The following is a 51,012-nucleotide window of genomic DNA, read 5'->3' as shown; positions in this document are numbered from 1 at the left end:
AATTTTATGACAAGTATATCAGGCTGCAAGATAAAATGCTTTGTCATGATTGTCAAGAAGAATTGATAAGAATTAAGAAAAGATATTTATCAAATAAATTAATAAAAAAAATAGAGCCCTCGGAAGATCTAGATATGGATCTTATTGTAAATGCCCAAGATGTTTTCATAGAATGGTTGGACTCTATTAAGGTAAAGAAGATAAATTCAAAAAGATATAATGTGTATCTTTTTAACTTTTATGATAACAGATATGATAGCATACAATTAAAAGTAGCTAAAAAGAAAGACAGGTACATCATTGATGATATTATATTTTAAAATATTCAGATGGTAAAAATTTATTATTTTATTTCAGCGTGTTTATTGTTGTTTTCTTGTAACAATAACAACACCCAAGAAAACAACTATATTGAAAATGATATAGATACCATTGAGGAAGCAGATTATGTACAAGAAATAACCGATGAGAGGATTACAAGGGAAATAAAGGATAAGAATTATGTTATCTTTGTGGAACCAACCTTATTTTACCTTGATAGCCTAAAGAATGTGTCAAAAGATGATGATTTCTATACAACGGTAGACGATGCTACTTTTTATATGACAATGGCAAGCGATCTTGCATTAGAAAAAAGAATAGATACAATAAACATAAAAATAGGCGAAATCCTAAAAATAGGGGGAAAAATAATTCAGGTATCCAAAGACAATCCTTGGACATTGATTTTATACAAACAGGGCGGAAAGACAAAAGAATTATATCCTATAGAAATACAAATAGATGATAAAATTATTGACATTTTTTTCAATGAATAAGTCCGTATATCCTAACACAAATAAAACTTATAGTCAAGTCTCAAAGCCGCCTTTACGTATGAAAATAACAAATGATGGCGAAGGAATATTATATAAAAAACTGGTTGACAAAGAAATTGATAGTCCTAGATTCCCAGACAAAATGAGTGGATTAGGAATTATGCTAAATGATATTTGGGCGTATGAAATATGGATAAAAGAAATTAAAGAAGTGATTTATCCTTGGAGTCCAAACCATAAGTTCACTTATTTAACTTTAAATTTTATTTACTTTGATCATTTTGGCTTAGACTACCCTGATTTAGAGAAAAAAAGAGCTCCAAGTCCTTGGATTGCTTGGGACCACAATATTTTTTGGGAATGGTTTGTATTGCAACATTTTAGAGGTTATGTACCTTTTATTACTAAAGTTGAAAACTCTGAAAAAATATTGCTATGAATTATCTTGTATATTTTATTATTTCTTTTCTGTTTTTTTCTTGTAGTAAAAATATCAAAATATCCGAAATGGATAAATCTTACAATGCTAGAATTTTACAGATTATGAATGAAAACTCATCTTACAAGTTTAATTATTTCTACTATGAAATAAAAAACTATACCCATAAGGATTATAGCAAGGTAGCATATGAAATAGAAGATTTTGTTGATAATAGTTATATTTCATCTATTGCGAAAAATAAAAGAGCAGAGATATATTGCTTTTTTTATGAGAAAAGATGGTGGTATAGGAGAATTAACTTGAATGATACCGAAGAAATTAGCGATAATGGCTTAATTTACGATAGAGATTTAATCGCATTAGTTGAGTTCATATTAGATGAGAATAAAAATTATATTAAGAAAATTATTGTATATAATAAAGAAGAGATAATGTATGAAAGAAAAGAGATTTTGGATTAAGTATTAGTTATTTATACTGTAGTTTAGTTAAAATAGGTATTAGAAAATATCATATTGTATATTTTAAAGATAGAAATTTTGATATTAGTGAAGGTAGAAGCTCTATTCTTAAGTTTATGTCGTGTATTTAGGTATATTTTACCTCCTTTTTTCTTATCCTCACGTACAAATTGATAGATACTTTCGTGAGAAACCATCTCTACATCGGTTTTACCTTCTTCCTTTAGTTTTTTGTAATAACCTACAATTTGTTTGGGCGACCACTGCTCATTACAAATTTTATCTTTGACTATTTTCTCTATTTCAGAAGTAAATTTGCGCTTCTTAGAAAGTTGTTCTTTCTTCATATCAGCTATTTCTTAAGCTCTTAGAGGAGTGTATTTTTTACGTTCTCCACATCTTTTAGTCTCTCTGCTAATAGTTGATTCTGAGACTCCTAAACTTTCAGCTATAAATTTATTTGACTGATTTGTGTCAAGATGTGCTTTTATTATGTACCTTTGCTCCAAAGTTAAGTCTTTGTATCCTTTTGCCATTTTTATTTTATTTTTGAGGTGTCAAAATAATTTCATATATTTGCGCTCTGAAAATTAATGTATTATGGAATTATTTAAGGGACAAAGCCTCTTAGAGTTTACTGAACGCTTTAAAACAGACTTAGATTGCGAAGAATAGCTAGCTTCTTTAAAGTGGGAAGATGGATATTGCTGTCGCAAATGTGGTCATAAAAAATACCAAGTCAGAAAAGATTTTTCACGTACTTGTAATATCTGTGGAGATACGGAAAGTCCTACAGCTGGAACACTATTTCATAGACTAAAATTTGGGTTACGTAAAGCATTTTTTATATGTTTTGAAATGACAACTACAACTAAAGGGTTATCAGCCTCACAAGTTGCTTGTCGTTATGAAATTAGTCGTCAGACTGCACATTATTTTATGCAAAAAGTCCGTGAAGCTATGAAATCCAGTGAATCGCACAAAATGAATGATAGCGTTTAGGTTGATGAATTTACCATAGGAGGAAAAGAGGAAGGAAAACAAGGTTGAAGCTATGACACAAAGAAAAAGAAAGTTCTTTGTGCAATGGAACTTACTGACCCAAGGCAAAGTAAAGTGCTTTTACGCACTAAAAATACCTGATTTTTCCTCAAAATCATTACGAACAATATTTGACAAACATATTAGTAAAACAGCACAAGTTACTACTGACGAATGGAAAGGATATAAACCTATAAAAGACTTTAATATAACTCAAATTTCTAGTAATGATGGGAAGAATTTTCCTACATTACATAAGATAATACATCAAGTAAAGTCTTGGATACGAGGTATATATTCTTGGGTATCAGAATTTAACATAGACCGATATTTAGCGGAATACAGTTTTAGAATTAATCGCTCACAAAATAAAGATACTATCTTTAACAAATTAATGAAAAGAATTGTTGAGCGTTCTCCCGTTTCCCAAAGTCAATTAGTATGTAGCTAAATAGACACCTCAAACTATTAATTTCCAATCCATCATGAGTTTAAAAAGTTTCCTCGCCCGATTATGGGCTTATCGCATACGCAAAAACATAGATTTATGGGCGGGACAACCTATAACCACCCAAGAGAAAGTATTCCTTTCTCTTATCCGAAAAGCAAAAAATACCGCCTTTGGAAAGGATCATCATTTTGAGGAGATACATTCCTACAAGGATTTTGTAGTGCGAGTACCTATCCGTGACTATGAAGCTCTCACTCCTTATATAGAGCGAGTCAAAAATGGAGAATCCAATATCCTTTGGAAAGGGAAGCCCCTCTATTTTGCCAAGACCTCAGGTACTACCAGTGGGGCAAAATATATTCCTATAACGAGGGACTCTATGCCTTATCACATCCAAGCGGCTCGTGATGCTATTATGTGCTATATCGCACAGACAGGTAATGCAGAATTTGTAGATGGGAAAATGATTTTTCTACAAGGAAGTCCCCTCTTAGAAAAGAAAAATGGGATCCGACAGGGAAGGCTTTCTGGTATCTCTGCTCACTATGTACCTAAATACCTACAAACCAACCGTATGCCTTCATGGAAAACTAACTGTATAGAGGATTGGGAGACCAAGATAGACGCCATTGTTACCGAAACTATAAAGGAGGATATGACTGTTATCAGTGGCATTCCTCCTTGGGTACAAATGTATTTTGAGCGCTTGCAAGAGAAATCTCATAAAACAATTGGAGAACTCTTCCCTCACTTCCAATTATTTATCTATGGAGGGGTGAACTATGAGCCTTACCGACAAAAATTTGAGCATCTTATTGGACGTAAAGTAGATACAATAGAACTCTACCCTGCCAGTGAAGGCTTCTTTGCCTATGAGGATTCCCAAACAGAAAAAGGCATGCTTTTGCTCCTCAATTCAGGAATTTTCTATGAATTTATACAGGCAGACACTTTCTTTGCTGAAACCCCTAAGCGTATCCCCTTGAAAGATGTACAATTAGGAGTGAATTATGTGTTAATTGTATCCACCAATGCTGGACTTTGGGCTTATAATATGGGAGATACTGTGATGTTCACCTCTCTTACGCCTTATCGCATTGTAGTAACAGGACGTATCAAGCACTTTATTTCTGCCTTTGGCGAGCATGTTATCGGAAAGGAAGTGGAAGAGGCTCTTACCAAAACACTTACTACAGCAGGAGGTGAGGTCAGTGAATTTACCGTAGCTCCCCAGGTAAATCCACCAGCGGGGGAATTGCCTTACCATGAATGGTTTATTGAGTTTTCCGTTCTCCCTAAGGACATGGAAACCTTTGCTCATACCCTTGATACCGCCCTACAAGCACAGAATAGCTATTACAAAGACCTCATAGAAGGAAAAATCCTCCAACGACTCAAGATTACCTGTATCCCTAAGGGAAGCTTTTCAGAATATATGAAAGCACAAGGAAAATTAGGAGGACAAAACAAGGTGCAACACTTATCTAATGACCGACAAATAGCGGATAAATTAGTAAAAAATGAAAAGTATTTAGGAAATTCTTAAAGCAAACTATGCAAACCAATATCTCTATTACAGGAATGGGAAGCATTTCTCCATTAGGGGCTCAAAGAACTGCTATTTGGGAGAACTATCTCCGGGGCAAACCCCTATTAAGTGGTCAAATGGTGGGAAAAGAAGCTCTTCCTGTAGGAGCACTCAATAAGGAGAGTCGTAGCCATATCACCCAACTACAACAGGAGAATCCCAAATACAAAAACTTAGACCCTACCGTACTTTATGCCCTCTATGCTTCACGACAAGCCCTAAAGGAAGCAGGATGGAGCAAAGGAAAATCCTTCGGAGTGAACATAGGCTCCTCTCGGGGAGCTACAACCCTTTTTGAACAATACTACCGAGACTATTTGGAACAAGGTAAATGTGCTCCTTTAGCCTCCCCTACTACTTCTTTAGGCAATATTTCCTCTTGGGTAATGCAGGACGCTCAAGGACAGGGAGTGGCTCTCTCCCACTCTATCACCTGCTCTACCGCTCTACACGCTTTGCTCAATGCAGTAGCGTGGCTCCATGCCCAGATGGCAGAAGGGTTTCTTGTAGGAGGTAGTGAAGTTCCCCTAACTCCCTTTACCCTCTCCCAAATGAAGGCTCTTAAAATATATGGGAACCTCGGCGATACCTATCCGTCCCAGCCATTGCTTTTAGATAAACCAAAAAATACAATGGTGCTGGGAGAAGGAAGTGCTGTTTTTGCTGTGGAAAAAGGCTATAAACAAAATGCTTTAGCGATAATCAAAGGAATTGGTTATGCTACTGAAACCATTACCCATCCGGTAGCAATCTCTCCCGATGCACAAGCCTTGCAAAAGAGTATGAAACAAGCCTTACAGGGATTCTCCCCTTCTCAGGTGGACGTGGTCATCCCTCACTGTACAGGAACAATTAAAGGAGATCAAGCCGAGTATCATGCCCTAAAACAAGTATTCAGAGAACATCTCCCCTTACTCACCTCCAACAAATGGATGATAGGACATACCTTTGCCTCCAGCGGCGCTTTAGCCTTGGAAATGGCGATACTCATGCTCATTCATCAAACATTTTTAGAAATTCCTTATCTGCCTAAAACACCCACAAAACCTCTTCGTAATATATTGATCAATGCTACAGGTTTTGGTGGAAATGCCGTAAGTATCCTTGTTTGTCTTCCTTAGGAAAAGAATTTTACAGGAAAACAGCTAAAAAATTTTGTACAACCGATAATTTGTAGTACTTTTGCCAACTGAATTTTTCATAAATTAAAACCAACCCTAATGAATATTAGTAAAGAACAAATAGACGCTCTTAATGGCGTAATTACCTTAGTCATTGATAAGAATGATTATCAAAAAAATGTAGACGATGCCCTTAATAACTATCGTAAAAACGCTTCTGTACCAGGATTCCGTAAGGGACATCTCCCTATGGGAATAGTTAAAAAACAATACGGAAGAGCCATCCAAGTAGATGAAGTCAATAAGCTCATTAGTGATTCCCTTAACAAGTTTATCCAAGATGAAAAATTACAATTGTTAGGACAACCTATCCCTAAAGAGGATGCGCCACAGGTGGATTGGGATGGTGATTCACACACCTTTGTTTTTGAAATAGGCTTAGCTCCTGAGTTCTCTATTGACCTTTCTACTCCTATTAATTATTATGAAATAAAAGTAACTGATAAAGAAATAGAAACCCAAGTAGAACACCTTCGTACTCGCTTCGGAACACTTGTGCCTGCTGAAAAGGTAGCTAAAAACACTGAAATAAGTGGTACTTTCTTCAATGAGGCTGCAAATATAGATAAGGAATATACTTTCACTACTGAATCCCTCACAGATAAAGCATTTGAAAAATTGAAGGACAAAAAAGTAGGTGATCAGATTACGCTTTCCTCTAAGGAACTTTTCAAGGATACTCATGTACTCATGCAAGCCTTAGGGGTACCTCATGAAGTAGTACATACTCTGGATGTGGAACTTACCCTCACTATAGAAAATATTCAGGAAGTAGTATTAGCCACCTTAGATGAAGCTTTCTTTAATCAACTTTATCCCAATCAAAACATTACTACCGAAGAAGAGTTTCGTAAAAAAGTAGAAGAAGGTATTCGAGAAGAATTCACCACAAATGCAGATTCACGCCTATTAGATGATGCTACAGAGGTTCTTTTGGAGAAGACTTCCTTTGACCTACCTGCAGAATTCCTTAAAAAATGGATTCAAGTAACCAGTGAAAAGAAAATCACTGCTGAAGAAGTTGCTGAAGAATACAATCGCTCTGAAAGAGGATTACGCTACCAGCTTATTGAAGATAAAATACTTAAAGACAATCATTTGCAGGTTTCTTATCCAGAAATCCGTGCCTTTGCTGAGAGAGCTATTCGTGCTCAAATCGCTCGTTATGGACTCACTGATGTAGAGCAACCTCAGATAGATACCTTTGTAAATAATACCCTTAAGAATGAAGCAGAAGTGAATCGCATCCATAGGGAATTGGTGGGAGGTAAACTCATTCAGTTCTACAAAGAAAAAGCAAAACTTAATAAAATAGATATTGATGTGGATTCTTTCATAGAAAAATTCTATACCCATCAGCATCAACACTAATTAAAAAGAAATGAATTATTCAAAAGAATTTAAGAAATTTGCTATTGAGCATCAGGGGGTCAGTAGTACTTATTATGATGCCATTGTCAATAGCATGACCCCTTATATTATGGAAGAGAGACAATTGAATGTAACTCAAATGGATGTGTTCTCTCGCCTTATGATGGACAGGATTATTTTCTTAGGAACAGATGTTAACTCCCAAGTAGCCAATATCATACAAGCACAGCTCCTTTTCTTAGAGAGTCTTGATGCCCAGAAAGATATCCAAATATATATCAATTCTCCTGGAGGTGAAGTATATTCTGGGCTAGGTATTTATGATACTATGCAGTTCATTAAACCTCAGGTAGCAACCATTTGTACAGGATTGGCAGCTTCTATGGCAGCCGTGCTCCTCTGTGCTGGTGCTAAAGGCAAGCGTTCTGCTCTTCCTCACTCCCGTATCATGATTCACCAACCCTTAGGTGGCGCCCAAGGACAAGCCAGTGATATTGAAATTAATGCTCGTGAGATTCTCAAAATAAAGGAAGAACTCTCTCTTATTATCGCTAAACATTCAGGAAAGACTCTTCAGGAGGTTATTCATAGCTCCGATCGTGATTATTGGATGATTGCCAGCGAGGCTAAGGACTTCGGTATGATTGATGAAGTCCTCGAACGACAAAAATAACTTACTTTAATTCCCTTTTTAATAATATGAGTAAAACAGGTGAAAGTTGTTCCTTTTGTGGAAGGCATGCTAGTGCTGATATATTCCTTATCGCCAGTGGTGTGGAGCCCAATGTATTTATATGTAACTATTGTGTAGAACAGGCATATAACATTTGGATGTCCGAGCAGGAAAATAACAAACAAAGAACAACTACAGAACTCAGTCAAGACCTTCTTCTAAAGAAGCCTACCGAAATAAAGGCTTTCCTTGATCAATATGTTATCGGTCAAGAGGCGACCAAGAAAGTCCTCTCTGTTGCTGTATATAACCATTACAAGCGCTTGCTCCAGGAGAAAGACCAAGAAGAGGTAGAAATCCAGAAGAGTAACATTGTCATGGTCGGTCAAACTGGGACTGGGAAAACCCTTATGGCTCGTACCATAGCCCAAATGCTCAATGTCCCCTTAGCCATTGTAGATGCCACTGTATTCACTGAAGCAGGTTATGTAGGAGAAGATGTGGAAAGCATCCTCTCTCGCCTACTCCAAGCCGCTGATTATAATGTGGAGAAAGCCGAACGAGGAATTGTATTCATTGATGAAATAGATAAAATCTCCCGCAAAAGTGATAATCCTTCTATTACCCGTGATGTCTCAGGAGAAGGGGTACAGCATGCACTCCTTAAACTCTTAGAAGGTTCCATAGTGAATGTCCCTCCAAAAGGAGGACGTAAGCACCCTGACCAAAAGTATATTGAGGTCAATACCGAACATATCCTCTTTATAGCAGGAGGAGCCTTTGATGGAATAGAACGCATCATTGCCCGCCGTATGAACCGACAAGCAGTAGGCTATAACTCCTCCAAGGAAACAAAAGTAGATGATAAGAATCTCTTGCAGTATATTACCCATAAGGATTTAAAAGATTATGGGCTTATTCCTGAAATTATTGGACGCTTACCTGTACTTACTTATATGGATCCTTTGGATAAGGAGACCCTACGCATGATCCTCACTCAGCCTAAGAATGCCCTTGTAAAACAATATATAAAGCTTTTTGCCATGGATGGTATAACCCTTTCCTTTGAAGAAGATGCTCTGAATTTTATAGTGGAAAAAGCCTTAGAGTATAAGCTCGGTGCTCGTGGATTACGCTCCTTATGTGAGAGTATCCTTACAGATGCTATGTTCAATCTTCCTAGTACCAATGAGAAAACACTGGTAGTTACTCGCTCTTACGCTGAGGACAAGCTCAATAAGTCTGGCTTTACGGAACATCTGTTAAGTGCATAATCTTAAAAGTTTTCATAGTTTTCTAAAAGCTCTTCTCTTGGCTTTAAGGGGGAGCTTTTTTCAATAAATAAGATCAGAAACTAATTAAATAACTATTAAATGAAAAAAATTGCTTTGCTATTACTGCTGCTCCTTATAGGAGTAGTCTCTTGTAAAAATTCCTCTACTGGGAGGATCATCCCTCAAAAAGAAATCACCAATGAAATTTATTTTGCACAGAAGCCTATAGTCTCCGCTCATCGTGCAGGTAAAGGCATAGCAGGTTATCCTGAGAATTGCTTGCAAACTATTGAATATCTATCCAAAAAAGGCATTCATAGTTTTGAAATTGATATTTTTGAGAGCACAGATGGTGACTTATTCCTCATGCACGATGATAAACTTGGACGTACTGCCACAGGGGAAGGAATTGTCTCCCAACTTAGTACCCAGGAACTCCTCAAAGAAAGGCTCAAAGATGATTTTGGCAAAGTCACTTCTTACCAAATTCCCATGCTTAAGGAAGTACTCGCTTGGTGTAAGAAACATGGCGCTTACCTTATGTTGGACTTCAAAAAGGGGATCTCTTACCAGAAGGTAGCCAATCTTGTACGTGCTGAACAAATGCAAGGACAAGTAGTACTCATCAGCTATAATGTAGCTCAAGCAGAAGAACTTTATAAGGTAGCTCCTGAAATGCTCCTTTCTGTAACTGTACGTAATGATGATGAGCTCAATCGTATTCTTGCCACAGGGATTCCTAAGGAGAAGCTACTTGCTTTCACAGGGATACATCTGCCTGAGGATAGCCTTTATAAGCGCCTCAATGAGCTAAGAATACCTGCCATACTTGGTACATTAGGTAACTTAGATAAGCGTGCAGCTGCCAAAGGAGATCATCTGTATAATGAATGGGCTAAAAAAGGTATTCAAGTATTCTCCACTGACCGCCCTCTCGCACTCTCCTTCTAAAAAATTCTTTATCATATATAGAAAAATAGCTCTCCTTTTCTTTAAGAGAGCTATTTCCTTTTTATATATCTAAATCTATTGGTAAGTATAGAACCATATATTACTATCTTTCACACTTGTCCAGAGCACATATCCTGAACCATCATCATACATCGTATAAGGAGCATTCCTTGTAAAGGTATCTATCAATGAAGACAAATAGCTAAATGCCGTCCAATTGGTATTCTGAGGAAGCTTCCCCTTATCTATCATATTCATTTGTGCAATATTACAAGGGACAGGCAAGAAATCTATATTATATACCGAACTTACATTACTGCTACTTCCTCCTGAAGTTGGTGTTCGGGTAAAATAGAAATGAAAGCCTATGTTATTCCCATTCTTTCCAAAATAAATGGTATTTCCTAATATATCCTTTACTCTGGCACCATTTACTATTCGAGTACGACTTCTTACACTATTATAAACTGTCAGAACACTATTTGATACATATCCTGTAGCGAACTGTATCATAGTACGATTCCTTGTAAAGTCATAAGGAAGTATTGCGATGGCTGGGGTAGTTACGAAAGTGATCTGGGCATTCTTAGCACTTGTTAAGCGATACTGAGAACCATCACCTTTAATATCAGTCATTTCATAAGGAGCATTCTGTATAAGTGCTTCTACAATAGGATAGAGATTATTGAATACATTCCAGTTAAGGCTACGTATTCCCTCTACTATATTCACTTGGTTTTCTTTGCCTGCTACAGGAAGAAAATCCAAAGTATAACGGGTAGTTGCATCTTGATAAAAACGAAAGGTAATACCTGCCTCTCTTGCATCAGATCCCAAACGTATCTGAGGAGAAGTACTATAAGAGGCACTACTATAGGTAAAGTTCCTATACCGTTCATAGAGCTTACTGAAAACGGTATTACTACTGCATCCATCATCCACTAAACTAAGAATTAAGGACTTCGTTTGGAAATTGTATGGTAAAGTATATACTAAGGTTGTTTTTACACTTCCGTCAGAGGAAGAGAGTTCCTGATTATCATCGGAGATATAGAACTCTGTAAAGATTTTCCCTCCAATCTCAATAGGTTCATATAACTTTAATCCCTTATCGGTATATACAAATGCCTTCTGATAGATAGTAGTTCCCTCACTTATTACAAACTGATGATTAGTAGGGTGAAGGACAAGGTTCACTTGTTTTCCATTGAGGGTAATAGGAGCAATTCCCACTGTTTTCATTTGGGAGGCTCGAGAACGTATTTTATTCAGATAAGAGGATTTATCTCCCTGAAAGCGTACAAGTGTCATTAGGTTATTGGAGCGTTTTCCCTTAAGGGTAAATACCTCTTTTTCGTAAGACTGTATCTCATATTGATTATCCCCTACCTTCCCATGAGGATTCAAAAATGAAGGCTCTACAAAGTAGTGTAGCACTTCATTATAAGTATCAAAGGAAAGAATAGCCTTTTCATTAAAGCTCAATGAATAATCGGAAGTGGTTTCTGTTGTATTCACTTCAGAGGAAGCCTTTACTTTTCCTCCGGCAAAAGAGACAAGAAAATTATACCCTCCATATTGCTGATTATCACCAGCATATACTGTAAGCAACCATCCATTAGGAGCTTCTTCTAAAGCCTTTGTATATTTGGTAATAGTCTCTCCTGTTCGCTTCACATAACTATTCCCTTTGCCATATACGGCTTCTTCTTTTTGATCACAAGCAGCAAAAAAAGCACATGAGACCAATATATATACATATTTTTTCATAAATTACCATTCAAATTGAGTAAAATCTTTATTTTGCAAATTAGCATGTCGCCTATGGATTTCCTCTCGTAAGGCATCAATATCAATACTCCATTCTCCCTTGAGATAGCCTCTAACCATTCCTATCTTCTTCAGAAGTATTTCCTTTCCTGTATACTGAGCAGAAGTATTATTCTTCCCATCGGCTTTGTCAAGTTCTTCTTCCCAGATATATCCTTTGCGAAGTATTCCTGTCCTCCAAGTATTATAAGCAGTATCATCCAACCCATCTCCATCAGTATCCTTAGTAGTATCCGTGGTTTCACACCCACATTGATTTTTCTGATAGTAGATGATATAGCGAGCTATAGTCTCCACAAAATCCTCATGGATATTATCACTGGCATACGCACTGATAAATCCTGATTTAAGATAAGTATTTCCTGCCCAAGAGCGTTGCCAAGCGCCTCCTTTATAATCGGCAATGGATAACTTTTCAAATTCTTTAGGGACTATTTTAACCTGTTCCAATAAGTGAGAGGATTCATGATAGATAAGCCGTAGTACACGGTTATCAATATTCATAATTTCTGTAGGATCGGAGGTTGTAGGGTCAATATTATTAACACCCAGCATTTCTATTTTTACAGCATTGGTAGCCAGCCCATTATAAGCAGTACCTACGTCTGAGAAAGCACGAGAACCTATGAATACTAATTCCTTAGGAGAATAATTCTGTAAGAATCCCTTAGGAGTAAGCATGGTATAAGGCTCATAATACATGTATTTGAGGAAATTAGCCATTTCTAAGGCTTTCTGAGCAGAAGGAGGTGCCACATAACGGAACATATTTCGGCTGACATCATTCTCTGAAAATCGGTATACAATACGTACATTATAGGGTTGGGTAAATTTTTCAATGATATACCTATCCAATTCTGTACGGTTCTGTAGTTCTTCTTTAGTGGTAAGTTGTACCACACTCTCATCACTTTGAGGCTTGTCCTTACTACAAGCCAATGTGAAAAGGGCTATGATAAGAGGTATATATAATTTTTTCATTTTCTTATATTTTAATTTATCTTTCATTCTGTTGCATACCTGCAGCTACTACATCTACAGGTAGGGGGAGGGTACGCCTCTTATCATCTTTGGAAAGAATAGCCTTTACATAGGCAGTGCCTTCATTATCCAACTGATGACGGTATATCTCTATCCCATAACGGCGAATATCATACCATCGTAATCCCTCTCCAAGAGTTAATAATCTGCGACATTGTAGGAGGAAATGTAATAGGTTCTCCTGCTCACTATCAATTGAGAAAGCAGGATAGAGATGTTTCTTTTGAGTGGCATGGCTGAGCATGGTAGTGGTGTCATAGCTGGAATACTCTATATGTTGGTACCCTGTATTAATCTCATTCTGAGTAAACTGAGTACCTGCTGTAAGGTATCCTTTGGTAAAGAGATTAAGGTCACTTATAGCCCCCACATAATTTTTCTGTAATATACGAGCCTCTGCACGTACCAGAAGAGTTTCATCAGTGGAGAAGAGGACAATCTGAGAGCGATTATTCACATAAGTAGGATATTTTGTATAAGTATACTTACTTATCTCTGTGCGGTAGCGTTCAAAAGCTTTATCCTTGTAGTTATTCTGCCAAAGGTTATTTTCTGCACGGAATGTCTCACGTACAGAAATAGCAGCTCCATGAGTAAAGCGAGCAACGGCAGTCCCGTCTATATAGGAAGTAGCGTTGGTATGCACGGTTGCTAAGAAGATATTGGCATCAAGGTCATCTCGAGTATATTCTTTAGCATGAGGATCCTCACTGGATAGCGCCTGAAAAGTTCCCCAATTACGTAAGGTAGTGGGAGTCTCCACACCCCCTAAGGCTTGAGTAGCCATTGCCTCTGCTTGATCCCATTTTTCATAATAGAGATAGAAGCGTGCCGCAAAAGCTTGTGCTGCTCGCTTATTAAAATGTAGTTTAGGTACCTTATAATAACTATCATTGATAAGTTCAAGTCCCTGAATAAGGTCTCTCTCAATACGTTGGTATACATCAGCCACCGTATTACGGGAGCGTTCAGCCTTGAATTCATTGATACTTTCTTCCAAATAAGGAACTCCTAAGTCTGTATTACTAGTTTGTGTATTATAGTGCTTCCCAAAAAGATTCACCAGAATAAAATGAGCATACGCACGTATGACCAAAGCTTCGCCTTTAGAGGCTCTAAGTTCAGGAGTATTTTCTCCCAAGTTCTCAATAGCTTCCAGAGCCACATTGGCATGATAAATCATAGAATAGTTATCACTCCATATATTACGAAGCCCATCACGAGCTCCATATTCATGAAAATTCTTATCCCAGTACACCAGTTCACTAATGAAAGGTAGAGTGCGCCTATTACCCTCTCCTATATCATCAATGTTATCAGAGGAAAATTCAGTAACCAAAGCTGTAGTACGGTTAGGATAAGCACTTACTAAGAATTTTTGTATCTTATCAGCAGAATCAAGTTCCACTCGGTTATCAGGATTTTTATCTAAAAACTTATTACACCCCACCAAAGAAAAGAGGAGTAAAGTAATGAAGTATATTTTATTTTTTTTCATATCTGTCATTTTAAAATGATTATAAACCTACACGTAAGCTAAAGGTAATTTGTTTAGGATTCGGAATAAAAGTACTCCCCCCTGAGAATTCAGGATCAGCTCCATTGAGTTTTTTATCTGCATAAAGTAGAAAGAGGTTGGTCGCTTGTAATTTCATACCCAATCGTTTCACTTTCATTGCTTTAACAGTATCTCTATCAAAATCATACCCAACAGAAACTTCCTTCAGGCGAATAAAATCTCCTTTGGCGATGCGCACATCCGAGTAATTATAAGCAGTATAGGCATATTGTAGGTTAGGCATCATATCACGCTGATAGGAGGAAGCTATCACAGGCACATTGGTACGGTTTTCATCGCCAGGTTGCATCCAGCGATTGGTAAACTCCTTAGGCATCGCCAAAGCATCATTATCATAATTGGACTTGAAAGCAGTGGGCAAGCGCAATACATTTCCAAAGGAATAGGTAACTAATATATTAAGGGATAGTCCTTTGTACCTAAAGAGATTGCCGAAACTCCCTACATCGGTAGGCTTGGTAGTTCCTGAATATTGCAAAAAATCTAGATGATCTCGTTGGTCAAAACGAATACCATCAATGGTAGTATTCCCATTAGAATCAGAAAAAGTAGGTAAACCATCGCTATTAAGCCCCCTGAAGGGAATGGAGAAGATAGAACTCACAGGATACCCTTCTTTAGAGAAACCACTACCACGTACCATATCAGTAATAGAAGCATCTACATAAAGTTTGGTGATTTTATTCTCATTCTTTGCGTAAATAAAAGTGGTTGTCCAAGAGAAATCCTTAAGCTTAATATTCTGTGTCTCGAGACTGAGATCCACTCCGTAGGAATGCATCTGAGCTACATTCCCTACACGTACTACCGTTCCATTTAATCCCTGTGTAGGTACACGCCCAATAAGGTCATAGTTATTACGAGTATACCCGTCAAGAGCAAAATTAATGCGGTTCTTAAGGAATCCCATCTGTACTCCAAGATTAAGTTCCTGTTTTTTCTCATAAGTAAGGTCATGATTCGCAGGGTCACTCACTTTCAAGGCTGTTTCCCGAGTGCGATCATTACTACGCCAAGGAATATCTCCTATGATTTTCACTAAGGAAGTATTGGCAGAAGGGCTCTCAGGGGTTACCCCAAAAGAAACTTTGAAGGAGAGGTTAGAAAGTGGTTGGAGTTTATAGAAGAAATCCTCCCTTGTAACATTCCAAGTAAATGCTACGTTCCAAGTAGGCATCCAGCGGATATAGCGTGATTTGGCAAACTTGTTCGTACCATCATAACGTAGCGTTCCATTAAATATATACTTATCTTTATAGCCATATATAGCATTGGAGAAAAAAGCCACATTACGAGTAGTGGTACGTGTTACTGTATAATAATAAGGAGAACTACTCTCTTGAATTTGCTTGAATGCTTCATAAGAAAAATAAGAGATTTCTCCCATATCATACATCAAACCAAAGTTCTTCCCCCAGTCTTTACTGCGATAAGTATCATTGGTTTCCATTCCTCCAAAGAGTTGTATCTTATGGATTCCCCTTCCAAAAGCATCCTTATAGCTAAGGGTAGCTCGGAAATCCTTTCCATTGAGTAGGCTTTCACTTTTCTCACGAATACCTCCTTGAGGGAGCACGGTACGCTTTACGTCAAAATCATCATAAGGATCTTCATACAAGAACTCATTATTATTAATCATATTAAGATTATCCATTGCCCGATATGCCCTTGCTAAGTTGGAGTTTTCTGTTTGGTTAAGCTCTTGGGAGATACTTTGGTACTTAATAGCTCCAAGTGCTGTCGCCTCTATTTTAGGAGTAACCTGCCAGGAGAGGCGACCTTGTATTTTGATATCTCCAATATTGGTGTGGGTATAATTATTCTCAAGTTCCTCAAAAATATTCATCTGTGCATAACGATAGCGATAATACTGAGTAGGATCAAGTGTTCTAGATGCATTCAGAGCATAAGAATAAGGGTTGAGTCCAAACTCTGTGGAAACTTTTCCTGAAATAGGATCTACACTACCTGGCGTTTTCCCTTGCCGATATGCTCCATTAACAATTACATTGAAGGTTACTTTATTACTAATTTTGTAGTTAGCATTAAGGTTAGCTGTATAACGGTCACTATTGCTATACTTCATCCACCCCGGATCTGTAAGGACACTTACAGAGGCATAGTAAGAGGCTTTATCAGTACCTGTGGAGAGACTTACTGCATGATTTTGCATGACCCCTGTCTCAAAGAGCTTGGAGAACCAGTCCGTGTTACGCCTTTCAGCTGCTTGCAAATAGGCTGTTTTAGCTGCTTCCGTATTATCTAATCCGAAGTTCCCATCAGCGCCTGCCGTATTGAGTAGTTCGTACATACGGGCAATTTCTCCTTTATTCTTACGATTGGTAAGTGTTTCATAGGAAAAATTCCCTCTTCTGAGCATTTCCATGAAAAAATCCATCTGCTCCTGAGAATTCATGATGTTAAAATTACTATAGGAAGGAATCATACGGAAAGTGGACTCATTGGTATAAGTAATACTACTGGTGCCTTTTGATCCTTTGCGTGTAGTAATAACAATAACACCCGCCACCGCACGAGGACCATAGATAGAAGTTGCTGAAGCATCCTTAAGCACACGGAAGGAAGCGATATCATCCGAGGAGAGTCCTCCCAAAGCTGACGCTATAAGTGTTTTTGCATCAGAGGAAGAAAGAGCATCGGGGGAAAGTTCCACTCCATCATCAAGAATAACCCCATCCACTACCCATAGGGGTTTGCTTGTCCCATAAATGGAGGAGGGACCTCGCACATTGGTGCGCGCTACTCCTTCAGAAGTAGCAGGCTGAGCAGTAGTTGTTTGTTGCTCCATCACTACATCCAACGTGGAGGATTGTCTCACTGTACGTTCAAGAGTTCTCATCCCTAAAAAAGAAAAGACGAGAATATCTCCTTCCTTAACATTCATGGTATACCTACCATCTGTCCCTGTTAGAACATTAACAGCAGGATTCTCTTTCAGGGAAACACTCACCCCTACTAAAGGGACTCCTTGCTGATTGCTCACAAGACCGCTAATTTTCTTCTCTTGCGCAAAAGTATGAATCACTCCAAACAGGAAAAATAATAAGTAAATGCTTATTTTAATTCGCATAAAATTAGTTTTTTATTTTGCCCGCAAATATACAAAAATATGTCATACAAAAAATAAATTTTTCCATTATCATTAACAAGAACATTATTTTAAAACCATTCTAAATATACTAATATTATAAAATGATTTATAAATAAGATTTTTTATAAAAAATGTGTTTTTATTTGAGAATCATTCCATTTTTTACTTGAAATCCCAAATGCAAAATATTTTTCTTAAATCAAAAAGGCTATATCCTGATTATTTTGTATTTTTGTCTTCTCAAGTTTAAGAATTATGAATATTGTTTTACATCACTTGAAACCTTCTTACATGTCCACACAGGAGGTTACCCCTTCGGATATCTACTTACAAGAGAAAGTTACCTTCAATGAGGGCAAGCATTATCTTATCAGGGCACAATCGGGTCATGGGAAAACATCTCTATTGAATTTCTTATATGGAGAGAGTTATGCTTATAATGGAACCATTATTTATAATGGAGAAGAACACCCCAAGAACCTCTTCTCATACCGAAGAAATAAGCTCAGCTACCTGTTTCAAGATCTAAAACTTTTCCCTACACTTACTGCTATGGAGAATATACAACTAAAGAATAGGATCACCTCATACTTTTCCAAAGAACAAATAGATGATCTTTTTGAAGAAATAGGATTGGCTCATAAGCGAAAAGCACTCCTCTCTACCCTATCCTTAGGGCAACGCCAGCGCATAGCTTTCTTACGCACCTTAGCTCAACCCTTTGAAGTTCTCCTGTTAGATGAGCCTTTTAGCCATTTGGATAATGCCAATACCATGATCCTAAAGGAAATCCTTAAGAGGGAACTCTCCCAGAGGGGAGCTTCTCTATTACTTACCTCCCTTGAAGCCAACACTCTGCTAAATTATGATAAAGTATTAAACCTATAGAAAACTACCATGTTACGGAAACTCCAGCAAAAAACCCTTATAAAATCACAATTATTGGCTTATGCACTTGCTTTAATAGTAGGGACAACACTGTTAATGGTTATATTTCAGCTTTACAAGGATGTAAAGCCTATCCTAAAAGAACAAACAGATGTTTTCTCTAGCAAATATGCGGTAATAAGTAAGAATATTTCTGCTTTTAAGACTTTTAATAAAGAAAGCATTTACTTTACTCCTGCTCAGCAAGAGGCTTTACGTAGAGAATCCTTTGTCAAGAATGTAGTTCCTTTCACGGTAGCCACCTTTAAGATAGGTGCCTTTACCACTGAAGGAGAGGGTATCCCTCTATTCTATACAGACCTGTTCTTTGAGAGTATTCCTAATAAATATCTGGATATAAATCCTGAGAATTGGCTTTGGGATTCTACTCGTTCTTTTGTACCCATAATTATTCCTGAAAATTACCTCTCCTTATATAATTTTGGCTTTGCAGAAAGTCAAGGACTCCCTGTATTCTCTAAGGGAATGATCAGCCAAATTCCTTTCCAATTGCGACTCTCCGGTAATGGTAAAGAAAAGACTTTCTCCAGCCATATTGTGGGGTTCTCCAGCAAAATCAACTCTATCCTTGTCCCAGAGGATTTCCTTATGTGGGCTAACCAAACCTATGGTACACCTTCCAACCGGTGTTCTCGCCTCTTAATAGAGTTTCATGACCCTTCTGAGCAGCGTATCCTTGCTTATTTTAATGAACACAATTACACCATTAACAAAGATGAATTAGAACTGAGTAAAATGAGCTTTTTCTTTACATCCGCCCTATGGGGGATAGTAGGTATTGCTGTGCTTATTATCCTACTGGCTATAGGCATCATTCTCTTAAGTATTAACCTTATCATGCAACGCAACAAAGAACAAATTACCTCTCTCTTTATTATTGGCTATACTCCTACAGAGATCGCTCGCTATTATCAGTGGGTGATAACCTTAGTAACACTTATAGGTATAGGTCTTTCTTTCTCCCTAAGTTATTATCTTAGAATTTTATATATGAAAAGGTTTGAAAGTCTGTTCTCTATTACCTCTACAGAATCTCTACTTTCTATCATTGCTCTTACGCTGATGATCTTTTTTATTTTATTCTTTCATATAATGATTGTCAGGATGATAAAAAATATAGTTACTCCAAAAAAGCACCTATGACCCACCAAAACAAAGAGCAGAGATTACTAAGATAGATCTCTGCTCTTATTCTATATTATTCTGTGAATCAATGCTATATTTCTCCTTTTTCTACTGCTTCCTTAAGGGCATTCACCGTTATATCTAAGTCGGAATAGGAAAGGGCATCATTAAGAAAATAACTTTCATAACCACTAGGGGGTAAGTAGATCCCTCGAGAGAGCATCGCATGGAAGTATCTCTTAAAGCGATTATGATCTGCCTTCTGTGCTGAGGAAAAATCGGTTACAGGCTCCTCAGAGAAGAACACAGAACACATTGATCCAAAGCGATTTACCTGACAAGGAATTCCTCCTTCAGTAAGCACTTTTCGGATACCCTCTTGCAAATAAGCGGTTTTTTTATCTAAACTTTCAAATACTTCAGGATGATTTTCTATCTCAGTGAGCATTGCCAGTCCTGCACTCATAGCAAGCGGGTTACCACTGAGCGTACCTGCCTGATATACGGCTCCTTGAGGAGCTAAGTGATCCATAATTTCTGTACGTGCAGCAAAGGCAGCTACAGGCAAGCCTCCTCCTATCACTTTTCCGAAAGTAACCATATCAGCTCGAATGCCTAAGACTTCTTGAGCTCCTCCTTTAGCCAAACGAAAACCTGTCATTACCTCATCTAAGATAAGGAGTGTTCCTTGTTCATCACATAAGGAACGAAGAGCTTCCAAGAATCCTTTCTGGGGCAATACACAGCCCATATTTCCTGCAATAGGTTCTACGATAATCGCCGCAATTTGCTTAGGATGTGCTACAAAGAGTTCCTTTACCGAATTAAGATTATTATACTGAGCAAGTAGGGTATCCTTAGCGGTACCTTGGGTTACCCCTGGACTATTAGGTACCCCGAAAGTAGTCGCTCCACTCCCTGCCGCTATCAGAAAAGAATCTGAATGTCCATGATAACAGCCCGCAAACTTAATAATTTTATCTCTTTTGGTATAGCCACGTGCTAAGCGGATCGCACTCATACATGCCTCTGTGCCACTATTAACAAAACGTATCTTATCCACATTAGGTACCATAGAAAGTGCTTTTTCGGCAATCTGAGTCTCTACCTCAGTAGGCATTCCAAAGGAGGTACCCTTTTTAGCGCGTTCAGTAACTGACTTAATCACAGGAGGGTAAGCATGTCCAAAAAGCAATGGTCCCCATGAGGCAATATAATCAATAAGTTTATTCCCATCGGCATCATATAGGTAAGCTCCCTCAGCGCGTTCTACAAAAACAGGGGTTCCTCCTACAGAGTTAAAAGCACGTACGGGGGAATTAACTCCTCCTGGTAACACCTGTTGGGCTGCTTGAAACAGCTCACTACTTCTTTTGTATATTAACATGTTTCTATCATCTTTATTTCTTGGTGCAAAATTACAAATTTAATTTTACTTTTTTTCACTACCTTTGCATTAAAAATTAACACTATAGTTTCCTCTATGATTCACACCTATATCACCCAGCTTGACATCCTTTATCACTCTGGCAAAGCCACTGAACACTCTTATCGCCCTGAACTCACCTCCCACTTCTACCGAGGAGAAGAACTCCTGCACTACGCCACCATAGGCAAATACCTGCGAGAGCTACACCTCTTAGAAAGTCCCCAGCTACAAACCCTCATCACCTCTTTCCCCATAGCAGGAGGAAACACCATTACCGAAATAAAATGGGTAGATACTAGGCAAAAAGACAAAGGCAACGTATATATCAACGATACCCAATACTTTCAAGACGTACCCCTCAAAGCATGGGAAGCCTACATCGGGGGCTACCAGCCCGCCAAAAAATGGCTCAAAGATCGCAAAGGTCATATCCTGAACTATGACGACATTATGCACTACCAGCAGATAATTGTTGCTCTAACTAAAATGCAAGAAGTCATGAAAAATTAACAATTAATCCTTTATCATTGGTAATAAAATTTGTATTTTTGCCCTTAAAATGACATCATGTATCCTACGGTTACTCTTTTAGAATACATCATTCAGCCATGTAAAAGTACTCTCCTTTCGGACTATCACAAGGAGCCTATCCCGCAAGCCTGCCTTTGCTCCTAAGTTCAAGGATTTCCTACCTCTTACAGAAAAACAAGAGTGCTGTGGAATATTTTTTATAGAAAACCTTTAATAATGATTAATGCCAACAGTAATTAATACTATCGTTATTCACCCATTAATCATTAAACATTAATCATTGAATTCGTGTTACAAACATTAGCTATTAAGAACTTTGCCCTTATTGAGGATATCAAAATGAATTTCTCCAAAGGTTTTACTATTATCACAGGGGAGACAGGCTCAGGGAAGTCTATCCTCTTGGATGCACTTGCTTTGGTTTTAGGAAAGCGAGCCGACCTCAGTGCCCTGAGAAATCCTGAAGAGAAATGCATCGTGGAAGCTGAATTTTCCATAGGAAACTATGCTTTAGCCGATTTTTTCAAAGAAGAAGAACTGGATTATGAACCACTAACTATCATTCGTAGGGAAATACTCCCTTCAGGAAAATCCCGTGCTTTTATTAATGACAGTCCTGTTACCTTGGATGTGCTCTCAACACTGGGAAAAGCACTCATTGACATCCATTCCCAACATGATACTCAACAGCTCAGCGAGGAGGATTTCCAGTTTTTCCTTATAGATTCCTTAGCTGAAGACACCTCTCTTTTGCAGGAATACCAAGCCGCTCTGAAAATCTATAAAAAAGAAGCCAAAAAGCTCCAAGAACTTTTAGATTTCCAGCAGAATACCCAAAAGGAACATGATTATAATACTTTTATATTAGAAGAGTTACAGGAAATAGACTTAGAAGAAGGCATGCAAGAGGAATTGGAAACTTTCTATAACCAAGCTTCCAATAGTGAATCCATTAGGGATCATCTTTCCGAAGCTGCCAATACCTTGGCAGAAGAAGAATATGGTATTATGACACAAATGCGAGAGCTTTCCTCCCTCTTCTCCACCCTTAGTAGCTATTCTCCTCAGTATAATGAACTCTATGAGCGTATAGATGCCGCATATATAGAGCTTGATGACCTCGCCCGTGAAGTATACGACTTAGCAGAAAACGTAGAGTTTGACCCCAAGCAGCTCGCTCGTGCACAGAAGAAACTCCAAAAACTCTATGACTTACAGAAGAAGCACAAGGCTAACACCGTAGAAGAACTTATTGCCATTAAGGAAACTTTACAGGCAAAGGTCTCCCAAATGGAGAATATAGAAGAGGATATTGCTCTTAAGCAAAAAGAAGTAGACAAAGCTTTTCAAGCCCTTAATACCATTGCTCAGAAACTCCATAAGGTACGGGAGAAAGTACTTCCAACCCTTATTAAGAGCCTACAGACAACCTTGAAGGATTTAGGAATACCTAATGCTCAATTCCAAATCAGCTTAACTCCCACAGAACATTATCTTACCAAAGGCAATGACACTCTTTCTTTCCTTTTTTCAGCCAATAAAGGGGGACACTTTGGGTTGCTTAAGAAAACTGCCTCTGGAGGAGAACTATCCCGCATCATGCTTGCTATCAAGCATCTCCTCGCCTCCAAGATAGCCCTACCAACAATTATTTTTGATGAGATAGACACGGGAGTTTCTGGAGAAATAGCTCACAAAATGGGAGAAATTATGAAGCAGATGAGTCAAAATAGACAGGTATTTGCTATCTCTCATCTACCACAAGTAGCCAGTAAGGGAGATGCTCACATTAAAATATACAAAACAGATATTGCTGGACGTACTACGACCTTGTTCAAAAACCTATCCCCTGAAGAGCGTGTGGAGGAAATCGCTCAAATGCTCGGTGGTAAGGACATCACTGACTCTGCCCGCACACATGCAAAAGAGTTGTTAGGAAGCAAAAAGTGAAAAATACCCTTATCATCAGGGAGCCTATAGTTCTCTACAAGGAACTACAAGCCCTCTTAATAGGCACAAGCTAAAGTTGCCGAATACTTGTAAGCGAATATATACCTCGCACTAGCGAATGAAATCTGTGGAACTGATGCAGAAGGAACAAATCACCTACTTATCTCAAACTCATATTAACTTTTCACTATTACTCTTTACCTTTTACTTAAATCAATGAATCTTTTATCTGTAGAAAACATATCTAAGGCATTTGGAGAACGTATTCTCTTCCAAAATGTGTCCTTTGGCATTAACAAAGACCAAAAAATAGCCCTTATTGCCAAAAATGGCGCTGGGAAGAGTTCTCTGTTACATATCCTTACTGGGCAAGATACGCCCGACACGGGACAGGTAATCACTCGTAATGGCTTACAAATAGGCTTTCTTTCACAAGAGCCTGAGTTACCCCAAGAACTTACTATTGAGGATTTTATCTTTAGGGGAGAGAATCCTATCTTAAAAGTTATTCAGCAATATGAGCATGCCTTAGAACATCCTGAGAACGAAACACAATATCAAAGAGCCTTTGAGGCAATGGAGCGCCATGAGGCTTGGGATTTCGAAACCCAATACAAGCAAATCCTTTTCCAGCTGAAACTCACTGACCTACACCTACCTATTAAGCATCTTTCAGGAGGACAACGTAAAAGGCTTGCTCTTGCCAATGTCCTGATCAGCAAGCCCGATCTTATCTTCTTAGATGAGCCTACCAATCATCTTGATCTTGAGATGATTGAGTGGTTGGAGAGCTTCTTTGCTAAGGAAAAGATGACTCTTTTTATGGTTACTCACGACCGCTATTTTCTGGAACGTGTATGCAATGAAATTCTAGAACTTGACGGAGGTACCCTCTACAGTTACAAGGGAAATTACAGCTATTTTCTAGAGAAAAAACAACAGCGCCTACAACAAGAGCAAGCCTCTCAGGAAAAGGCAAAGAACCTATATATCCGTGAATTGAACTGGATACGCCGACAACCCAAAGCGCGTACCACCAAGAGCAAATCCCGGATTGATGATTTTGCCCTCATTAAAGAACAAGCCCAAAAACGCCGGCGCGAACATGTAGTAGAGCTTGAGATAGCCATGCAACGCTTGGGTAGCAAGATTATTGAACTGCATAATGTTGTGAAGAAATTCCCAGAGAAAGCTATTTTGAACCGCTTCTCTTACGTCTTCAAGCGAGGAGAACGGGTAGGTATCATTGGAAAGAATGGCACAGGAAAAAGTACCTTCCTGAACCTCTTAACTGGAAGAACTAAGCCCGATGCTGGAAAAATTATAATTGGAGAAACTGTGCAATTTGGCTACTATACCCAACAAGGGATTGAGATAAATCCACAAGAGAAAGTCATAGATGTGATTAAGAAATATGGTGAATATATTCCTTTGCTCAAAGGACGTACACTTTCGGCAGCACAGCTCTTGGAACGATTTCTCTTTGATCGCAAGAAACAATATGACTACGTGGAAAAACTCAGTGGAGGAGAACGTAAGCGCCTATATCTCTGTACTGTACTGATTCAAAATCCTAATTTCCTGATTCTGGATGAGCCTACCAATGATCTGGATATTGTAACTTTGAATGTATTGGAGGAATTCCTGTTGGATTATGAAGGATGCCTTGTCATTGTTTCCCATGACCGCTACTTCATGGATAAGATTGTGGATCACCTCTTTGTTTTCAAAGGAGAGGGTGAGGTACAGGACTTCCCTGGCAATTACTCCGATTATTTTGTCTATGAGCAATCCTCTCCTAAGGAAAGTAATAAAACTGAGGAAAAGGAACTTACAAAGAACTCATGGAGAGGAGCTAATAACCCTCTTTCACAGAGTGAACAACGAGAATTCTCTCGCTTGGAAAAAGAAATTTCTCAACTTGAAGCTCAGAAGAAAGCACTGGAGAATATTTTTGCTCAGGAAGAACTTACTCAGGAAGAACTTCAAGAGAAATCTCAAGCTTTAAGTAAGGTGCTGAAACTCATAGAAGAGAAGACAGATCGTTGGTTAGAACTTTCTATAAAAAGTGAAGAATAAAAAATAGTGGGAAGTGATAAATTTATCACTTCCCACTATTCACTTTTTCTTTTTCATTCTTATATCCTTACTTTTCACTTGAAAATTCCACCTTTACACCAGTTTTAGCAATTTTTTCTTGTACTTTACTAATTTCTTTTTGAAGTTTTTGAATCTTCTTATCACTACTTGCCAATTCCTTATTGGTTTTTTCTGCTTTACGCATTTCACGCTGTGCTCTTTTAGCCTCTGAAGCGGAAGCAGAAGCAGAACCTGCACTGGAGAAAGCAGATGCACGATTGTTAGCCTTATCATTAATCTCAGCTGCTTGCTGTTTGAGTAGCTCATTATTAGCTTGCTCTTTGGCAAGTTCCATCTGTAGGCTGTTGAGTTCCGTATTTAAAGACAATGCTTTTTGTTCATTCTCTAAACGTTTCATTTCAGGAGATTTTCCACCTCCACAAGCTCCTAAAAGGAGGACACTTATACTCAATAATAATACTTTTTTCATAAAATCAAATGTTTAATTTCTAATTCGGGCGCAAAAGTAAATAATCTGTACAAAGATATACGTTAATGTTTTATTAAACTATTACAGATGCTCATTTTATAAAACTTATTGATTATTAGTGCTTTAAACCTATTCAAATATTATCAAAGGAATTTTCTCTGCAATTTTGCAATAAACCTAAGTTAATGTGGAAGCAAAATCCGTGAATTTATGGATTAAAGGATTCCTTATAGAACATTTTAGCGACATGACCATTTTTTAATATGATCCCATTGAACTACTATACCCCTTCTCTTATAGATACTTTTCTTAAAAGAAAATAATTCTTCAGGAAAACACACCTTAGATATATAAAAAGTCATATATTTGCGAAGAATTAAAGCGGTTCCCGAAAAGCTGGCAGAGTAGGGCATATTAATATCCTAACATAATCATGGATCTCTTTTTAAGTATTTTTCCTATTGTATTGCTTATCTATCTGATGGTCAAGCGTGATGCTTTCCCTTCATACGTAGCACTTCCTTTAATAGCAGGAATTGTATATCTATTACAGCTTTTCTACTTCAAAAATGAATTTATCATACTGAATGCCAATATCGTATCCGCCATTATTTCAGTTTTTACTCCCATTTCTGTTATTTTTGGAGCGATACTTTTCAATCGTATGATGGAATCCTCCGGAGCAATGAACACTCTGCGCCACTGGTTAGGGAATATCAGTCCTAATCCTGTAGCTCAGCTAATGATTATAGGTTGGGCATTTACCTTTATGTTGGAGGGAGCCAGCGGATTCGGCACCCCTGTTGCCATTGCTGTCCCTATTTTGGCAGGTTTAGGGTTTAAGCCCATGCAAGTGGTCATATTAGCCTTGGTAATGAATTCCGTTCCTGTATCCTTTGGGGCAGTAGGGACTCCTACTTGGTATGGCTTCAAAACATTACTGGACAGTGGTACCATTAGCCCAGGACAAGTAACTCAGATAGGGCAGATCTCAGCACTAATACACTTTGTAGCAGGTCTTATCATTCCTATACTCGCCTTGCGATTTGTAGTAAGTTGGAAAGAGATAAAGGAGAATATTCTTTTTATTTTCATTAGCATACTCTCTTGTACCATCCCTTATCTTATTATTGCTCAGTTTAATTATGAGTTTCCTGCTCTTGTGGGGGGTGCCATTGGTCTATTAGTCTCTGTCCGTGCAGCAACCAAGGGAATTGGTTTATCCCAAAAGGGCACCTCTGATAAGCCAAGAGAGCCCCTCGCTATGGGCACACTCATCAAAGCACTTTCCCCTACCCTTCTACTTATTATCATTTTAGTGCTTACTCGTATAAAACAGCTTCCTCTTAGAGCCTTGTTCAATGACAATACTGAATGGCTTCGTTTTTCATTAGGAGAATTAGGGGATTTTCAGGTAAGTAAGGGCTTAATCTTTTCTGTTGGAAATATTTTCAATACAGGCATTTCCGATAGTTATAACCTGCTCTACACTCCTGCGCTTATTCCTTTTGTGGTTACCGTACTCCTCTCTATCCCTATATTTACCCTTTCATGGGGGAGGGCTCAAAATATATTCACCAGTAGTTTTGTACAGATCCAAAAGCCCTTCTTAGCCTTAGTGGGCGCAATGATTATGGTCAAGCTCATGATGATAGGAGGGAATTATTCCATGACACAAACCATTGGTACAGGACTCTCCGATGCTACCCAACACCATTGGCTTTCCTTTGCTTCTTTCTTGGGGGCTATAGGCTCCTTCTTTTCAGGTTCCAATACAATTTCCAATGTAACCTTCGGAGCTGTACAGTATTCTGTAGCCTCCTCAGCTGGACTTCCTATATCCCTTATCTTAGCGCTTCAATCCGTAGGAGGAGCTATGGGAAATATGGTATGCATTAATAATATTATTGCAGGATGTTCTGTATTAGGGGTAGATAATGCAGAGGGTACTATTCTGAAAAAGACGGTTATCCCTATGCTCCTCTATGGGGTAATTGCTGCATTGGTAGCTTACCTGATAAAGGTACTGATCTTTAACTAAAAAAGTATTTCTGCGTTTGAAGTAACTCAAAAAAGGTTATCCAAATAAATCAATAACCTTTCCCCTATTATTTTATTACCTTTGCATTTTATTTCACGATGTTAAAACTACAAGTTACAGAATTAATACGTATAGAATATTTATGAAAACAATTATTTATCAAGTACTTGTACGGCTCTTTGGCAATACAAATACCAAGAATATACCTTATGGCAGCCGCCAAGAGAATGGCATTGGAAAATTCTCAGACTTTACCTATGAAGCGCTACAAGGCATTAAGGAATTAGGGGTTACTCATATTTGGCTTACTGGGGTATTACACCATGCCTTAGTAGGGGATTATACCTATTTGGGCATTCCTAATGATTTTCCTTACTTAGTGAAAGGAAGGGCAGGCTCTCCGTATGCTATAAAGGATTTCTACAATGTAGATCCTGACTTGGCAGAGAATCCTATTAACCGCTTGGAGGAATTCGCCTCCTTAGTGGAACGTATTCACCACTGTGGGATGAAAGTCATCATAGATATTGTCCCTAACCATATAGCTCGCCAGTACTTTACGCTCTCAAAGAGAAAAGGAGTAAAAAATTTTGGAGAAGATGATGATACCACTGTAACATACGCCAGAGATAACAATTTCTATTACAATATAGGAGAGAGACTGTGCCTACCTACCCTTTCTCTCGGTTATACTCCTACAGAACCTGCCTTAAGAGAACTCTCCGAAACTCCTTATGTAGAATATCCCGCTAAATGGACAGGGAATTCACGCAGTTCAGCGCCTGAGATTACCGATTGGTACGAAACCGTGAAACTCAATTATGGGATTACTCCCGAAGGGAAAAAGGATTTTGATACACTTCCTTCAGAGTTTGCCCAATGGGACTATGGAACACACTATGCTTTTTGGCGTAGTAAAATTGTCCCAGATACATGGTTGAAATTTAAAGATATTGTAGCGTTCTGGCTCGGATTTGGCATAGATGGTTTTCGCTATGATATGGCGGAAATGGTTCCTGTGGAGTTCTGGAGTTATCTGAATTCTTTTATTAAAACCAAAAAACCAGATAGCTTTCTTATTGCTGAGGTATACAACCCAAATCTTTATCATGATTATTTGTTCATGGGGAAAATGGATGCCCTCTATGATAAGGTAGGCTTATATGATACTTTACGTAATATCATCTGTTATGAACAAACAACTGACAGTATAGATATAGCTGAGCAAGCTGTAAAGGATATTGCCCCACAGATGCTCCACTTCTTAGAGAACCATGATGAACAACGTATCGCCTCCGATGCTTTTGCCTCCGATGCTTTTCGAGGATTACCCGCCATGACCGTAAGCACCTACCTTAGTGATGCCTCTGTTATGCTATATTTTGGACAGGAAGTAGGTGAACGTGCTGAGCAGCATGCTGGCTTTGGGAGCCCCTCTCGTACCTCTATCTTTGACTATATAGGAGTCCCTGCTCACCAACGATGGGTAAATAATAAAAAATATGATGGAGGAGCACTCTCCCCTACTGAAAAAATCTTAAGAGATTTCTACAAACGTTTATTACACCTACCTGTAAAAGGAATTTTTAAGAATATCCATCATTACAACAGAATACATACGCCTTACTATAATGATAAAGTATATAGCTTTGTAAGAGAAGAAGAACGTAGAAAATGGATTATCATAGTGAATTTTAGCAGAACAGAGACCTTTGGTTTTGACCTTCAGATACCTCCTATCCTCTTGCAATCATGGCAACTATCCCAAAAAAATATCCCTCTCACCGAAGAGCTATATCACAAAGAACAAACACTCTTCCATAAAGAACAAGGGAAAATGCGTATAGATATTGCACCTTTGCAATCATTGATTTTCTCTATAGAGACTGTTTCATAATAGGAGTTCATTTTTTGCACAAAAAATCGTATCTTTGTCAGGAAATTTTTCCTTTCATGAACTTAGAACATATCGCACAAATTTCCTTCAAACTCTTTTGGATCATTGATATCATTGGAGGATTACCTATTTTTATTGGTCTAATGAATCGATTTGGCAGAATACAATCAGAGAAAGCCGCTTTTGTTTCTGCCTGTTTAATGATTACTTTTCTCTTTGCAGGAGAGGCTATGCTTCGCTTCTTGGATATTCCTCTAAAAGTATTTGCTGTAGCAGGAGCTTTCATTCTTTTCATTATTGCAGTGGAGATGATTCTTGGTGTAAGTTTCCATAAAATGGAAGAAGCCAACAGCATTTCCATTGTTCCTATTGCCTTTCCTTTGCTCGCAGGACCTGGGGTACTAACCATGATACTTTCCTTACATTCTACCTACTCCTCCATTGATATTGTTATCTCTATCCTCATCAATATAGTCATCGCTTATGTAGTTATTAAGCACTGCCGTAAGATTAATGATTGGTTAGGACAAACAGGGATTATTATAGCCAATAAAATTGCAGGAGTCATTCTCTTAGCCCTCTCTATTAAGATGTTTGCCGATAATTGGAAGACCATTTTTGAATGATTTTTAGAAATCATAATAGTTTTCTATTCTATAAAAACATTTTGAATATCTTGTTAAAGGAAATGATTTTTTAGTAGAAAAATAACATTCCTTTATGAAAATATCTAAGGTTTTTTTGCTATTTTTACAACCTAAACCATAAAAGGTTTGAGCTATGTTGTATGATAGTGATACACTCCTGCTCCCTTATAAGGAGATCATGCTAAAGAGGCATGAGAACTACTTGCAAAAATTAACCCTCTTGCAAGGAGAGCATACTCGTCTTGCTGATAGCTGTAACTCTCACTTATACTATGGTTTGCATTTCACTGGTAAGGAGTGGATCCTTAGAGAATGGGCACCCAATGCTACGGCTATCTACCTACTCTTTGAAGAAGATAATTGGCAAAAACATCCACAATATGCCTTCAAAAGGCTTACTCATGAGAATTGGGAGTTGCGCCTACCTGCCACTACACTATCCCATGGTATGCTCTATAAATTGCTTATAGAGTGGCAAGGAGGGTGTGGAGAGCGAATTCCCTCTCACACCTCACGGGCTGTACAGGATCCTTATACAAAAATCTTTACCGCCCAAGTATGGCATCCTGACTCTCCTTATAAGTGGAAACATCCACGACCTACCGGAGGGGAACGCCCTCTTATCTATGAAGCCCATATAGGAATGTCCACCGAACAACAAAAAGTAAGTACCTTTACTGAGTTTCGCCTTTTTGTTCTGCCTCGTATTGCTTATTTAGGTTATAATACCCTACAACTCATGGCTATACAAGAGCATCCTTATTATGGTTCTTTTGGCTATCAGGTAGCCAATTTCTTTGCCGTGAGTTCACGCTTTGGTACTCCCGAAGAACTGAAAGAACTTATTGATACGGCTCATGGTTTAGGAATCCGAGTTATCTTGGACATTGTTCATTCTCATTCAGTAAGTAATGAGGCAGAGGGCTTAAGCTTGTTTGATGGCACTGACTATCTCTATTTCCACCATGGAGAAAGAGGACATCATCCAGCATGGAATTCCCGCTGTTTTGACTATGGTAAACCGCAGGTCATGAACTTCCTCCTCTCCAATTGTAAATATTGGTTGGAGGAGTACCTTTTTGATGGCTTCCGATTTGATGGAGTCACCAGCATGCTCTATTATGACCATGGATTGGGTAAGGCTTTTACTGAGTATAGTATGTACTATGATGGAAATGAAGATGTAGATGCCATTACCTACCTAACCCTTGCCAACCAACTTATCCATGAGGTATACCCGCAAGCAATTACTATAGCTGAAGAAATGAGCGGTATGCCAGGTCTTGCTTCTCCTATAAAAGAAGGAGGCATGGGGTTTGACTATAAGATGAGTATGGGAATCCCTGACTATTGGATTAAGCTCCTCAAGGATATCCCCGATGAACAATGGCATGTAGGAAATCTCTATTATGAACTGACTAACAAGCGTGCTGAGGAACTAACTATTAGCTATGCTGAGAGTCATGATCAAGCTTTAGTAGGTGATAAAACAATCTTTTTCCGCCTAACGGATAAAGAAGTTTATACCCAAATGAGTGTCTTTGACCACAGCCTTATCATAGACCGTGCGATGGCACTACATAAGATGATACGCCTTATAACACTGGCTACCGCTGGTGGAGGATACCTTAACTTTATGGGGAATGAGTGGGGACATCCTGAATGGATTGACTTCCCTCGTGAAGGCAATGGAGGCAGTTATGCCCATGCACGTAGGCAATGGAGCCTCTTGGATGACCCCAACTTAAAGTTCAAATACCTTAATGTCTTTGACCGTGCCATGATTCACTTTGCCAAAGAAAGTCATCTTTTGCAGAGCAAACCTCATGTATTGGTACAGGATATAGAAAGGCAGTTATTGGCTTTTGAGCGAGCAGGTTATCTATTTGTCTTTAGCTTTAATCCTAATACTACCTTTGCTAATTACCACTTCGAAGTAAGTGCAGGGAAATATACTTATGTACTCTGTAGTGATCATTCTACCTTTGGTGGGTTAGGACTCATAGACGAACGAACTGAACATTTTACCCAATATATAGCAAATAAGAACCTGATTTCTCTCTATCTCCCCCCTCGTATAGGGATGGTACTTAAAAGAGAATAGAGGAAAGCAAGTCAAGAAAGAGGATAATCTTAATCTCTGGCACAATACTACAAGTGCTTATCTCTAAGAAATAAAAGTACGAACTGAAAACATATCAGCACACGTCCTTTAATTATTAACAATTAATCATTATCTAATGTATTTAAATTTCAAACAACGTGATTTGGTAAATTTAGAATTTGCCTTACAGAGAGAAATTCTTGGTACTAACCGAGAAGGAGGATATCTCTCCACAACACTCAATTTTTGTAATACAAGTCGCTACCATGGGCTTCTTATTGTCCCTATTGATGAGTTCTCAGGACGCAACCATCTGTTACTTTCCTCTTTGGATGAGACTATTATTATCAATGACAAAGAGTTTAATTTTGGTATTCATCAATATCCAGATACTTTTTACCCTAAAGGGCATAAATATATCATCTCATCGGAACTCAATAAGTATTATTCCATTACCTACCAAGTAGCAGGAGTAAGTCTTAGAAAGGATATTATAATGCTTCACAAGCAACCTCAGGTATTAATTCGTTATACCCTTTTAGGTACTCACGATTCCGTGTGCTTGCGCCTAAAGCCTTTTCTCGCCTTCAGAGATATTCATCAACTCTGTAAGGAAAACCATATTGCAGATACAAACTACCAGAAAGCACCTCAAGGAATTGCTGTAAAACTATACGAGGGATTTCCCACCTTATATATGCAACTGAGTAAGAAAAATGACTTCCGTCATAACCCTCATTGGTATAAGAATATCCAATATAGCAAGGATAAAGAGCATGGAGGGGACAACCAAGAGGATTTGTTAGTTCCTGGAGATTTTGAACTCACACTCACTCGAGAGAAACCCGTTATTTTCTCTGCCTCCACTACTGAGGAGGATGTCAAGAAATTAGTAAAAGAATTTGATCATGCTGCTCAAGAGCGTGCTCCTCGTGATTCCTTTGAAAATTGCCTAAAATATGCCTCTGGACAATTTGTGATAGAAAAACTTAATGAAACACGCATCAAGTCAGGATATCCTTGGCACCTTTCCTACGGTCGCAATACTTTTATTTCCCTACCTGGAATTGCTATCGCCACTGGGAATACTTCCCTATTTGAGCAAGTCATTGAGTCCATGCAACAATATCAGAAGGGAGGACTTTTCCCTCGCCTTATCAGTAGCCATGTTGCTCCTGAGTTCAACGCCGATGGATCACTATGGTTATTCTGGACATTGCAACAATATGAGCGCTGGGCTAAGGTACCCCAAAGAATGTTATGGAAAAAATACAGAAACACATTAATTGCTGTGTTAGAAGCCTATCGGGACGGACGTACTTTCCCACAAGTGCACATGGAAGAGAACAAACTTATTTATAACCAAAGATATCACCGCCCCCTTACCTGGATGAATGGAACTATCAATGAGGTGCCTATATTAGAACGCAATGGTTATGTAGTGGAAGTCAATGCCTTGTGGTACAATGCGGTTTGTTATGCTTTGGATTTGGCTAAAGCAGGAAAAGATCGTGAATTCATCGCCCAATGGAAAGATTATCCCAAGGAAATACAAGAACAATTCTTATTGACCTTTTGGAATGAGCAAAAGGGCTACTTAGCCGATACACAAGATGATGGAAAACAAGACCTCTCTATACGCCCTAATCAGGTCATCGCCTGTGCTCTAAACTACAGCCCTCTTAAGGAATCCCAGAAGAAAAGTATTATTGACCTAGTAAAAAAGAAACTTCTTACCGAACGAGGATTACGTACTTTAGCCCCCGATGACAAGCGTTATCGTGCTCGTTGTGAGGGTTCTATGCAAGAACAAGAGGAAGCTATCTATCAGGGAGGCACTCATACTTGGCTCTTGAGTTTCTATATAGAAACTTGTTTAAACCTCTACGGCAAGGACTTCATTCCTAAAGCTGAAGAACTCCTTGACAAAATAGATGAGGACATCCTAAACTATGGCATTGGACTTATTTCAGAGTTCTATGATGGCAATCCTCCTTATTCAGGACATGGCTGTATCTCTCAAGCTCGAAATACTGCAGAAATTATTCGTAGTATTTATCTTATTAATAGTTATAAAGAAAATAATTCACACAAATAATATTCCTTATGAAAAAATTAAAAGTGCTTATGTTTGGATGGGAGTTTCCCCCCCATATAAGTGGCGGATTAGGCACCGCCTGTCTTGGACTCACCAAGGGACTTGCGAAAAATGGAGTAGAAGTCCTCTTTGTTATGCCCAAAGCCTCAGGTGATGAAGATTCTTCAGTTGCAAAAATTATTAATGCCAGTGAGGAAGAGATGCTACAGAATTATACCTTTACCAATGAGTATAATGAACACATCCAATTTATGGAAATAGGCTCTTCCTTACGCCCTTATTTGTCTCCTGAAGTTTTTGCATCGTATTGGGAAGAAGAACAATCACGTAAGAGAGAGGAACAACATACCTCCCGTAAGCATACCTATAATTTCTCTGGTAAATATGGAAATAACCTCTTGGAAGAGGTCTATCGTTATGCATTAGTAGCGGGTACTGTCGCAGGAAAATATGATTTTGATATTATCCATGCGCATGATTGGCTTACCTATCAAGCAGGACTTGTCGCCAAGCGCATTAGTGGGAAGCCTTTAGTTGTACATGTACATGCTACCGAATATGACCGAGGTGGAGAATACAATCGCAATACTATTGTCTATAATATAGAAAAAGAAGGAATGCAAGGAGCCGACCATGTAATTACTGTTAGTGACTGGACCCGTAACATTGTGATAGAAAAATATGGTATTGACCCAAAAAAGGTGAGTACCGTGCATAACGCCGTTGATTTTTCTGACGATGAGCTTGACCTACCTCCTCGTACTCTTAATGAAAAAATAGTTACTTTCTTAGGACGTATTACCCTACAGAAGGGACCTGAATACTTTATAGAAGCCTCTGCAAAAGTGCTTAAACGCCTACCCGAAGTACACTTCGTGATGGCTGGAAATGGAGACAAAATGACCCCCTCTGTCAGGCGAGTAGCCCAACTTAAATTAGGTGGGCATTTTCATTTCACTGGTTTTCTCCGTGGAAACGATGTACAGCGTATGTTCCGTTATAGTGATGTATATGTAATGCCTTCTGTATCTGAGCCTTTTGGTATCTCTCCTTTGGAAGCAATGCGCTGTGGAGTACCTACTATCATATCCAAACAATCAGGAGTCTCAGAAGTGTTACAACATGCCATTAAGGTGGATTATTGGGATGTCAATGCCCTTGCCGATGCTATCTACGGTGTGCTTGCTTACCCTAAGCTATCCCATTCTCTCCAGAAGGAAGGACTGGCAGAAGTGGGAGCCCTTAAGTGGGAACATGCAGCCTCCGAACTTAAACATATTTATCAAACATTCATCCATTAAAATACCCTAAAATATAATAGAACCTATGAAAGCCATTTGTTTTTATTTTGAAGTTCATCACCCTGAACAGTTGCGTAGGTATCATTTCTTTGATATCGGTAAACAACATGATTATTTTGATTATTATCTCAACCGTACTGAAATAGAACAATTAGCTAAGGATTGTTATCTGCCTGCCAATAAGCTCCTTACAGAACTTATTGAACAATACAAAGGCAGATTTAAAGTAGCTTTCTCTATCTCAGGTAGTGCTATTGAACTTCTGGAATTACATGCCCCTGAAGTAATTCACAGTTTTCAAGCTCTTGCTAAAACAGGTTGTGTAGAGTTCCTATGTGAGCCTTATGCCCATTCCCTTTCCTCTCTCTCGAATGATACTACTGAATTTGAAAAAGATGTAAAACGTCACAGCCTATGTATTGAGCAGCTCTTTGGAAAAACTCCTACTGCTTTTCGTAATACCTCACTAATCTATTCTGATAGTATAGGAGAACGCATTGCCCGTTTAGGTTTTCATACGATACTCACTGAAGGAGCTAAGCATATTTTAGGTTGGCGTAATCCTAACTTTGTCTACCATCATCCCAATAATAATAAGGTAAAGATACTCCTTAAAAATTCAAAACTAAGTGATGACATTTCTTTGCGCTTTTCCTCAAGAGAATGGAATGAATATCCTCTTACAGCAGAAAAATATGCTTATTGGCTTAAGGAGAGCCTTCGTGATAGTGATGTGGTAAATCTATTCCTACGTTATCAAGCCTTTGGTAAATATAACCTTCCTGAGTCAGGTATTTTTGATTTTCTACGTTACCTTCCTCATTATCTTTTGGATGAAGAAGAATATGCTTTCCTTACCCCTTCAGAAGCAACTAAAACCTTCCCTTCCATGGAAGCCATTTATGTTCCTAATCCCATTTCTTGGACAGATGAAGAGCGAGATATCACCCCTTGGTTAGGAAATGAATTACAGGAAAATGCCTTTGAAGAACTCTTTGCCTTAAGCAAGAAAGTAGAAAGTGTTCCTGACGACACCTTACACCGTACCTATAGCCGATTACAATGTAGCAACCATTTTAACTATATGAGTACTAAGTTTATTCCTGTGGAACAACGCTTAAAAAAGGTCTCTCCCTATCCCTCTCCTTATGATGCTTACATCAATTATATGAATGTATTGAGCGACTTTACTCTGGAAGTGGATAAGGCTTTAGCTAAAGAAATACGCTCAGGAGTCAGCCTTCAGTAATCTCAACTTTTTCACATAAGAAGGTCTCTCTGAGAAGCAAATAAGCAAACCCTTTGCTGTATTGTATAAGGGTTTGCTATCTTTAACGTTGTTCTTTAATTAGTCCCTCTCTTAGAATATGTTCTAAAACAAAGGATAATTAGCATTTACCTGAGTTAGAACTGGAAATATATAAATGTTCTTGAGCCTGCAGAATAGGTTTGATAGCATACAATAGTTACCGCAACCATCACCAATACTTTGCCCCAGAGGGGACTTTGATAATAGGCATTCTCCACCTTATCTTTGAAGGATTGCGGAAGCCAATGGACTATATAGCCCAATAGCATTATAAGAAAAGCATCCTTAAAGTACCATAGTACCTGCCCACTACCTGCCCAATCCATATTATTCCATACCTGAGTATACCATTGGTTAATACGCTCCATATCCTCACCACGGAAGTACAAACGCACAAAAACAATAAAGATAAAAGTAGAAAATACCTTCCAAAAATGAGCTAAAGGATGTGTAGAATGTTCATAAGGGCTCACCTTTCTCCATAGCTTATAGAAGACAATTCCCAATCCATTAATTCCTCCCCAGAGGATAAATTTCCAAGAAGCTCCATGCCAGAGCCCTCCTAAGAGCATAGTCAGCATTAGATTGATATTAGTGGTGATATAGTGCTGGAATTTAGTGTTTTTCATAGCAAGCAAAGTGCCTCCTAAGAGCAATATTCCCACGATAAGAGAAAAGTATGGATTCCCCACCCCTATAAGTGCCACTACAATAAAAACCAAGGCTATTACCACAGAAGCCCAAGAACCTGTACGATTTCCCCCCAAGGGAATATATAGGTAATCCTTCAGCCAAGAGGAAAGAGAAATATGCCAACGCTTCCAGAAGTCTCCACAGCTAGTCGCCTTATAAGGGGAATTAAAGTTCTTTGGTAGTTCAAACCCCATAAGCAGCGCAAGCCCTATAGCAATATCTGTATATCCTGCAAAATCTCCATATACCTGCAGGGAATAGCCTACAAGTGCCATTATATTAGTAAAACCTGAGTACATAGTAGGCATTTCAAAAACCATATCCAAAAATTGTACTGCTATATAATTGGCAAAAAGCATCTTCTTAATCAATCCTTTGAAAATATAATAGGTTCCCTTGTTGAATTCCGCTATTGTAACTTGAGTAGGACGAAGTATCTGAGGGACAAACTCTTCTGCACGAACAATAGGTCCTGCCACTAATTGAGGGAAAAATGTTACATAGAGTCCAAAATCTAAAATAGATTTCAAGGATTTAAGCTTTCTTCGGTAAATATCCACCGTATAGCTAATAGTCTGGAAGGTATAAAAAGAAATCCCTACCGGAAGAATAATCTCATCTACTGAAAAACCTCCTTTGGAACTGAATCCATTCCCCCAATAGGCTAAATAGTTAAATACTTTGTGCTCTGTATGAAAAACGGTATTATAAACATCTGTGAAGAAGTAAGCATACTTAAAATAACTCAATACCGTAAGATTCACTATTACACTAAGGCAAACAAATATTTTCCTTTGTTTTTCATTATCACTCCTATCTATCTGCCTACCAAAATAAAAATCAGTTACAGTACTGAATATCAATAGAAGCACAAATAATCCACTTGTCTTATAATAGAAAAAACAACTTACTAAGAAAAGAAAAAGATTACGAACATGAATTCTCTTATAAATAAATGAAAAACCAACATATACGATAAAGAAGAAAAGCCAAAAACTCATCTGGGTAAAATCCAGAGGGGTTTTATCAGAAAATTTAAATATATCGTATATCCAATCCATTCGCAATCATGTAAAATGTACTATAAGCCTATAACAATCCCTATTGAAGGGGAGAAGCCTGAAGAAAAAATACTCTTATCCTTTTTATACAATACATTATAAGTGAACCCTATTCGCATATAGGTACTTCCTCCTAAGGATTGCATATAACCTCCCCCTACGTAAAGGGCATCTTCCTCTTTGTGATAACTTTTATCTCCATTGAACTTTTGATTAATAAAATAATGCTGATAGGAGGTTTGCAAATAAGCACTCCTCATAAAGTAATAATTCAGAGAAGGTCCCAGTCCTAAAAAATTATACTGTGTATATTTCCCTTTTTGATAGTTATAATTCATTAAAAAAGCAAGTTCCAAATCATCAGTAAGCTTATATCCTATACGTGGAGAAAGAGAAATTCCCCACAGGTCATTTCCAAAAGAAGCACCTATATTTCCTCCGAAGGTAAAGTTCTCAAAGGGATTATTTCTCTTTTGGTTTTGAGGAAGGAGAATATTACCGCTCTCTTGTGCTAGAGAGACAAATGAGAGTAGTAGGTAAGCTAATAGGAGTATTTTCTTCATATTATTCAGTATTACATCTTCATAGGGATAAGAGCATTTCCCTTTATTTCAAAAAGTTTCTCTGAGATAGGAATATTGCTCTCTACATAAGCTTGTGCTACTCGGTGACGTATCCAGTCCATATCTGTAGGATTTGCACTTCCTGTAATAAGCAGTACATTATTGGAAGGTACCCCTACTATAATTGTTCCCTCTACAGGGATATTATCTTTTGACCATAGTTCAGAAACAACTAAGAAACTCGCCTCAAACTTTCCATCTGCTATAATGGTATATCGGCTTCCTTCCTCCTCTACTCCTACTTCTATCTGGTCAATAAGGTTCTGTACAGAAAGAGCTTTCAGAGCCAAGCGATCAAGATGTAAATCCTTCAGATCCTCTGTGGTAAGGCTTATCTTCTCATCTCGAACAAGATAGATTACTCCTAACTCACTATTAATATTCTCATAGAGTAAGTTAGGAATTTCTTCTTTAAGCTCTTCTATAAAAGTTGTTGTTCTCACCAGCGGGAAAATCTCTTCCTTTTTAATAAGAAGTTTTCCTGTAATTACCTCCTCTTCTGTTAAGTGGTGATGATCCTCTTCTTTTGTAAGAGGTTCTTGTGAAATTACAGGCTCTTGTGGAATAATAGGCTCTTGTGGAGTTACAGTCGTAGGTGCCTGTTCTGTTGTATCCAAATCCACTGTAAGGTCTAGTATTTCCTTGAATTCTTCTGTTCCTTGTATAGGTACTTCCTTTTGAGATTTTTCTTGTGGATTTTCTTTTTTCTTCTCTTCTTGAGCCTTCTCTTCAAAGACAAAATCCTTAATATCAGGGAAAACAGGATTCCTTCGTGTGTCCTTCTCTTGGATATCCTCCTTATGATCTGCGGTGATATCCTGTTTTGGAAGCTCTTCTTGCTGTTGTATTTGTTTGGTAATCTCTTCTGGAAAATCAGGAAATATAAGTTCTTTTCCTTTTTTTGGGGTAGGTTCTTTGGTAGGTTCCATCACAGGCGTTTCCTTTTTAACTCCTTCTTTTTTCTCTTCTACTTTCTTAGGAGTTGGTTCCTTTTTTGCATTTGTAGGGATTTCTTTTACTGGTTTTTTAGAAGTTGCTTTTATCTCAGCCTTAGCTGTTTCTTTAGGTGGAGCTGTAATAATAACAGGTTCTTCCTTAGGGGGCTCAGGGATAATTACCTTAGGAGTCTCTACTTCTCTGCGTTTTTCTACTTCTTTAGCAGGTTGTGTTTTAGGAGTCGCTTTAGGTTTTTCTTTAGGGATAGTTTCCAGTATAGAAGAAGCATATTTCTCAATAATTTCACTTAAGTAGAAGTCGCTACGATGCATATATTCTGCGTATGCATTATCCAAAAAGCTGGTAATGAGTTGTCCTGGTTCACTCTTAAGCATCCATTCTATCTCTAATCCATTTGTTTTTCTTACTTGTACATTGGGATTTTTAGTAATCAATCGTTCAGCAAAGAGGCGCGTAAAGTCCGCTACATACTGTATACTCATTCCCATTTTATCCACAAGCTCTCTTATTTCCAAGCTATAAGGATCCTTATGGCGCAAAATAAGTTCTGTAATAATAGCTTTATCCTCTATTTTTTTAGCACACGTAAAATGATATTCTACTTCATCATAGGTCTGGAAAGTTTTACTAATATATCGCTCGTTAGCGATAGTCTCATCCAATGCTGTAAACCCTTCTTTCTCATAATCCTTAAAGAAATCCCCTTTAAGATTCTCGAAAAATTCTTTAGTTATTTCTCCTTTGAGAGGTTCCTCAGAACTCATTACAGTAAGGTTTGCACGGTCATCGGCAGTTTTAGCCACAAAACGGTCTGTATTGGTTACTTCCCAATCGGAAGGAATAAGGATAGTAGAAACAGCATCCAACCAATATCTTTTATAAGTTATTGATTTCAAATCTGTTTCGTCAAATTTCTTCTTCTTAAATAAGTCTAATAACCCCATCTTTCTTTTTATTTTTTCCAAAGGCAAATATATAAACTTCTTTTGTAATAGTGAAACTCTTAATGAAAAAAATTATTATTTAAGTTATTTTAATAACTATGGTTGAAAAATAACATTTCATTAATAGAATATTTTTTAGTTTTTTAGTAATTTTGACCTCCAGAACAAATTAAAAAAACATACTAAATGAAAAAAATTATTTTTTCCTTCGTAGTCTCATTTTTACTACTGTTGCCCAACGTGGTAAAAGCTGATGAGGGCATGTGGTTCTTGATGTTTATTAAGCGATTGAACGAACGTAACATGCAAAAAATGGGCTTACAACTCACCGCAGAGGAAATCTACAGTATTAACAACAACAGCCTCAAAAATGCCATCGTGCAATTTAATGGAGGTTGTACTGCTAGTATCATTTCTCCTGATGGTCTTGTAATTACTAACCACCATTGTGGTTATGGAGCTATTGCTGGACTCTCAACCCCAGAGCACAACTACTTAAAAGATGGCTATTGGGCAAAAACTAAAGCAGATGAACTTCCTCCTAAGAGCCTCTATGTTCGTTTCTTTGTTCGTATGGACAATGTAACCAATCGAATGCTCTCTGTCGTAAATCCTTCTATGACTGAAAAAGAACGTGAAGCAGCTCTAAACCGCGAAATAGAAAAAATTCAAAAAGAAAACAGTGAGGGAGGTAAGTATGTAGTCTCTGTACGTCCTTTCTTTCAAGGAAATGAATACTACTATTTTGTTTATCAGGATTTCAAGGATGTTCGTTTTGTAGGTACTCCTCCTGAAAATGTAGGAAAGTTTGGTGGAGATACTGATAACTGGGAATGGCCTCGCCATACAGGAGATTTCTCCGTATTCCGTGTTTATACAGATAAGGATGGAAATCCTGCCGAATATTCTCCTAACAATATCCCTATGAAATCTAAAAAATTCTTGAATGTAAGCCTTAAAGGAGTACAAGAAAAAGATTTTGCAATGATTTTAGGATATCCTGGACGTACTAACCGATGGGTGCCTTCCTATTGGGTAGACCAACAGGTGAAATATGGCTATCCTGCGTGGGTAGAAGGATCCAAAACAGCTATGGATGCTATGAAAAAATATATGGATCAGGACAAGGCGGTACGCCTTATTTATGCTGCTCGTTATGCAAGTTTAGCTAACTATTGGAAAAACCGCCAAGGAATGATTAATGCTCTTACTGCTCACAAAACCGCTGACCTTAAGCGCAAAGCTGAAAATAAATTTGCTTCTTGGGCAAACAGACCTGAAAACAAAGCTGAATATGGGAATGTATTGACTGATTTGGCTAACTATTTTGGAAAAACAAATCTAAAAGCCGCTGACCATAACTATTTGTTTATGTTCCTTAGAGGAAGTAGAATTGCTTCCTTGAGTAACGGGCTTGCAAAACAATTAGAAAAATACCTTTCCTCTGGCTCTATGGAAGAAAAAGAACAAATCAAAGAGCGTGTAGAAAAGGATTTAAATAGCTATTTTGCCGAATCTTATTTCCCTGCAGAGGTAGAACTTTTCTCTGATGGACTCAAACTTTATGCTACCAAAGCATCTTCTGTGCCTGAGGAAGTACTACAAATCAAAAATAAATATAATGGAGATTTTAAAAAGTATGCTAATGAAGTGTTTGCCAACAGTATCTTCACTAAAAAAGAAAATTTCCAACGCTTCTTAAACAATCCAAGCGCAGATGCTCTTAATAATGACCCCTTAGCAAGAATCTCTCGTATACTAATTACCAAGTACTATGAGAAAACTGAACAAGATATAGCCCTTGAAGATTCTTATGCTAAAGCTTTCCGCAAATATGTGAAAGGAATGCGTGATTCTAAAATAAGTACTATTCTTTATCCTGATGCTAATTCCACCCTCCGTCTTACTTATGGTACAGTAAAATCACTCCCTGCTGATAAACGTAACGGCGATGTAAAGAAAAACTATTACACCACTTTCAAAACATTACTTGATAAGTACAAACCTGGAGATGCAGAATTTGACATGCCTAAGAAATTTGTAGAAATGTATGAAAAGAAGGACTTCGGACGTTATCTTGACAAAGATGGTACCATGCATGTATGCTTCCTTACTAATAATGATATTACAGGAGGAAATTCTGGTTCTCCTGTAATGAATGGCAAGGGAGAACTTATCGGACTTGCTTTTGATGGTAATATAGAAGCTATGGCTGGTGATGTTATTTTTGATAAAAAGCTACAACGTACTATTGTAGTAGATATTCGTTATGTCCTCTGGTGCATTGATACCTTTGCAGGTGCTAAGCACATTGTGGATGAAATGACTATTATTCAATAACAAATTTTGTACCCAAAAATAAGCATACAAATAGGGACGTATTGTATACGTCCCTATTTTCCCCTATAATTATCTCTCATCATGCATTTCCTCTCTGAAGATTTAGAAAATTATGCCAATACACACAGCCAAAAAGAACCTGAGTTACTCAAAGCCCTTGGTCGTGAAACACATTTGAAAGTACTACAACCCCGTATGCTTAGCGGACACCTACAGGGAAGATTTCTTAGCTTGCTTTCTAAGATTATGCACCCTCAATATATCATTGAAATAGGTACCTTTACTGGCTACGCAACTCTCTGTCTGGCTGAAGGACTCAGTGAAAAAGGCATATTACATACTATAGAAGTCAATGAGGAATTAGAAGAAATTCAGAATAAATACTTCGAGCAGAGTCATTACCGCAAACAAATTGTCCAACACTTTGCTCCTGCTCTTTCTGTATTACCTTCTCTGCCTAATGAAGTGGATTTAGCTTTCATTGATGCTGATAAAAAAAATTATCCCCTATATCTGGAAGCACTCTTACCTAAAATGCGTAAAGGAGGACTCATCCTCTCCGACAATGTATTATGGAGCGGTAAAGTAGTGGAGGAGATTAAGGATAATGACAAACATACTCAGACATTAATGGCTTATAATGAATTATTAGCTACCCATCCCCTATTGGAAACTGTGTTGTTACCCATTCGTGATGGACTTTCAATTGCACGTGTAAAATAGTACTAAAAATGAAAATAGCCCTTTATTCTCAAAAATACAAACCTGAATATCATTCTCTGTTAGTAGCCATCTTTGAAGAACTTATCACTCACCAGGATACTATTCTTGTGGAGGCAGATCTATTGCATCGCTTTACAGAGCGTACTCCTCTCTCCTACTTTATAGATACCTTTCATAATGTAGATGATTTAGCTCCTGATACTGATCTTATGCTTACCATTGGAGGCGATGGTACTATCCTATGGGCAATGACCTATATACAGCATCTGCAAATTCCTATCTTAGGTATTAATGCAGGACGCTTAGGCTTCCTTGCCACCATCTCGCAAGAGGAAGTAGCTGATATGTTTACCAAAATCCGTGCTCAAAAATATCATGTAGATAAGCGAAGCGTATTACAAATTAGCCATACTAATGGAAAAGCTATTGCTCCTTTGAACTTCGCTCTGAATGAGATCACTGTTATCCGACAGAATTCCACCGCAATGATTACCGTAGAGGCTTTTCTCAATGGACAATACTTAACTTCTTATTGGGCAGATGGGCTCATTATTTCCACCCCTACGGGGTCTACAGGTTATTCCCTAAGTTGTGGAGGACCCGTAATTATGCCTCACTCCAAAACCTTAGTACTTACCCCTATTGCCCCTCATAATCTCAATGCACGCCCACTTATCATACCCGATAGTACGGAAATCACCCTCCATATATCCAATCGTGAAGGCTATTATCTAGCAACTTATGATGCCCGCTCTTCCATACTTCCTTGCCAAACTCCTGTTAAGATAAGCCTTGCTCCCTTTTTATTAAAAACAATTGAACTTGAGGGAAATGACTTTTTCAAAACGCTCCGTAATAAACTCCTCTGGGGAGAAGATAAAAGGAATTAGTAAGGTAAATATTTTCAATTTTTATCTGTCTCCATTACATATATTTCTTCATCTGTAAGTAAGGGTTCTCCCCTCATACGCAAAAGAATTTGTGCTACTGTAATAGTATCCTTTTGGCAATATTGAGCAATGCGAGCTATATCCCCTTCTTCATAGTATACCTGCCTTACCTGAGCTCCTGAAATATCATCCTTAGGAGATGGCACTCCAAGAATATAGGCAAGCAAATTCAATGAGGTATAGTGCTTATAGTCTCCAAACTTCCACAAATCCAAAGTATCCAGAAAGGCAAACTCCCAAGGCTTCTTACCGAAGAGTTGCAGAATATTAGGAATAGGAAGCTGATGAATAAGCATACGCCGAGCAATGAAAGGGAAGTCAAATTCTCTCCCATTATGAGCGGCTAACAAGTATTGCTTCCCATTGAAGAACTGACTGATTAAGTGAGAAAACTCCTGTAATATATTCCTCTCCTCCCCAGTAAATGAACGTACCCTAAACTGTCGTTTCTCATTTTTTAACAAGAAATAACCTACTGATATACAAACAATTTTGCCAAACTCAGCCCATATACCTGCTCTTTCATAATAGTCCTCTGCAGAGACATCTTGACGAATATAGCGTGTTTTATCCTCCCAAAGGTTTTGCTCTAAGGGAGACAGTTGCTTATATGACGAATACAAAGGAACTGTTTCAATATCCAAAAATAGAATATGAGAGAGCTTCAGTGAGGTAAGAGATGTTATCATATAATAAGGTTTGAAGAAAAAATCCGGTATATTTTAAGAAAACTCATTTCTACTTCTATATGCCACCTTCATAAGTAAATGACTGATTAACAAAAAAATAACCTCCATACAACAAGAATATCTGTTTGTCTCTTGCTTCATGTAAGTTCTATTTATTTCGTATGACAAATATATAGAAAAATTATGAAATAGCAATTTAATCCTCACAAATAATATACAAAAATAAAATATCCTTCCTCCTTTTCAGAGAAAAAATGTATCTTTGCTTTATCAAAAAACACCCTCCTTATGGCAAAGAAAAGAATAACTCTTCCTACCAATTTTTCTTCTTTGATAGAAGAAGGCAACATAGAGAAACTCAAAGCAACTTTTGAAAATTGTGAACTGAATGCCTATGAACGTGATTTCATTAAAAAGCCTGCTCTCTGCTTCTATAACATTCCTATTCCTTTTATGCAGTGGCTATTAGAGCAAGGGGCAGATATAGAGATGAAAGATTCCTATGAGCGTACACCGCTCTTCTACCACTCTCAAGTGAATGATATAGAAAGGGTAACTTTTCTCTTAGAAAAAGGAGCGGATATTCATGCACAAGATATCTATCATAATACCCCTCTACACTTTGCTGAGTACCATGCCGAAGTAGCTCAACTCTTCCTCGAAAAAGGAGCAGATATCAAAGCAAAAGATGACCAGGGACATGATGTAGTGGAACGTATGCTTAGCCGTGTTCAAGGAGGAAACATTTGCCAAGCTGCAGAAGCGGCTAAGGTCTATTTGCAAGCAGGTTATAAGTCTACTCCATTCGCCAAAGAAGCAATAACCCGTATTGAGGAGGATTTTGAGTTTCACCGTGCTAAGTTTAACTCTGATTACTTGAATCAAACCAATGCCGCTCTTCAAATATTATACCAACTTTTTGCCGTTTCTCCTGTGCCAAAACGCATACAGCATGATGGCAAATCGCCCATCATGCTCTCGGGGGATACGTGGGAAAAACAATATGAACAAGCATGGAATTTGCTTGTCCCTGGAAATGGTAAAGCTAATACATTACAAGGAGAAGTGATACGTATTGCTGGTAGAATTAATGATGAACTTCTACACAATGGAATGGGTAACTGGGACAGAGATTATCGAAAGATGCTCTCCATAATTTCAAATTTCCTCAAACAAGGAAACTCTCTTACAACAGAACAACTCGCCGAAGTAGCACACATCCAGAAAAATATCCTAGAGGATGATGGAACGCTTTCTCATCACCTTTGCAAACTCACTACTCTTTGGGTCTCACAAAACCCTAATCCCATTGAGTTAGAGAAAGTTCCTTATAACCGATAAGAAATAATAACGATATTCCTTTAATCACTTTCAATACAAATCAAAGACAAAGATTCACTTAATAAAAACAATATTTCTGACAGAATATCTTATCCGAAAACTAACAAGCTATATTAAAAAAGCAACTAAAATGAGAATATTACATATTGATAGTAATCATCCACTAATGATTACACAGCTCAGTGAAGCTGGTTTTAAGAATGATACAGATTACAAAAGTAGTAAGCAGGAAATAGAAGCAAAAATAGCTAACTATGATGGAATTGTGATTCGCAGTCGTTTCCGCATTGATAAAGATTTTATAGATAAAGCAACTCATCTAAAGTTTATTGCTCGTGTGGGAGCAGGTATGGAAAATATTGATACAGAGTATGCCAAAAGTAAGGGGATTGTGCTTATTTCTTCTCCTGAAGGTAATCGCAATGCTGTAGGTAATCATACTTTAGCTCTTTTACTTGCCTTACTTAACAAACTTAAAAAAGCAGATAAAGAAGTGCGCAGCGGGCTCTGGCTAAGAGAAGAAAATCGCGGCTATGAACTAGATTCCCTTACAGTGGGGATTATTGGTTATGGTAATATGGGTAAAGCCTTTGCTAAGAAACTTAGAGGATTTGACTGTAGAGTTCTCTGTTATGATATCAAGGAAAATGTAGGTGATGCCAATGCTACTCAAGTACCCTTAGAAGTATTTCAAAAGGAAGTAGACGTAGTAAGTCTGCACACTCCAGAGACTCCCTTAACCCTTAATATGGTTAACGCCTCCTTTATAGAACAATTTACTAAGAATTTTTGGCTCATTAACACAGCACGAGGCAAGAGTGTAAACACTCACGACTTAGTACAAGCCCTACAAAGAGGTAAAATATTAGGAGCTGGGTTGGATGTTCTGGAGTACGAACAATCCTCCTTTGAGAACTTTTTTAAAGGAACACTCCCTGAACCCTTCACTTATCTCACGAAGGCAGATAATGTAATCCTCACCCCGCATATTGCAGGCTGGACAGTGGAAAGCAAGACCCTCCTTGCTCAAGTAATTGTAGATAAAATCAAGGCACTGGGTCATAACCACTTCTTCCCCATGGATGACAACGCATAATTCGCTTTATAGCAAGCCTTCCTCCTTTGAAAAGCCCATACTTCCTCAGTGCCTCCAATGTATAAGAAGAACAAGTGGGAGTGAAGCGACATGTGGGAGGCTTCAGCGGGGAAATTGCTACTTGATAGAAACGTACCATCCATATAAAAGGATAGGTAATAAGCTTACGAAACATTTAAGCAATTTATTGTTTTTTCTTCTTAGGAGTAGTATCCTTATGGGGATGGGTATTTTTGTTTGTTCGTTTTTGTGAGGTTGTTTGCTTATCTTTAGTCTTCTTAGCAGCCTTTTGTTTAGGAGAGGCTTTCTCTTCTTTCTCAGAGGGAGTTTCTGCTTGAGTTCCTCTCTTAGCCTTTACCGGCTTTTCTGTAAGGTGATCATCATTCTTAACAGCAGCCTTCTCTTCAGATTTCATTTTACTAAGTTTCTCCTCTGCAGAAGAGAGGATTTTTTCCATTTCTCTGTTTACATCTACATATTGATATTCTTCATGCCCTTTCTGTGGTACCTTATAGTTCACGAAGGGATGTTCATTAACTGCTACTTGACCTTTTAATGCGGGTTCCTTAAAGAAGGGCACCTCTACAGGATTCCTGTCCTCCAAAGAATATTCTCGGTATTCCTTAAGGCTCTTAGCCCACAGGCTATGAATATAGCTCAACCCCTTATAAGCAGGAATCAAAAGCACTCCTGTAAAACAATTTGAGAGGAACTGAAGCCCTTCATTACGAGCATACATTAAAGTTATGAACATCATGGAATAAATGACGCTTCCTATAATGGCTATCATCATCAGCCAAGCAAATGTTACTAAAAATAGATTTCTCATTGTCTTATATTGTTTTTGTCCTACATGAATGATTATTCTTAAAATTAACTCATTACAAGCTATTTTAAATCAAATTTCTTTTATATTTTTTGACCTTGCAAATATAATACTTTTAATAAGAAAAAACAATTCTTTTTATGAATTTATTTTGATACATTCTTTATAAAGCATATTTATCGCCCATTCTTTATGATTGTTAATAAATTTCTCTATTTTTTTAGGTAAAAAAATTGTATTTTCGCACCCGTATAAATAGGAGAAAGTGAAAATCAATTTTTTTAAAGTTCCGAAAATTAAACAATTTTCCTATAAGCCTCGTTACTATCAGGAAATAGAAGAACGAGGAGGATTTAGCATCCCAAAACACCAGTTAAGAGGATATACTTTGCGTAAGAAATGGGAGAATATGCGTAAGAGTAACCGTAAGCCTGAGGTAAGTTCCAATCGCTTATTTTGGATAATTCTCCTATTACTGCTACTGACTACCTACTATTTTTTTGATTTTAACTTATCTTCCTTACTGAGAAAATAAACTCTACTGAATTACAGTTTTTTACAAATTAAATTTATCTTATTGAATGTCTGATATTATACGATTGCTTCCTGACAATGTAGCTAATCAAATCGCGGCAGGAGAGGTCATTCAACGTCCTGCTTCTGCTGTAAAGGAGCTTTTGGAAAATGCCATTGATGCACAAGCCACTCAGATAAAACTCTTCCTCAAGGATGCAGGACGTACCTTAGTACAAGTTGTAGATAATGGTACTGGCATGTCCCCCACGGATGCCCGTTTAGCTTTTGAACGGCATGCTACCTCAAAAATTCGCACCGCTGATGATCTTTTTTCTCTCCATACAAAAGGTTTTCGTGGAGAAGCCTTAGCTTCTATCGCTGCTATCGCTCAGGTGGAACTTATCACCTCTGAAGAAGGACAAGAGATAGGAACCGCCATTACTATAGAAGGAAATAAAATTATTGATCAATATCCCATTGTTACCAACAAA

The 51,012-nt window shown here is 38.0% G+C and carries 42 protein-coding genes and 2 pseudogenes; 30 read left to right on the top strand and 14 right to left on the bottom strand.

Features of this window, described 5'->3' with window-relative positions; genetic code table 11:
• The 4 genes and pseudogenes from HMPREF9071_RS02160 to HMPREF9071_RS02145 form a co-directional block, all read left to right on the top strand.
• Positions 1-320: pseudogene (locus tag HMPREF9071_RS02160) on the top strand (DUF3828 domain-containing protein); the annotation flags it as partial.
• A 9-nt stretch (positions 321-329) separates the two neighbouring features.
• Positions 330-818, top strand: coding sequence for a hypothetical protein (locus HMPREF9071_RS02155; protein WP_009744903.1), 489 nt, complete (start codon positions 330-332; stop codon positions 816-818).
• Positions 811-1,257 (top strand): DUF3289 family protein, encoded by a 447-nt coding sequence (locus HMPREF9071_RS02150; RefSeq protein ID WP_040357906.1) that lies wholly within the window; start codon positions 811-813, stop codon positions 1,255-1,257. Before HMPREF9071_RS02155 ends, HMPREF9071_RS02150 begins: the two co-directional genes overlap by 8 nt.
• On the top strand, positions 1,254-1,721 hold the full coding sequence (locus tag HMPREF9071_RS02145) for a hypothetical protein (protein ID WP_009744901.1): 468 nt from the start codon (positions 1,254-1,256) through the stop codon (positions 1,719-1,721). Before HMPREF9071_RS02150 ends, HMPREF9071_RS02145 begins: the two co-directional genes overlap by 4 nt.
• Before the next feature lie 23 nt (positions 1,722-1,744).
• Here HMPREF9071_RS02145 and HMPREF9071_RS11775 read toward each other — a convergent pair whose 3' ends face one another.
• Positions 1,745-2,068, bottom strand: coding sequence for a helix-turn-helix domain-containing protein (locus HMPREF9071_RS11775; RefSeq protein ID WP_009744900.1), 324 nt, complete (start codon positions 2,066-2,068; stop codon positions 1,745-1,747).
• 12 nt (positions 2,069-2,080) lie between these two features.
• Positions 2,081-2,257 carry a helix-turn-helix domain-containing protein gene (locus tag HMPREF9071_RS11885; protein WP_009744899.1) on the bottom strand — a complete coding sequence of 59 codons (177 nt, stop codon included), beginning with the start codon at positions 2,255-2,257 and terminating at the stop codon, positions 2,081-2,083.
• Positions 2,258-2,321: 64 nt separating this feature from the next.
• Between HMPREF9071_RS11885 and HMPREF9071_RS02135 the strand changes: the two are divergent.
• The 7 genes and pseudogenes from HMPREF9071_RS02135 (at position 2,322) to HMPREF9071_RS02105 (ending at position 10,251) form a co-directional block, all read left to right on the top strand.
• Positions 2,322-3,213 (top strand): annotated as a pseudogene (locus HMPREF9071_RS02135) (IS1595 family transposase).
• 34 nt (positions 3,214-3,247) lie between these two features.
• Positions 3,248-4,759, top strand: a complete 1,512-nt coding sequence (locus HMPREF9071_RS02130; protein WP_009744897.1) for a GH3 auxin-responsive promoter family protein — start codon at positions 3,248-3,250, stop codon at positions 4,757-4,759.
• Between the two features lie 8 nt (positions 4,760-4,767).
• Entirely contained in the window at positions 4,768-5,922 is a 1,155-nt protein-coding gene (locus HMPREF9071_RS02125) for a beta-ketoacyl synthase N-terminal-like domain-containing protein (protein WP_009744896.1), read from the top strand.
• A 99-nt stretch (positions 5,923-6,021) separates the two neighbouring features.
• Positions 6,022-7,353, top strand: coding sequence for a trigger factor (gene tig, locus HMPREF9071_RS02120; protein ID WP_009744895.1), 1,332 nt, complete (start codon positions 6,022-6,024; stop codon positions 7,351-7,353).
• 10 nt (positions 7,354-7,363) lie between these two features.
• Entirely contained in the window at positions 7,364-8,026 is a 663-nt protein-coding gene (locus HMPREF9071_RS02115; RefSeq protein ID WP_009744894.1) for an ATP-dependent Clp protease proteolytic subunit, read from the top strand.
• Positions 8,027-8,052: 26 nt separating this feature from the next.
• Entirely contained in the window at positions 8,053-9,300 is a 1,248-nt protein-coding gene (gene clpX / locus HMPREF9071_RS02110) for an ATP-dependent Clp protease ATP-binding subunit ClpX (protein WP_009744893.1), read from the top strand.
• 99 nt (positions 9,301-9,399) lie between these two features.
• Complete coding sequence (locus HMPREF9071_RS02105; RefSeq protein WP_009744892.1) at positions 9,400-10,251, top strand: glycerophosphodiester phosphodiesterase family protein; 852 nt, start codon at positions 9,400-9,402, stop codon at positions 10,249-10,251.
• A gap of 75 nt (positions 10,252-10,326) precedes the next feature.
• On the opposite strand, the gene HMPREF9071_RS02100 is transcribed toward HMPREF9071_RS02105, so the two are convergent.
• From HMPREF9071_RS02100 to HMPREF9071_RS02085, 4 genes are read right to left on the bottom strand one after another with little or no spacing between them, the layout of a single operon-like run.
• Entirely contained in the window at positions 10,327-12,021 is a 1,695-nt protein-coding gene (locus HMPREF9071_RS02100; RefSeq protein ID WP_009744891.1) for a DUF4302 domain-containing protein, read from the bottom strand.
• Between the two features lie 3 nt (positions 12,022-12,024).
• Positions 12,025-13,062, bottom strand: coding sequence for a substrate import-associated zinc metallohydrolase lipoprotein (locus HMPREF9071_RS02095; RefSeq protein WP_040358168.1), 1,038 nt, complete (start codon positions 13,060-13,062; stop codon positions 12,025-12,027).
• A gap of 16 nt (positions 13,063-13,078) precedes the next feature.
• On the bottom strand, positions 13,079-14,620 hold the full coding sequence (locus HMPREF9071_RS02090) for a RagB/SusD family nutrient uptake outer membrane protein (protein WP_040358165.1): 1,542 nt from the start codon (positions 14,618-14,620) through the stop codon (positions 13,079-13,081).
• 19 nt (positions 14,621-14,639) lie between these two features.
• On the bottom strand, positions 14,640-17,792 hold the full coding sequence (locus HMPREF9071_RS02085) for a SusC/RagA family TonB-linked outer membrane protein (protein ID WP_009744888.1): 3,153 nt from the start codon (positions 17,790-17,792) through the stop codon (positions 14,640-14,642).
• 276 nt (positions 17,793-18,068) lie between these two features.
• Here HMPREF9071_RS02085 and HMPREF9071_RS02080 point away from each other — a divergent pair, with 276 nt between their 5' ends.
• Positions 18,069-18,701 (top strand): ATP-binding cassette domain-containing protein, encoded by a 633-nt coding sequence (locus HMPREF9071_RS02080; RefSeq protein WP_253908244.1) that lies wholly within the window; start codon positions 18,069-18,071, stop codon positions 18,699-18,701.
• A gap of 9 nt (positions 18,702-18,710) precedes the next feature.
• Entirely contained in the window at positions 18,711-19,904 is a 1,194-nt protein-coding gene (locus HMPREF9071_RS02075) for an FtsX-like permease family protein (RefSeq protein WP_009744886.1), read from the top strand.
• Between the two features lie 73 nt (positions 19,905-19,977).
• Here HMPREF9071_RS02075 and hemL read toward each other — a convergent pair whose 3' ends face one another.
• The gene (gene hemL, locus HMPREF9071_RS02070) at positions 19,978-21,273 is read right to left on the bottom strand and encodes a glutamate-1-semialdehyde 2,1-aminomutase (RefSeq protein ID WP_009744885.1); all 1,296 of its coding nucleotides are present in this window, start codon (positions 21,271-21,273) and stop codon (positions 19,978-19,980) included.
• A gap of 96 nt (positions 21,274-21,369) precedes the next feature.
• Between hemL and HMPREF9071_RS02065 the strand changes: the two genes are divergently transcribed.
• From HMPREF9071_RS02065 to HMPREF9071_RS02055, 3 genes are all read left to right on the top strand, one after another.
• The gene (locus HMPREF9071_RS02065; protein WP_009744884.1) at positions 21,370-21,825 is read left to right on the top strand and encodes a type ISP restriction/modification enzyme; all 456 of its coding nucleotides are present in this window, start codon (positions 21,370-21,372) and stop codon (positions 21,823-21,825) included.
• Positions 21,826-22,134: 309 nt separating this feature from the next.
• Entirely contained in the window at positions 22,135-23,796 is a 1,662-nt protein-coding gene (recN, locus tag HMPREF9071_RS02060) for a DNA repair protein RecN (protein ID WP_009744883.1), read from the top strand.
• 216 nt (positions 23,797-24,012) lie between these two features.
• Positions 24,013-25,875 (top strand): ABC-F family ATP-binding cassette domain-containing protein, encoded by a 1,863-nt coding sequence (locus HMPREF9071_RS02055; protein ID WP_009744882.1) that lies wholly within the window; start codon positions 24,013-24,015, stop codon positions 25,873-25,875.
• 67 nt (positions 25,876-25,942) lie between these two features.
• Here HMPREF9071_RS02055 and HMPREF9071_RS02050 read toward each other — a convergent pair whose 3' ends face one another.
• A complete protein-coding gene (locus HMPREF9071_RS02050; RefSeq protein ID WP_009744881.1) occupies positions 25,943-26,365 on the bottom strand; it encodes a hypothetical protein in 423 nt (140 codons plus the stop codon).
• A gap of 433 nt (positions 26,366-26,798) precedes the next feature.
• On the opposite strand from HMPREF9071_RS02050, the gene HMPREF9071_RS02045 reads away from it, so the two are divergent.
• The 7 genes from HMPREF9071_RS02045 (at position 26,799) to HMPREF9071_RS02015 (ending at position 37,702) form a co-directional block, all read left to right on the top strand.
• Complete coding sequence (locus HMPREF9071_RS02045) at positions 26,799-28,406, top strand: L-lactate permease (RefSeq protein ID WP_009744880.1); 1,608 nt, start codon at positions 26,799-26,801, stop codon at positions 28,404-28,406.
• Positions 28,407-28,548: 142 nt separating this feature from the next.
• Positions 28,549-30,303 (top strand): alpha-amylase family protein, encoded by a 1,755-nt coding sequence (locus tag HMPREF9071_RS02040; RefSeq protein ID WP_009744879.1) that lies wholly within the window; start codon positions 28,549-28,551, stop codon positions 30,301-30,303.
• Between the two features lie 56 nt (positions 30,304-30,359).
• Positions 30,360-30,929: a MarC family protein gene (locus HMPREF9071_RS02035; protein WP_009744878.1), complete on the top strand. Its 570-nt coding sequence runs from the start codon at positions 30,360-30,362 to the stop codon at positions 30,927-30,929.
• Positions 30,930-31,083: 154 nt separating this feature from the next.
• On the top strand, positions 31,084-33,054 hold the full coding sequence (locus tag HMPREF9071_RS02030) for an alpha-amylase family glycosyl hydrolase (protein ID WP_009744877.1): 1,971 nt from the start codon (positions 31,084-31,086) through the stop codon (positions 33,052-33,054).
• Between the two features lie 136 nt (positions 33,055-33,190).
• Positions 33,191-35,152, top strand: a complete 1,962-nt coding sequence (locus HMPREF9071_RS02025; protein ID WP_009744876.1) for an amylo-alpha-1,6-glucosidase — start codon at positions 33,191-33,193, stop codon at positions 35,150-35,152.
• 8 nt (positions 35,153-35,160) lie between these two features.
• Positions 35,161-36,453 (top strand): glycosyltransferase family 4 protein, encoded by a 1,293-nt coding sequence (locus HMPREF9071_RS02020; RefSeq protein WP_009744875.1) that lies wholly within the window; start codon positions 35,161-35,163, stop codon positions 36,451-36,453.
• Between the two features lie 25 nt (positions 36,454-36,478).
• Positions 36,479-37,702, top strand: a complete 1,224-nt coding sequence (locus HMPREF9071_RS02015; protein WP_009744874.1) for a glycoside hydrolase family 57 protein — start codon at positions 36,479-36,481, stop codon at positions 37,700-37,702.
• Between the two features lie 155 nt (positions 37,703-37,857).
• Here the strand turns inward: HMPREF9071_RS02015 and HMPREF9071_RS02010 are convergent, their stop codons facing one another.
• From HMPREF9071_RS02010 to HMPREF9071_RS02000, 3 genes are read right to left on the bottom strand one after another with little or no spacing between them, the layout of a single operon-like run.
• Positions 37,858-39,516: an MBOAT family protein gene (locus HMPREF9071_RS02010; RefSeq protein WP_009744873.1), complete on the bottom strand. Its 1,659-nt coding sequence runs from the start codon at positions 39,514-39,516 to the stop codon at positions 37,858-37,860.
• Between the two features lie 20 nt (positions 39,517-39,536).
• Complete coding sequence (locus tag HMPREF9071_RS02005) at positions 39,537-40,079, bottom strand: hypothetical protein (RefSeq protein ID WP_009744872.1); 543 nt, start codon at positions 40,077-40,079, stop codon at positions 39,537-39,539.
• Positions 40,080-40,090: 11 nt separating this feature from the next.
• On the bottom strand, positions 40,091-42,040 hold the full coding sequence (locus HMPREF9071_RS02000) for a DUF1444 family protein (RefSeq protein WP_009744871.1): 1,950 nt from the start codon (positions 42,038-42,040) through the stop codon (positions 40,091-40,093).
• Positions 42,041-42,226: 186 nt separating this feature from the next.
• Here HMPREF9071_RS02000 and HMPREF9071_RS01995 point away from each other — a divergent pair, with 186 nt between their 5' ends.
• From HMPREF9071_RS01995 to HMPREF9071_RS01985, 3 genes are all read left to right on the top strand, one after another.
• The gene (locus tag HMPREF9071_RS01995) at positions 42,227-44,380 is read left to right on the top strand and encodes a S46 family peptidase (RefSeq protein WP_009744870.1); all 2,154 of its coding nucleotides are present in this window, start codon (positions 42,227-42,229) and stop codon (positions 44,378-44,380) included.
• Positions 44,381-44,461: 81 nt separating this feature from the next.
• Entirely contained in the window at positions 44,462-45,103 is a 642-nt protein-coding gene (locus tag HMPREF9071_RS01990; protein ID WP_009744869.1) for an O-methyltransferase, read from the top strand.
• An 8-nt stretch (positions 45,104-45,111) separates the two neighbouring features.
• Positions 45,112-45,993 (top strand): NAD kinase, encoded by an 882-nt coding sequence (locus HMPREF9071_RS01985; RefSeq protein WP_009744868.1) that lies wholly within the window; start codon positions 45,112-45,114, stop codon positions 45,991-45,993.
• Positions 45,994-46,007: 14 nt separating this feature from the next.
• On the opposite strand, the gene HMPREF9071_RS01980 is transcribed toward HMPREF9071_RS01985, so the two are convergent.
• Positions 46,008-46,742, bottom strand: a complete 735-nt coding sequence (locus tag HMPREF9071_RS01980) for a 3'-5' exonuclease (protein WP_009744867.1) — start codon at positions 46,740-46,742, stop codon at positions 46,008-46,010.
• Between the two features lie 288 nt (positions 46,743-47,030).
• Here HMPREF9071_RS01980 and HMPREF9071_RS01975 point away from each other — a divergent pair, with 288 nt between their 5' ends.
• Positions 47,031-48,083: an ankyrin repeat domain-containing protein gene (locus HMPREF9071_RS01975; protein WP_009744866.1), complete on the top strand. Its 1,053-nt coding sequence runs from the start codon at positions 47,031-47,033 to the stop codon at positions 48,081-48,083.
• 130 nt (positions 48,084-48,213) lie between these two features.
• Positions 48,214-49,179 (top strand): 2-hydroxyacid dehydrogenase, encoded by a 966-nt coding sequence (locus HMPREF9071_RS01970; RefSeq protein WP_009744865.1) that lies wholly within the window; start codon positions 48,214-48,216, stop codon positions 49,177-49,179.
• On the opposite strand, the gene yidD is transcribed toward HMPREF9071_RS01970, so the two are convergent.
• A complete protein-coding gene (gene yidD / locus HMPREF9071_RS11880) occupies positions 49,130-49,354 on the bottom strand; it encodes a membrane protein insertion efficiency factor YidD (RefSeq protein ID WP_009744864.1) in 225 nt (74 codons plus the stop codon). The two genes, HMPREF9071_RS01970 and yidD, sit on opposite strands and share 50 nt — an antisense overlap.
• 9 nt (positions 49,355-49,363) lie before the next feature.
• Complete coding sequence (locus HMPREF9071_RS11770; RefSeq protein WP_009744863.1) at positions 49,364-50,008, bottom strand: hypothetical protein; 645 nt, start codon at positions 50,006-50,008, stop codon at positions 49,364-49,366.
• Between the two features lie 262 nt (positions 50,009-50,270).
• Here HMPREF9071_RS11770 and HMPREF9071_RS01960 point away from each other — a divergent pair, with 262 nt between their 5' ends.
• Both HMPREF9071_RS01960 and mutL read left to right on the top strand, forming a co-directional pair.
• A complete protein-coding gene (locus HMPREF9071_RS01960) occupies positions 50,271-50,540 on the top strand; it encodes a hypothetical protein (protein WP_009744862.1) in 270 nt (89 codons plus the stop codon).
• A gap of 46 nt (positions 50,541-50,586) precedes the next feature.
• Positions 50,587-51,012 (top strand): DNA mismatch repair endonuclease MutL (gene mutL / locus HMPREF9071_RS12440; protein WP_009744861.1); only part of this gene is annotated, 426 nt, incomplete at its 3' end.

The organism is Capnocytophaga sp. oral taxon 338 str. F0234 (assembly GCF_000192225.1).
Classification (GTDB): Bacteria; Bacteroidota; Bacteroidia; order Flavobacteriales; family Flavobacteriaceae; genus Capnocytophaga.
Note: the sequence above shows the minus strand (reverse complement) of the source record. Positions and strands in the feature narration are given on the sequence as shown.

Excerpts from the sequence above, each read along its gene's own strand:
- HMPREF9071_RS02155 (WP_009744903.1), top strand. The coding sequence starts at position 330 with ATGGTAAAAATTTATTATTTTATTTCAGCGTGTTTATTGTTGTTTTCT.
- HMPREF9071_RS02150 (WP_040357906.1), top strand. The coding sequence starts at position 811 with ATGAATAAGTCCGTATATCCTAACACAAATAAAACTTATAGTCAAGTC.
- HMPREF9071_RS02145 (WP_009744901.1), top strand. The coding sequence starts at position 1,254 with ATGAATTATCTTGTATATTTTATTATTTCTTTTCTGTTTTTTTCTTGT.
- HMPREF9071_RS11775 (WP_009744900.1), bottom strand. The coding sequence starts at position 2,068 with ATGAAGAAAGAACAACTTTCTAAGAAGCGCAAATTTACTTCTGAAATA.
- HMPREF9071_RS11885 (WP_009744899.1), bottom strand. The coding sequence starts at position 2,257 with ATGGCAAAAGGATACAAAGACTTAACTTTGGAGCAAAGGTACATAATA.
- HMPREF9071_RS02130 (WP_009744897.1), top strand. The coding sequence starts at position 3,248 with ATGAGTTTAAAAAGTTTCCTCGCCCGATTATGGGCTTATCGCATACGC.
- HMPREF9071_RS02125 (WP_009744896.1), top strand. The coding sequence starts at position 4,768 with ATGCAAACCAATATCTCTATTACAGGAATGGGAAGCATTTCTCCATTA.
- tig (WP_009744895.1), top strand. The coding sequence starts at position 6,022 with ATGAATATTAGTAAAGAACAAATAGACGCTCTTAATGGCGTAATTACC.
- HMPREF9071_RS02115 (WP_009744894.1), top strand. The coding sequence starts at position 7,364 with ATGAATTATTCAAAAGAATTTAAGAAATTTGCTATTGAGCATCAGGGG.
- clpX (WP_009744893.1), top strand. The coding sequence starts at position 8,053 with ATGAGTAAAACAGGTGAAAGTTGTTCCTTTTGTGGAAGGCATGCTAGT.
- HMPREF9071_RS02105 (WP_009744892.1), top strand. The coding sequence starts at position 9,400 with ATGAAAAAAATTGCTTTGCTATTACTGCTGCTCCTTATAGGAGTAGTC.
- HMPREF9071_RS02100 (WP_009744891.1), bottom strand. The coding sequence starts at position 12,021 with ATGAAAAAATATGTATATATATTGGTCTCATGTGCTTTTTTTGCTGCT.
- HMPREF9071_RS02095 (WP_040358168.1), bottom strand. The coding sequence starts at position 13,062 with ATGAAAAAATTATATATACCTCTTATCATAGCCCTTTTCACATTGGCT.
- HMPREF9071_RS02090 (WP_040358165.1), bottom strand. The coding sequence starts at position 14,620 with ATGAAAAAAAATAAAATATACTTCATTACTTTACTCCTCTTTTCTTTG.
- HMPREF9071_RS02085 (WP_009744888.1), bottom strand. The coding sequence starts at position 17,792 with ATGCGAATTAAAATAAGCATTTACTTATTATTTTTCCTGTTTGGAGTG.
- HMPREF9071_RS02080 (WP_253908244.1), top strand. The coding sequence starts at position 18,069 with ATGAATATTGTTTTACATCACTTGAAACCTTCTTACATGTCCACACAG.
- HMPREF9071_RS02075 (WP_009744886.1), top strand. The coding sequence starts at position 18,711 with ATGTTACGGAAACTCCAGCAAAAAACCCTTATAAAATCACAATTATTG.
- hemL (WP_009744885.1), bottom strand. The coding sequence starts at position 21,273 with ATGTTAATATACAAAAGAAGTAGTGAGCTGTTTCAAGCAGCCCAACAG.
- HMPREF9071_RS02065 (WP_009744884.1), top strand. The coding sequence starts at position 21,370 with ATGATTCACACCTATATCACCCAGCTTGACATCCTTTATCACTCTGGC.
- HMPREF9071_RS02055 (WP_009744882.1), top strand. The coding sequence starts at position 24,013 with ATGAATCTTTTATCTGTAGAAAACATATCTAAGGCATTTGGAGAACGT.
- HMPREF9071_RS02050 (WP_009744881.1), bottom strand. The coding sequence starts at position 26,365 with ATGAAAAAAGTATTATTATTGAGTATAAGTGTCCTCCTTTTAGGAGCT.
- HMPREF9071_RS02045 (WP_009744880.1), top strand. The coding sequence starts at position 26,799 with ATGGATCTCTTTTTAAGTATTTTTCCTATTGTATTGCTTATCTATCTG.
- HMPREF9071_RS02040 (WP_009744879.1), top strand. The coding sequence starts at position 28,549 with ATGAAAACAATTATTTATCAAGTACTTGTACGGCTCTTTGGCAATACA.
- HMPREF9071_RS02035 (WP_009744878.1), top strand. The coding sequence starts at position 30,360 with ATGAACTTAGAACATATCGCACAAATTTCCTTCAAACTCTTTTGGATC.
- HMPREF9071_RS02030 (WP_009744877.1), top strand. The coding sequence starts at position 31,084 with ATGTTGTATGATAGTGATACACTCCTGCTCCCTTATAAGGAGATCATG.
- HMPREF9071_RS02025 (WP_009744876.1), top strand. The coding sequence starts at position 33,191 with ATGTATTTAAATTTCAAACAACGTGATTTGGTAAATTTAGAATTTGCC.
- HMPREF9071_RS02020 (WP_009744875.1), top strand. The coding sequence starts at position 35,161 with ATGAAAAAATTAAAAGTGCTTATGTTTGGATGGGAGTTTCCCCCCCAT.
- HMPREF9071_RS02015 (WP_009744874.1), top strand. The coding sequence starts at position 36,479 with ATGAAAGCCATTTGTTTTTATTTTGAAGTTCATCACCCTGAACAGTTG.
- HMPREF9071_RS02010 (WP_009744873.1), bottom strand. The coding sequence starts at position 39,516 with ATGGATTGGATATACGATATATTTAAATTTTCTGATAAAACCCCTCTG.
- HMPREF9071_RS02005 (WP_009744872.1), bottom strand. The coding sequence starts at position 40,079 with ATGAAGAAAATACTCCTATTAGCTTACCTACTACTCTCATTTGTCTCT.
- HMPREF9071_RS02000 (WP_009744871.1), bottom strand. The coding sequence starts at position 42,040 with ATGGGGTTATTAGACTTATTTAAGAAGAAGAAATTTGACGAAACAGAT.
- HMPREF9071_RS01995 (WP_009744870.1), top strand. The coding sequence starts at position 42,227 with ATGAAAAAAATTATTTTTTCCTTCGTAGTCTCATTTTTACTACTGTTG.
- HMPREF9071_RS01990 (WP_009744869.1), top strand. The coding sequence starts at position 44,462 with ATGCATTTCCTCTCTGAAGATTTAGAAAATTATGCCAATACACACAGC.
- HMPREF9071_RS01985 (WP_009744868.1), top strand. The coding sequence starts at position 45,112 with ATGAAAATAGCCCTTTATTCTCAAAAATACAAACCTGAATATCATTCT.
- HMPREF9071_RS01980 (WP_009744867.1), bottom strand. The coding sequence starts at position 46,742 with ATGATAACATCTCTTACCTCACTGAAGCTCTCTCATATTCTATTTTTG.
- HMPREF9071_RS01975 (WP_009744866.1), top strand. The coding sequence starts at position 47,031 with ATGGCAAAGAAAAGAATAACTCTTCCTACCAATTTTTCTTCTTTGATA.
- HMPREF9071_RS01970 (WP_009744865.1), top strand. The coding sequence starts at position 48,214 with ATGAGAATATTACATATTGATAGTAATCATCCACTAATGATTACACAG.
- yidD (WP_009744864.1), bottom strand. The coding sequence starts at position 49,354 with ATGTTTCGTAAGCTTATTACCTATCCTTTTATATGGATGGTACGTTTC.
- HMPREF9071_RS11770 (WP_009744863.1), bottom strand. The coding sequence starts at position 50,008 with ATGAGAAATCTATTTTTAGTAACATTTGCTTGGCTGATGATGATAGCC.